53 protein-coding genes and 1 pseudogene (2 of these 54 only partly in view) are annotated in these 55972 nt (G+C 60.1%); 27 read left to right on the forward strand and 27 right to left on the reverse strand.

Annotated elements, in window-relative coordinates:
* The 4 genes in view from hemG to pepQ are tightly spaced (at most 36 nt apart) and all read right to left on the reverse strand, a layout consistent with a single transcriptional unit that may run on beyond the window.
* Window positions 1–276 carry the 5' portion of a menaquinone-dependent protoporphyrinogen IX dehydrogenase gene (gene hemG, locus ONZ54_RS22020; protein WP_005320546.1) on the reverse strand. The gene continues 249 nt to the left of window position 1, outside the view, so the window shows 276 of its 525 coding nt (coding positions 1–276); it begins with the start codon at window positions 274–276; the stop codon falls past the left edge of the window.
* Window positions 277–283: 7 nt separating this feature from the next.
* Entirely contained in the window at window positions 284–1741 is a 1458-nt protein-coding gene (locus ONZ54_RS22025) for a TrkH family potassium uptake protein (protein WP_021140667.1), read from the reverse strand.
* 36 nt (window positions 1742–1777) lie between these two features.
* Entirely contained in the window at window positions 1778–2395 is a 618-nt protein-coding gene (locus tag ONZ54_RS22030) for a YigZ family protein (protein ID WP_271787165.1), read from the reverse strand.
* Window positions 2395–3717: a Xaa-Pro dipeptidase gene (pepQ, locus tag ONZ54_RS22035; protein WP_271787166.1), complete on the reverse strand. Its 1323-nt coding sequence runs from the start codon at window positions 3715–3717 to the stop codon at window positions 2395–2397. The genes ONZ54_RS22030 and pepQ overlap by 1 nt, the downstream gene beginning before the upstream one ends.
* 190 nt (window positions 3718–3907) lie before the next feature.
* On the opposite strand from pepQ, the gene ONZ54_RS22040 reads away from it, so the two are divergent.
* The 6 genes from ONZ54_RS22040 to ONZ54_RS22065 all read left to right on the forward strand — a co-directional run bounded on the left by ONZ54_RS22040 (window position 3908) and on the right by ONZ54_RS22065 (window position 13249).
* Window positions 3908–5845 carry an acetoacetate--CoA ligase gene (locus ONZ54_RS22040; protein WP_271787167.1) on the forward strand — a complete coding sequence of 646 codons (1938 nt, stop codon included), beginning with the start codon at window positions 3908–3910 and terminating at the stop codon, window positions 5843–5845.
* Window positions 5846–6047: 202 nt separating this feature from the next.
* Window positions 6048–8195 carry a fatty acid oxidation complex subunit alpha FadB gene (gene fadB / locus ONZ54_RS22045; RefSeq protein ID WP_271787168.1) on the forward strand — a complete coding sequence of 716 codons (2148 nt, stop codon included), beginning with the start codon at window positions 6048–6050 and terminating at the stop codon, window positions 8193–8195.
* Window positions 8196–8216: 21 nt separating this feature from the next.
* On the forward strand, window positions 8217–9380 hold the full coding sequence (gene fadA, locus ONZ54_RS22050; protein WP_005320563.1) for an acetyl-CoA C-acyltransferase FadA: 1164 nt from the start codon (window positions 8217–8219) through the stop codon (window positions 9378–9380).
* A gap of 286 nt (window positions 9381–9666) precedes the next feature.
* The gene (locus tag ONZ54_RS22055) at window positions 9667–10389 is read left to right on the forward strand and encodes a response regulator (RefSeq protein ID WP_271787169.1); all 723 of its coding nucleotides are present in this window, start codon (window positions 9667–9669) and stop codon (window positions 10387–10389) included.
* Between the two features lie 51 nt (window positions 10390–10440).
* Window positions 10441–11886 (forward strand): ATP-binding protein, encoded by a 1446-nt coding sequence (locus ONZ54_RS22060; RefSeq protein WP_021140662.1) that lies wholly within the window; start codon window positions 10441–10443, stop codon window positions 11884–11886.
* A 124-nt stretch (window positions 11887–12010) separates the two neighbouring features.
* Window positions 12011–13249 (forward strand): ABC transporter substrate-binding protein, encoded by a 1239-nt coding sequence (locus ONZ54_RS22065; protein ID WP_111589752.1) that lies wholly within the window; start codon window positions 12011–12013, stop codon window positions 13247–13249.
* A 74-nt stretch (window positions 13250–13323) separates the two neighbouring features.
* Here ONZ54_RS22065 and ONZ54_RS22070 read toward each other — a convergent pair whose 3' ends face one another.
* The gene (locus ONZ54_RS22070) at window positions 13324–13515 is read right to left on the reverse strand and encodes a hypothetical protein (protein WP_005320579.1); all 192 of its coding nucleotides are present in this window, start codon (window positions 13513–13515) and stop codon (window positions 13324–13326) included.
* A gap of 171 nt (window positions 13516–13686) precedes the next feature.
* On the opposite strand from ONZ54_RS22070, the pseudogene ONZ54_RS22075 reads away from it, so the two are divergent.
* The 3 genes and pseudogenes from ONZ54_RS22075 to ONZ54_RS22090 all read left to right on the forward strand — a co-directional run.
* Window positions 13687–13782: pseudogene (locus tag ONZ54_RS22075) on the forward strand (sulfurtransferase TusA family protein); the annotation flags it as partial.
* A 124-nt stretch (window positions 13783–13906) separates the two neighbouring features.
* Window positions 13907–14152: a sulfurtransferase TusA gene (gene tusA, locus ONZ54_RS22085; RefSeq protein ID WP_058395855.1), complete on the forward strand. Its 246-nt coding sequence runs from the start codon at window positions 13907–13909 to the stop codon at window positions 14150–14152.
* A gap of 19 nt (window positions 14153–14171) precedes the next feature.
* A complete protein-coding gene (locus tag ONZ54_RS22090; RefSeq protein WP_265432165.1) occupies window positions 14172–14519 on the forward strand; it encodes a RidA family protein in 348 nt (115 codons plus the stop codon).
* A gap of 74 nt (window positions 14520–14593) precedes the next feature.
* Here ONZ54_RS22090 and ONZ54_RS22095 read toward each other — a convergent pair whose 3' ends face one another.
* Both ONZ54_RS22095 and ONZ54_RS22100 read right to left on the reverse strand, forming a co-directional pair.
* Window positions 14594–15250 (reverse strand): OmpA family lipoprotein, encoded by a 657-nt coding sequence (locus ONZ54_RS22095; protein WP_271787170.1) that lies wholly within the window; start codon window positions 15248–15250, stop codon window positions 14594–14596.
* A 255-nt stretch (window positions 15251–15505) separates the two neighbouring features.
* Window positions 15506–16078 carry a DNA-3-methyladenine glycosylase I gene (locus ONZ54_RS22100; protein WP_271787171.1) on the reverse strand — a complete coding sequence of 191 codons (573 nt, stop codon included), beginning with the start codon at window positions 16076–16078 and terminating at the stop codon, window positions 15506–15508.
* Between the two features lie 221 nt (window positions 16079–16299).
* Between ONZ54_RS22100 and glyQ the strand changes: the two genes are divergently transcribed.
* Window positions 16300–17229 (forward strand): glycine--tRNA ligase subunit alpha, encoded by a 930-nt coding sequence (gene glyQ, locus ONZ54_RS22105; RefSeq protein ID WP_125609288.1) that lies wholly within the window; start codon window positions 16300–16302, stop codon window positions 17227–17229.
* Window positions 17230–19299 carry a glycine--tRNA ligase subunit beta gene (gene glyS / locus ONZ54_RS22110; protein ID WP_271787172.1) on the forward strand — a complete coding sequence of 690 codons (2070 nt, stop codon included), beginning with the start codon at window positions 17230–17232 and terminating at the stop codon, window positions 19297–19299.
* Between the two features lie 131 nt (window positions 19300–19430).
* On the opposite strand, the gene ONZ54_RS22115 is transcribed toward glyS, so the two are convergent.
* Complete coding sequence (locus tag ONZ54_RS22115) at window positions 19431–19904, reverse strand: DUF2846 domain-containing protein (protein ID WP_017413184.1); 474 nt, start codon at window positions 19902–19904, stop codon at window positions 19431–19433.
* A gap of 347 nt (window positions 19905–20251) precedes the next feature.
* On the reverse strand, window positions 20252–20749 hold the full coding sequence (locus ONZ54_RS22120; RefSeq protein WP_334312742.1) for a P-loop nucleotide/nucleoside kinase family protein: 498 nt from the start codon (window positions 20747–20749) through the stop codon (window positions 20252–20254).
* Between the two features lie 329 nt (window positions 20750–21078).
* Between ONZ54_RS22120 and ONZ54_RS22125 the strand changes: the two genes are divergently transcribed.
* From ONZ54_RS22125 to ONZ54_RS22135, 3 genes are all read left to right on the forward strand, one after another.
* A complete protein-coding gene (locus ONZ54_RS22125) occupies window positions 21079–21876 on the forward strand; it encodes a hypothetical protein (RefSeq protein ID WP_271787174.1) in 798 nt (265 codons plus the stop codon).
* A 137-nt stretch (window positions 21877–22013) separates the two neighbouring features.
* On the forward strand, window positions 22014–22781 hold the full coding sequence (locus tag ONZ54_RS22130; protein ID WP_271787175.1) for an EAL domain-containing protein: 768 nt from the start codon (window positions 22014–22016) through the stop codon (window positions 22779–22781).
* 159 nt (window positions 22782–22940) lie between these two features.
* On the forward strand, window positions 22941–23417 hold the full coding sequence (locus ONZ54_RS22135) for a DM13 domain-containing protein (RefSeq protein WP_271788319.1): 477 nt from the start codon (window positions 22941–22943) through the stop codon (window positions 23415–23417).
* Window positions 23418–23511: 94 nt separating this feature from the next.
* Here ONZ54_RS22135 and ONZ54_RS22140 read toward each other — a convergent pair whose 3' ends face one another.
* The 8 genes from ONZ54_RS22140 to norV all read right to left on the reverse strand — a co-directional run bounded on the left by ONZ54_RS22140 (window position 23512) and on the right by norV (window position 31148).
* Window positions 23512–23811 carry a toxin gene (locus tag ONZ54_RS22140; RefSeq protein ID WP_021139539.1) on the reverse strand — a complete coding sequence of 100 codons (300 nt, stop codon included), beginning with the start codon at window positions 23809–23811 and terminating at the stop codon, window positions 23512–23514.
* 64 nt (window positions 23812–23875) lie between these two features.
* Window positions 23876–24559, reverse strand: coding sequence for an ArsR/SmtB family transcription factor (locus tag ONZ54_RS22145; RefSeq protein WP_271787176.1), 684 nt, complete (start codon window positions 24557–24559; stop codon window positions 23876–23878).
* Window positions 24560–24583: 24 nt separating this feature from the next.
* Window positions 24584–24964, reverse strand: a complete 381-nt coding sequence (locus ONZ54_RS22150; protein ID WP_271787177.1) for an amino acid-binding protein — start codon at window positions 24962–24964, stop codon at window positions 24584–24586.
* Window positions 24965–25165: 201 nt separating this feature from the next.
* The gene (locus ONZ54_RS22155) at window positions 25166–26392 is read right to left on the reverse strand and encodes an aromatic amino acid transporter (protein WP_005320619.1); all 1227 of its coding nucleotides are present in this window, start codon (window positions 26390–26392) and stop codon (window positions 25166–25168) included.
* Window positions 26393–26680: 288 nt separating this feature from the next.
* Window positions 26681–27898 (reverse strand): 4Fe-4S binding protein, encoded by a 1218-nt coding sequence (locus tag ONZ54_RS22160; RefSeq protein ID WP_271787178.1) that lies wholly within the window; start codon window positions 27896–27898, stop codon window positions 26681–26683.
* Between the two features lie 116 nt (window positions 27899–28014).
* Entirely contained in the window at window positions 28015–28356 is a 342-nt protein-coding gene (locus tag ONZ54_RS22165; RefSeq protein ID WP_271787179.1) for a TehB family protein, read from the reverse strand.
* Window positions 28357–28407: 51 nt separating this feature from the next.
* Window positions 28408–29586 (reverse strand): NADH:flavorubredoxin reductase NorW, encoded by a 1179-nt coding sequence (gene norW, locus ONZ54_RS22170; RefSeq protein ID WP_271787180.1) that lies wholly within the window; start codon window positions 29584–29586, stop codon window positions 28408–28410.
* On the reverse strand, window positions 29583–31148 hold the full coding sequence (norV, locus tag ONZ54_RS22175) for an anaerobic nitric oxide reductase flavorubredoxin (RefSeq protein ID WP_271787181.1): 1566 nt from the start codon (window positions 31146–31148) through the stop codon (window positions 29583–29585). The genes norW and norV overlap by 4 nt, the downstream gene beginning before the upstream one ends.
* A gap of 171 nt (window positions 31149–31319) precedes the next feature.
* Between norV and norR the strand changes: the two genes are divergently transcribed.
* Entirely contained in the window at window positions 31320–32849 is a 1530-nt protein-coding gene (norR, locus tag ONZ54_RS22180) for a nitric oxide reductase transcriptional regulator NorR (RefSeq protein ID WP_271787182.1), read from the forward strand.
* Window positions 32850–32936: 87 nt separating this feature from the next.
* Here norR and ONZ54_RS22185 read toward each other — a convergent pair whose 3' ends face one another.
* Complete coding sequence (locus tag ONZ54_RS22185; RefSeq protein WP_005320642.1) at window positions 32937–33941, reverse strand: substrate-binding domain-containing protein; 1005 nt, start codon at window positions 33939–33941, stop codon at window positions 32937–32939.
* Between the two features lie 435 nt (window positions 33942–34376).
* Between ONZ54_RS22185 and ONZ54_RS22190 the strand changes: the two genes are divergently transcribed.
* The 6 genes from ONZ54_RS22190 to ONZ54_RS22215 all read left to right on the forward strand — a co-directional run bounded on the left by ONZ54_RS22190 (window position 34377) and on the right by ONZ54_RS22215 (window position 40096).
* Entirely contained in the window at window positions 34377–35498 is a 1122-nt protein-coding gene (locus ONZ54_RS22190) for a branched-chain amino acid ABC transporter substrate-binding protein (protein WP_017411787.1), read from the forward strand.
* Between the two features lie 63 nt (window positions 35499–35561).
* On the forward strand, window positions 35562–36488 hold the full coding sequence (livH, locus tag ONZ54_RS22195) for a high-affinity branched-chain amino acid ABC transporter permease LivH (protein ID WP_005320646.1): 927 nt from the start codon (window positions 35562–35564) through the stop codon (window positions 36486–36488).
* Entirely contained in the window at window positions 36485–37753 is a 1269-nt protein-coding gene (locus ONZ54_RS22200; protein WP_005320647.1) for a high-affinity branched-chain amino acid ABC transporter permease LivM, read from the forward strand. The genes livH and ONZ54_RS22200 overlap by 4 nt, the downstream gene beginning before the upstream one ends.
* Window positions 37750–38526 carry a high-affinity branched-chain amino acid ABC transporter ATP-binding protein LivG gene (livG, locus tag ONZ54_RS22205; RefSeq protein WP_087756853.1) on the forward strand — a complete coding sequence of 259 codons (777 nt, stop codon included), beginning with the start codon at window positions 37750–37752 and terminating at the stop codon, window positions 38524–38526. Before ONZ54_RS22200 ends, livG begins: the two co-directional genes overlap by 4 nt.
* 16 nt (window positions 38527–38542) lie before the next feature.
* Window positions 38543–39244, forward strand: coding sequence for an ABC transporter ATP-binding protein (locus ONZ54_RS22210; protein ID WP_005320651.1), 702 nt, complete (start codon window positions 38543–38545; stop codon window positions 39242–39244).
* Between the two features lie 3 nt (window positions 39245–39247).
* A complete protein-coding gene (locus tag ONZ54_RS22215; RefSeq protein WP_271787183.1) occupies window positions 39248–40096 on the forward strand; it encodes an AraC family transcriptional regulator in 849 nt (282 codons plus the stop codon).
* Here the strand turns inward: ONZ54_RS22215 and ONZ54_RS22220 are convergent.
* A complete protein-coding gene (locus tag ONZ54_RS22220) occupies window positions 40075–40668 on the reverse strand; it encodes a LysE family translocator (RefSeq protein WP_096117912.1) in 594 nt (197 codons plus the stop codon). The genes ONZ54_RS22215 and ONZ54_RS22220 overlap by 22 nt on opposite strands.
* Before the next feature lie 169 nt (window positions 40669–40837).
* On the opposite strand from ONZ54_RS22220, the gene glpE reads away from it, so the two are divergent.
* Window positions 40838–41161, forward strand: a complete 324-nt coding sequence (glpE, locus tag ONZ54_RS22225) for a thiosulfate sulfurtransferase GlpE (RefSeq protein ID WP_096117913.1) — start codon at window positions 40838–40840, stop codon at window positions 41159–41161.
* A complete protein-coding gene (gene glpG, locus ONZ54_RS22230) occupies window positions 41158–41991 on the forward strand; it encodes a rhomboid family intramembrane serine protease GlpG (RefSeq protein WP_021139520.1) in 834 nt (277 codons plus the stop codon). The genes glpE and glpG overlap by 4 nt, the downstream gene beginning before the upstream one ends.
* A gap of 73 nt (window positions 41992–42064) precedes the next feature.
* On the opposite strand, the gene ONZ54_RS22235 is transcribed toward glpG, so the two are convergent.
* Window positions 42065–44479, reverse strand: a complete 2415-nt coding sequence (locus ONZ54_RS22235; RefSeq protein ID WP_271787184.1) for a VolA/Pla-1 family phospholipase — start codon at window positions 44477–44479, stop codon at window positions 42065–42067.
* A gap of 300 nt (window positions 44480–44779) precedes the next feature.
* On the opposite strand from ONZ54_RS22235, the gene ubiK reads away from it, so the two are divergent.
* Complete coding sequence (gene ubiK / locus ONZ54_RS22240) at window positions 44780–45037, forward strand: ubiquinone biosynthesis accessory factor UbiK (RefSeq protein ID WP_005320662.1); 258 nt, start codon at window positions 44780–44782, stop codon at window positions 45035–45037.
* Between the two features lie 169 nt (window positions 45038–45206).
* Here the strand turns inward: ubiK and fre are convergent, their stop codons facing one another.
* The 5 genes from fre to trxA all read right to left on the reverse strand — a co-directional run bounded on the left by fre (window position 45207) and on the right by trxA (window position 50464).
* On the reverse strand, window positions 45207–45905 hold the full coding sequence (gene fre, locus ONZ54_RS22245) for an NAD(P)H-flavin reductase (protein ID WP_058395831.1): 699 nt from the start codon (window positions 45903–45905) through the stop codon (window positions 45207–45209).
* A 143-nt stretch (window positions 45906–46048) separates the two neighbouring features.
* Window positions 46049–47518: a 4-hydroxy-3-polyprenylbenzoate decarboxylase gene (gene ubiD, locus ONZ54_RS22250; RefSeq protein WP_005320666.1), complete on the reverse strand. Its 1470-nt coding sequence runs from the start codon at window positions 47516–47518 to the stop codon at window positions 46049–46051.
* Window positions 47519–47551: 33 nt separating this feature from the next.
* Window positions 47552–48559: a hypothetical protein gene (locus ONZ54_RS22255; RefSeq protein ID WP_271787185.1), complete on the reverse strand. Its 1008-nt coding sequence runs from the start codon at window positions 48557–48559 to the stop codon at window positions 47552–47554.
* A 106-nt stretch (window positions 48560–48665) separates the two neighbouring features.
* Window positions 48666–49931: a transcription termination factor Rho gene (rho, locus tag ONZ54_RS22260; protein ID WP_005320670.1), complete on the reverse strand. Its 1266-nt coding sequence runs from the start codon at window positions 49929–49931 to the stop codon at window positions 48666–48668.
* Window positions 49932–50137: 206 nt separating this feature from the next.
* On the reverse strand, window positions 50138–50464 hold the full coding sequence (gene trxA, locus ONZ54_RS22265; RefSeq protein ID WP_005320671.1) for a thioredoxin TrxA: 327 nt from the start codon (window positions 50462–50464) through the stop codon (window positions 50138–50140).
* A gap of 113 nt (window positions 50465–50577) precedes the next feature.
* Between trxA and rhlB the strand changes: the two genes are divergently transcribed.
* The 3 genes from rhlB to ONZ54_RS22280 are packed head-to-tail and all read left to right on the forward strand — an operon-like array spanning window position 50578 to window position 53656.
* Window positions 50578–51867: an ATP-dependent RNA helicase RhlB gene (gene rhlB / locus ONZ54_RS22270; protein ID WP_011899248.1), complete on the forward strand. Its 1290-nt coding sequence runs from the start codon at window positions 50578–50580 to the stop codon at window positions 51865–51867.
* Window positions 51868–51880: 13 nt separating this feature from the next.
* On the forward strand, window positions 51881–53371 hold the full coding sequence (gene gppA, locus ONZ54_RS22275) for a guanosine-5'-triphosphate,3'-diphosphate diphosphatase (RefSeq protein ID WP_058406732.1): 1491 nt from the start codon (window positions 51881–51883) through the stop codon (window positions 53369–53371).
* Window positions 53372–53401: 30 nt separating this feature from the next.
* Window positions 53402–53656: a Rho-binding antiterminator gene (locus ONZ54_RS22280; protein ID WP_087756847.1), complete on the forward strand. Its 255-nt coding sequence runs from the start codon at window positions 53402–53404 to the stop codon at window positions 53654–53656.
* A gap of 71 nt (window positions 53657–53727) precedes the next feature.
* Here the strand turns inward: ONZ54_RS22280 and ONZ54_RS22285 are convergent, their stop codons facing one another.
* Together ONZ54_RS22285 and ONZ54_RS22290 are read right to left on the reverse strand one after the other, a co-directional pair.
* A complete protein-coding gene (locus tag ONZ54_RS22285; protein ID WP_021139514.1) occupies window positions 53728–54477 on the reverse strand; it encodes a class I SAM-dependent methyltransferase in 750 nt (249 codons plus the stop codon).
* A gap of 138 nt (window positions 54478–54615) precedes the next feature.
* Window positions 54616–55972 carry the 3' portion of a sensor domain-containing phosphodiesterase gene (locus ONZ54_RS22290; RefSeq protein ID WP_271787186.1) on the reverse strand. 1190 nt of this gene lie beyond the right edge of the window, so the window shows 1357 of its 2547 coding nt (coding positions 1191–2547); its start codon lies beyond the right edge, outside the window; it ends in the stop codon at window positions 54616–54618.

Here is a 55972-nt window from a genome sequence, read left to right on the forward strand (position 1 = left end):
CTTGCGCGCGGTCAGATTGACGCAGAAGAAGGCAGCGTTGGCCACCTCCAACTGCTCCTGATGAGCGTGGATAAAGCTGAGCAAGCTGGGATGAAAATTACCATAACGAATAGATGCGCCGATCAGCACCTTCTTGTACTTGCTGAGGTTGCACATGGGCAGGGTATGCAGATCATGCATCACCACCTCACATCCCGGCATCTCCTCCAGCATGACATCTATGATTTTGCGGGTTTGGCCGTCCCGAGAGGAATAAAGCACCAGAATCTTGTCCATAACAACCTCAACTACGCCAGAATGCGGGGGTAAACAGTACCAGAAGCGTGAAAATTTCCAATCGACCAAACAACATGGCCAGGATCAGTATCCATTTTGCTGCGGCGCTGGTACCGGCAAAGTTGGAGGCCACATCCCCCAGACCCGGTCCCACGTTGGTCAACGTCGCCGCCACAGCAGAGAAAGCTGTCACCTCATTCATCCCGGTGGCGATCAGTGCCAGCATGAACAGCACAAACAGAATAATGTAAGTGGCGAAGAAACCCCATACTGCCTCGACGATGCGGTCCGACACCGCCTTGCGGCCCAGCTTGAGGGTATAGACGGCGCGCGGATGCACCAGCCGCTTCAACTCCCGCACCCCCTGCATGAACAGGATCATGAAGCGCATCACCTTGATGCCCCCTCCGGTACTGCCGGCGCAGCAACCAATAAAGGAAGAGAACATCAGCATCATGGGCAGGATAGAGGGCCAATCCGCATAACTGGTGGTGCTGTAACCCGTGGTAGTGCCGAGCGATACCGATTGAAACAGGGCGTGGTTGAGGGTCTCCTGCCAATGTTCATAGTGGTTGTGATGCAGCAGCACGGCCGCGCAGAACAAAAACAGGAACAGCTGGATACCGAGGAACACTTTTACTTCAGGATCGCGCAGATAGCTCAGCAGACGCACCGGCGTATGGGTAAACACCATGAAATGCAGGCCGAAGTTGATGCTGCCGATCAGCAGGAAGCACACTGTGATGAGGTTTATCGCCGGACTATTGAAAAAGCCTATGCTGGCGTCGTGGGTGGAGAAACCACCGATGGAGAGGCTGGAAAAGGAGTGGCAGATGGCGTCGAACAGCGACATCCCCGCCAGCCAGTAGGCAAGAGCGCAGAGCATGGTCAGCAAGAGATAGATGAACCAGAGCGCCTTGGCAGTCTCGGCAATGCGTGGCGTCACCTTGGTATCCTTGACCGGCCCCGGGATCTCGGCACGGTAAAGCTGCATGCCACCGATGCCGAGCAGCGGCAAGATGGCGACCGCCAGCACTATGATCCCCATTCCCCCCAGCCACTGCAGCAACTGACGATAGAACAGGAAGGCCTTGGGCAGGTTATCCAGCCCGGTCAGCACGGTCGCTCCCGTGGTGGTCAGGCCGGAGAAAGATTCGAAAAAGGCCTCCGAGACCGACATGCCGGGGACGTCGCCGATAATGAACGGGACTGCACCCACACTGCCCAGCACAGTCCAGAACAAGACGACGATGAGGAAACCCTCTTTCGATCTGAGTTCCTTCTTGTGGTGGCGGTTGGGGAACCAGAGCAGCACGCCAAGCAGAAGCGCGATAAAAAAGGAGCTGACAAACTCGGCACCACCACCATCCCGATAACCAAACGCAACCATGGCGGGCAACAACATGGTCGAGCTGAACAGCGCAACCAGCAGGCCAACGATGCGAATAATGCTCAGAATGTGCATTCCGGCTCCCTCTTCAGGCTAAAAGAGCGATGGATTCTAGCCATCTAAGGAGCGAAGGGATACCCGTCCATGGGTGCGGTCGGTCAATTCCCGATCAACCTGGGTCCAAACAGAGGATTCCCACGCGACCTGCAAAGTGACGCGAGCACCATAATCGGCATCCAGTACCTGACCTCGATGGCTGCTGAGCAGCGCCTCTACCGCGCCCATGTCGGTGTAATCACACTGGATGAGAGAAGGGGTTTGCTGATGCCTGATCTGAGTCTCGAGTCGCTTGAGGGCTGTGCCGACACCGCCACCATAGGCCTTGACCAGACCGCCGGTACCCAGTAACACGCCACCGTAGTAGCGCACCACAACAGCGGCTATCTCACCCAGTCCGGATCCCATCAGCTGGGCCAACATAGGCTTGCCAGCAGTCCCCGAAGGCTCGCCATCATCGCTGAAGCCGTAAACCTGACTATCTTGCGGTGGCCCGGCGACAAAAGCCCAGCAGTGATGCCGGGCCCCGGGGTGCAACTGCTTTATCTCGTTTACCCACGCCTTGGCCACCTCGACCGTCGGTGTATGGGCAATAAACGTGATGAAGCGGCTCTTCTTGATCTCTTCACTCAGCTCCAGCGGCGCGGCAGGGATGGAATAGCCAGCCGCCATCAGAGACCCGCTTGTCTCGTCATATTCTCCACCCCGTTGGCATGCAGCACTATGTTGTCCTCGATACGGATGCCGCCGAACGGACGCAGCGCTTCCACCTTGTTCCAGTTGACTCGTTTGCCCTGCTCACTCTGACGCAGTGGCTCCAGCAGACTGTCGATGAAGTAGAGACCCGGCTCTATGGTGAACACCTGGCCCACCTCCATCACCCGGGTGCAACGCAGGTAGGGGAACTGTTCGGGGGCAGACAGGTGCGTACCGCGCTCATCCTGCATGAAACCGCCCGCGTCGTGGACTTGCAGGCCAAGGAAGTGACCCAGGCCGTGGGGGAAGAAGACATTGGTCACGCCGGTGTGGATCATCTCATCCACTGACATGTCTACCAGCTCCACGGACTGCAGTAGTCGCGCCAGCTTGTGGTGCATCTGCAGATGCAGCTCGCTGTAACGCAGACCCGGCTTGATCTCCTCGATAATCTCCTGCTGTTGTGAGTCCAGCGTCGCAATCAGATCGGCAAACTCGCCCCTGCGCCAGGCCCAGGTGCGGGTAATGTCGGAGGCATAACCGTGAAAGTCCACCCCTGCATCAATGAGGAAGGAGTAACGTTCCGCATCCGGCACACGCAGTGCGGAAAGATGGGTGTAGTGGAGGATGGCCGCGTTGCGGTTGATGGCAACGATATTGCCGTAAGGCGCGTCATTGGCCCCTTGGCCAACGGCTTTCATATAAGCCAAGTTGATCTCGAACTCGCTCGCCCCCGCCATGAAGGAGTCCTTGGCCGCGATGTGGCCACGCACACCGATGCGATTCGCTTCGCGCAGGCACTCCAGCTCGTAGGGGGTCTTGTAGGCGCGGTGATAGTGCAGATAGTTGAGCACGGCTTCCGGGTTGGGCTGACCCAGCCCCAGCAGCTCGGCCACTTCCAGATGACCGCCCAGATAAGCCCACTCCTGCTTGCTGGCAGGCAGGTGATCGGCGATCTGCTCCGGCCTCGTCAGGAAGCGGATGTCGAAGAAGTCGACCCAGAAGGCATTGGGCAGCTCTGCCACCTTGTGCCAGAAATCCACCGGCCGGTAGAACAGCAACACCGGCTTGCTCACACCATCCACCAGCAACCAGCAGTGGGGATTGTCCAGCACCGGCAGCCAGGCCTTGAAGTGCGGATTCACCTTGAAGGGATAATCCTGATCGTCGAGGAAGATACGGTGAGTCTGGCCGGAGTGGATGGCCAGGCCGCTGAGCCCCTGCTGTTGCAGTATGTCGCGGGTACGATGCTGCAAGGTATCGAGGTGCTGGGCAAAAAGTTGGCTGTAGCTGCTCATGGCGTCCTGCTCCGGGGAAAATGTGATTTCAGCATAACATCAAGCGAATCAAGGCTCGAACCGTCAAGCTATCGCTTCGTGAGGTAACGCATACGTTACAAAGCTTTTGTTATGAAACAAAAACCAATCATTAACAAATAAAAAACAATTCAATACACTGCCGGTAGATACATGCAGTCAGGGACTACTCATGCACAATCTTTGCCTGTGGCAACCGGATCAGGACAGGATTCAACAATCCAATCTCCAGCAGTTTATGGGCGAGGTCAACCGCTTCCACGGCCTGCAACTGCACAACTATGCCCAGCTCTATCAGTGGTCGGTGGAAAAAACTACCCGCTTCTGGCCTCTGGTGTGGCAGCACTGCGGTGTCAAAGGGGAACTCGGCGACATAGTGGCAGAGAACCGCCAGGATATGCAGCGCACCCGCTGGTTCCCCGATAGCCGACTCAACTTCGCCGAAAACCTGCTGCGCCGCCAGGATGAGAGTCTGGCCATTATCTCCCGCATCGAAGGCAGCCCAAGCCGCACCCTGAGCTGGCGTGAACTGGCGGATCAGGTGGCCAGACTGACCCAGTGGCTGCGCAGCCAGGGGATAGGTCGGGGCGACGTGGTCGCCGCCTACCTGCCCAATATCCCGGAAACCGTGGTGGCCATGCTGGCAACCACCAGCCTGGGCGCTATCTGGACCTCCACCAGCCCCGACTTTGGCGAGGCCAGCGTGGTGGAGCGCTTCGGCCAGACCCGGCCCAGGGTGTTGTTTGCGGTGGATGGCTATCGCTACAACGGTAAGGCCATCGACATCCAGACCAAAGTGGCCGGCGTGGTCAGCCAGATCGACAGCATAGAGCAGACGGTGATGATCCCCCTGCTCGGCAATCCCCTGCAACTGGGCCACGACTGGCAGCAAGTGCTGGCCAGCCAGCCGGACGCCGTCCTTCGCTTCGACCCCATGGGCTTCAACGATCCGCTCTACATCCTCTATTCGTCCGGCACTACCGGCAAGCCCAAATGCATCGTGCACGGTATCGGCGGCACCCTGCTGCAACATCTGAAAGAGCACCAGCTGCACTGCGACATCAAGCCGGGGGAGCGGGTGTTCTACTTCACTACCTGCGGCTGGATGATGTGGAACTGGCTGGTGAGCGCGCTCGCTTCCGGCGCCACTCTGGTGCTCTACGACGGCTCCCCCTTCTACCCGGACGGCAAGGTGCTGTGGGATCTGGCGCGCGATGAACAGGTTACCCTGTTCGGCACCTCGGCCAAATACCTGGATGCCCTGCACAAGCAGGGCTATGCCCCGATCAAGACCCACCAGCTGCCACAGCTACGGCTCATCTGCAGCACCGGCTCCGTGCTGTCGCCGGAGGGATTCGACTACGTCTATCAAGGCATCAAAAAAGATGTACAACTGAGCTCCATCTCCGGCGGCACCGACATCTGCTCCTGCTTCGTCATCGGTAATCCCATCAGCCCCGTCTATCGCGGCGAGAGCCAGGGACGCGGGCTTGGCCTCGCGGTGCAGGTGTTCAACGAGGCGGGCCAGCCGGTGCAGGGCGAGAAGGGGGAACTGGTCTGCACCAAGCCCTTCCCGGCCCAACCCATCGGCTTTTGGGGTGACGAGAGCGGGGACAAGTACCACGCCGCCTACTTCGAGCGATTCGACAACATCTGGTGCCACGGCGACTGGATCGAGCTGACCGACACCGGCGGCATCCTCTTCTATGGCCGCTCCGATGCCACTCTCAATCCGGGGGGCGTGCGCATCGGCACCAGCGAGATATACCGCTACGTCGAGCAGCTGGAGGAAGTAGAAGAGAGCATCGTCATCGGCCAGCAGTGGCAGCAGGACGAGCGGGTGGTGTTGTTCGTCAAGCTCAAACCCGGGCTCAAGCTGGACGAGTCCCTGCGCGAGCGCATCCGCCAGCAAGTAAGGCAGCACTGCACGGCCCGCCACGTACCCGCCCGTATCCTGCAGGTGGATGCGATCCCCCGCACCAAGTCCGGCAAGATAGTGGAGCTGGCAGTGCGGGAAGTGGTGCACAACAGACCCGTCAACAATACTCATGCTCTCGCCGATCCCGACGTGCTGAGCCAGTATCGGGATCGGCCTGAACTAGCCAGCTGACAAGGTTCAAGATTAATAAAGGCGTCATCAGACGCCTTTATTTTGACTGTTAACCTGAGGCGAGCTTTTACTCGAAACCTGTTAAACAAATGTTTTAAATAGGTGTTGAAATTGTCTTCTTTTGGATCAATAGTGAGCCTCGCCCCCTGCTGGGGATAAAGGAGCAACACCCCCCACCGAGTGGGAACAAGGAGACACTCTCATGATCTACCAAGGCGAAACCCTGTCGGTCAGCTACCTCGAAAACGGCATTGCCGAACTGAGGTTTGATGCCCCGGGTTCAGTCAACAAGCTGGATCGCGCTACCCTGCTCTCACTGAGCGAAGCGATCGCCGCATTACAGCAACAAGCCGATTTGAAGGGTCTGATCCTCACCTCCGGCAAAGACGCCTTCATCGTCGGTGCCGACATTACCGAATTTCTGGAACTGTTCGAACTGCCGCAAGAAGATCTGCTCGGCTGGCTGAAAAAGGCCAACGACATCTTCAGCGCCATCGAAGATCTGCCGGTGCCGACCCTCTCTGCCATCAAGGGCCACGCCCTGGGCGGCGGCTGCGAGACCATACTCTCCACCGATTTTCGTCTGGCCGACACCAGCGCCAAGATCGGCCTGCCGGAAACCAAACTCGGCATCATGCCGGGCTTTGGCGGCACGGTTCGTCTGCCGCGCCTGATCGGTGCCGACAACGCGCTGGAGTGGATCACCACAGGCAAGGATTACCGTGCCGATGACGCCCTCAAGGTGGGTGCAGTCGATGCCGTGGTCGCGCCCGACGCGCTGCACAGCGCCGCCGTGCAGATGATGAAAGATGCCATCGCGGGCAAGCTGAACTGGCAGAGCCGCCGCGCAGCCAAAAAGGCCCCGCTGCGTCTCTCCAAGCTGGAAGCCATGATGAGCTTCAGTACCGCCGCCGGCATGGTTGCCGCCGTGGCGGGCAAGCACTATCCGGCCCCCATGACGGCGGTGAAAACCGTCGAAGCCGCCGCCGGCATGAGCCGTGACGAGGCCTTGGTGGTCGAGGCACAAGGCTTTATCAAGCTGGCCAAGACCGACGTCGCCAAGGCGCTGGTCGGCATCTTCCTCAATGATCAGCACATCAAGGCGCTGGCCAAGAAGGCCGCCAAGCAGGCTGCCAAGGCCACTAGCCACGCCGCCGTGCTGGGCGCCGGCATCATGGGTGGCGGCATCGCCTACCAGTCTGCCAGCAAGGGCATTCCGGCTGTGATGAAGGACATCAACGAGAAAGCGCTGGCGCTGGGCATGGGTGAAGCCACCAAGCTGCTCAACGGCCAGCTCGAGAAGGGCCGCATCGATGGCATCAAGATGGGCCAGGTGCTCTCCGCCATTACCCCGACCCTGAGCTATGACAACGTCAAGCACGTGGATCTGGTGGTCGAAGCCGTGGTCGAGAATCCCAAGGTGAAGGCCGCCGTGCTGGGCGAAGTGGAAGGCATTATCGGTGACGACGCCGTGCTCGCCAGCAACACCTCCACCATCCCCATCTCCCTGCTGGCCAAGGGGCTGAAACGTCCGCAGAACTTCTGCGGCATGCACTTCTTCAACCCGGTGCACCGCATGCCGCTGGTCGAGATCATTCGCGGCGAGCAGACCTCCGATGAAACCATCAACCGCGTGGTGGCCTATGCCGCTGCCATGGGCAAGTCGCCGGTGGTGGTCAACGACTGCCCGGGCTTCTTCGTCAACCGGGTGCTCTTCCCCTACTTCTTCGGCTTCAACAAGCTGGTTGCCGATGGCGCCGACTTTGCCGCCGTCGACAAGGTGATGGAGAAGGAGTTTGGCTGGCCCATGGGCCCCGCCTATCTGCTGGACGTGGTCGGCATCGACACAGGTCACCATGCCGGTGACGTCATGGCGCAGGGCTTCCCGGCTCGCATGAGCAAGGAAGGCCGCACCGCCATCGACGTGATGTACGACGCCAGCCGCTTCGGTCAGAAGAATGGCAAGGGCTTCTACGCCTACGAGCAGGACAAGAAGGGCAAGCCGAAGAAGGTGGCCGATGTGGCCGCTTACGAGCTGCTGGCCCCCATTGCCAAGCCGAAACAGGATTTCGACAAGGAAGCCATCATAGCCCGCATGATGATCCCCATGATCAACGAGGTGGTGCTCTGCCTGGAAGAGGCCATAGTCGCCACGCCGGCCGAGGCCGACATAGCGCTGGTCTATGGTCTGGGCTTCCCTCCCTTCCGTGGTGGCGTGTTCCGCTATCTGGACACCATAGGTCTGGATCGTTACGTGGCCATGGCCGACCAGTATGCCGACTTGGGCCCGCTCTACCGTGTCAGCGACCGCTTGCGCGAGATGGCTGCCCAGGGCAAAACCTTCTACTGATTGCGGAAAGGAGATCCATTCATGAAAGACGTAGTCATTGTCGACTGTATCCGGACCCCCATGGGCCGGTCCAAGGGCGGCGCCTTCCGCAACGTGCGTGCAGAAGATCTGTCCGCGCACCTGATGAGCTCCATCCTGCTGCGCAACCCCAACCTCGACCCGAACGAGATCGAGGACATCTACTGGGGCTGCGTGCAGCAGACCCTGGAACAGGGCTTCAACATAGCCCGCAACGCCGCCCTGCTGGCGGGGATCCCCAAGCAGGTAGGTGCTGTCACCGTCAACCGGCTGTGTGGCTCCTCCATGCAGGCGCTGCATGACGCTTCCCGCGCCATCCAGGTCGGTGATGGGGACATCTTCATCATCGGCGGTGTCGAGCACATGGGCCATGTGCCCATGAGCCACGGAGTCGACTTCCACCCCGGCATGGCCAAGTCGGTGGCCAAGGCCTCCGGCATGATGGGGCTGACCGCCGAGATGCTGGGCAAGCTGCACGGTATCAGCCGCCAGCAGCAGGACGAGTTTGCCGCCCGCTCCCACCGCCGCGCCTATGCCGCGACCGTGGAAGGGCGCTTCGCCAGAGAGATCGTCGGTCTGGAAGGGCATGACGCCAGCGGTGCCCGCTTCTTCTACGACTACGACGAGGTGATCCGCCCGGAGACCACGGTCGAAACCCTGAGCCAGCTGCGCCCTGTGTTCGACCCGGTCAACGGCACAGTCACCGCCGGCACCTCCTCGGCTCTGTCCGACGGCGCCTCCGCCATGCTGGTGATGAGCGCGGATCGGGCCAAGGCGCTGGGGCTGACTCCGCGCGTCAGGGTGCGATCCATGGCCGTGGCCGGTTGCGATGCCGCCATCATGGGTTATGGCCCTGTGCCTGCTACCCAGAAGGCGCTCAAGCGTGCCGGTCTGACCATAGGCGACATAGATCTGGTCGAGCTGAACGAGGCGTTCGCCGCCCAGTCACTGCCTTGCGTCAAGGATCTGGGACTGCTGGACGTGGCGGAAGAGAAGGTCAACCTGAACGGTGGCGCCATCGCCCTGGGTCACCCGCTGGGATGCTCCGGCTCCCGCATCTCCACCACACTGATCCATCTGATGGAGGAGAAGGACGCCAATCTGGGTCTTGCCACCATGTGTATCGGTCTGGGCCAGGGCATAGCAACCGTGTTCGAACGGGTGTGATGTCAACGGCTCGCCCTCACTGCGACAGTGAGGGCGAGCCAGAATTGTCTTTTTTGGGGTCGGCCTTGCCGGCCTCTCATCGAGTCTGTCGAGATCGCCACACGGGGTGATCTCCTGTCGTCGGAATCTGCGTGTTGGCCGCCCCGTTTGGGTCGGCCTTTTTTATTTAGAGAGCGCTATATGGGAGGATATTGCCCATAACCTCACATTAGATGGGGGGCTTGCTTGCTTTTTGCTCCCCCGACAGGTTCAATCTGCACAAAAAAATGGGTGGATGCACATACATATGTCAACGAGCAAACAACTGCTGATCGTCGACGACGACCAAGAGATCCGCGAGCTGCTCAATGAATACCTGACCAGGGCCGGTTTCCAGGTATTGACGGCGGCGGAAGGCAACGAGATGCGTCAGCAGCTCGCCCTGCACAGCCCGGACCTGATTATTCTCGATATCATGATGCCAGGCGACGACGGCTTTACCCTGTGCCAACAGATCCGTCGCGACTCCCAGGTACCCATCATAATGCTGACCGCCGCCTCCGATGAGGCAGACAGGGTGATCGGCCTCGAACTCGGCGCCGACGACTACATCGCCAAGCCGTTCAGCCCGCGCGAGCTGCAGGCTCGCATCAAGGCGTTGCTGCGCCGCGCCGAATTTCGCCAGCCGGAAAAAGAGAAAGAACCGAGCCGCCGCCTGCGTTTTGCCGAATGGACCCTGGACACCCTGAGCCACCAGCTGACCCACGACGATGGCAGCCTGCTGGATCTCTCCGGCAGTGACACCCTGCTGCTCGGCATGTTCCTGCAGCAACCCGGCGTGGTGCTGGACAGAGACACCATCTCCGATGCCACCCGGGGCCGCGAGAGCCTGCCGATGGAGCGCGGCATCGACGTGCAGATCAGCCGTCTGCGCCAGAAGCTGGGTGACAACGGCAAGAGCCCGCGCATCATCAAGACCATACGCGGCAGTGGCTATATGCTGATTGCCGAAGTACACGAGATCCCGTGAAGGGTAAAAAGGTAGCAACGGCATGCTGATCGACAAAAGGCACGAGATCCCATGAGGAGTGGCTGGTTCTGGCGGGCGCTGGTCCCCCGCTCCCTGCTGTCGCGGATGCTGCTGCTGCTGCTGCTCGCTATCCTGCTCTCCCAGACCATTCTCACCGGTATCTGGATGCAGCAGATCCAGAAGCGGGAGCTGGAAGGCATGCTCAGCACCACCCGCAATCTGGCACTGTCGGCCGCCTCCACCGTCAACTTCTTCAAATCCCTGCCGCTGCAGTACCGCCACATAGCGCTGGATCAGCTGCGCAATATGGGGGGGAGCCGCTTCTTCGTGTCACTCAACGAGGAAGAGATCCACATCAGCGCCATCCCCGACAGCGAGCGCAAAACGCTGGTGCTCAAAGAGGTACAAGGGGTACTGGTCCGCAAGCTCTCGGACGCCATGGCCATCAAGGTGGATTTCTCCCGACCCGAGGACCTGCACGTCTTCAACAACGACACCCTGCTGGCGGATCTGCCCTCCTCCTGGGCCCGCTATACCCTGTCGCTGGAACCGCTCAATCCGCCCGTGCTGGTGACCCAGATCGAGATAGAACCCGGCGAGTGGCTCTACCTGGCAGCTCTGCTGCCCGCCCCCTACATGACCCTCGACGATACAGTGATGCCGAGCAACCAGGTGCGCTTCATCGCCCTGATGACGGTGTTTCTCTGCTTCTTTACCTTCCTGCTGGTGCGCTGGCAGACCCGCCCGCTGCGTCGGCTCGCCAAGGCGGCGGTCAACCTGGGCAAGGATATAGACCAGCCATCCCTCAAAGAGGAAGGGGCATCGGAAATCGTGGCGGCGACCCGCGCCTTCAACATCATGCAGCACCGCATCCGCCGTTATATCGATGATAGAGAACGACTGTTCAGCTCCATTTCCCACGATCTCAAGACCCCCATCACTCGGCTGCGGCTGCGGGTCGAGCTGCTCGACGACGAGGTGCAGATCGGCAAGTTCAACAAGGATCTGGACGAGCTGGAGCTGATGGTCAAGGGGGCGCTGCAGACGGTGAAAGACACCGACATCCACGAGAACATAGAGCAGCTGGACATAGACGCCATGCTGGAGCAGATGGCCGAGTCCATGAACCTGCATGACGAACGGCTGACCATAGAGGGCCACTGCAAGCAGCTCTACCGTGGCAAGCCGCTGGCGCTCAAGCGCTGCATCGGCAACCTGGTGGACAACGGCATCAAGTACGGCCAGAAGGTGCGCATCATCATCATGGACGACGAGGAGATGCTGATCCTCTTTATCATGGATGAGGGCCCCGGCCTACCGGACGATCAGTTCGAGCGCATCTTCGAGCCCTACTACCGGCTCAGCACGGATCTGGCCGGCACCGGCCTTGGTCTGGGCATAGCCCGCAACATAGCACACGCCCACGGCGGCGATCTGGTGCTGGAAAATCGCCCGCAGGGCGGCCTGCAGGCCACCCTCTCCCTACCAAGGCAGTAACCTTATGAAGTGGTTGTCTTTTTCTGTCATCGCCCTGATCTCTTCGCCCGTTGCCGCCTCCCAGCGTGTCGGGGTGGCGTGCGGTCGGCACCGACCACTCTCCTTCACTCAAGGCTGTCACAGTATGAAGTTGTTCCCGTTTGCCATTGTCGCCCTGCTCTCCCTGCCTGTAGGCGCCTCCCAGGTGGAGGTGCTGCACTGGTGGACTTCCGGTGGCGAGGCCAAGGCGGTGGAGGTGCTCAAGTCCGAGTGGACCGAGCAGGGCAACCAGTGGAACGATTTCGCTGTGCAGGGCGGCGGTGGCAAGAGCGCCATGACGGTACTCAAGAGCCGGGCGCTGGCGGCCAACCCGCCGGAAGCGGCACACCTCAAGGGCTACGAGTTGCGGGAGTGGGCCGGACTCGGCTTTCTGCGCGACCTCACCCCCATGGCCGAACACCTCGGCTGGTATCCGCAGCTACCGGCCATGGTGCGCGAAACCCTCAGCCAGAATGGTGCCCTGATGGCGGTGCCCACCGGTATTCACCGCGTCAACTGGCTCTGGCTCAACCGCAAGGTGTTCGACAAGCTGGAGCTGACCCCGCCCACCGACTGGAACCAGTTCGTGGTGGTGGCAGAGCAGCTCAAGGCACAGAACATCACACCGCTCGCCATCGGCAACGAACCCTGGCAGCTGGCGGTGCTGTTCGAAACGGTGGCGCTGGGCGAGGGAGGCAAGGATTTCTATCGCAAGGCCTTCGTCGAACTGGACGGCGCGACCCTGACCGGCCCCGACATGGTACGGGTGCTGACTCGCTTCCAGCAGTTGCGCGCCTACGTACCCAAGAGCTTCGTCGGTTTGAAGTGGCATCAGGCTACCACCCAGCTGGAAACCGGCGAAGCCGCCATGCAGCTGATGGGGGACTGGGTGAAGGGGGAGCTGAGCGTGAGCAACTACAGGCCGGGTGAAGACATAGAGTGCCTGCCCAGCCCGGGCAGCGACGGTCTGTTCAGCTATAACCTGGACTCCATCGCCATGTTCAAGCAGCGGGATCCCGCCCAGTTGCAGGCACAGGGTGAACTGGCCCAGTTGCTGATGACGCCGCGCTTCCAGCAGGAGTTCAACCGGGTGAAGGGCTCGATCCCCGCCCTCACCAAGCCGGACATGAGCAAGTTCGATCGCTGCGCCCTGCGCTCCTATCAGGATTTTCTGCTGGCGGAGCGAGAGGGCAATCTGCTGCCCAGCATGGCGGAAGGGATGGCAACGCCGACCAACATGCGCCAGGCGATCATGGATGTGCTGAGCAACTTCTTCAACGATCCCAATGCCAATCCGCAGCAGACGGCGTTGCATCTGGAGCGGGCCATGCGCTCGACCCGCTAGTCCCTTTCTCGACAGCCAGAAACGACAAAGGCGGATGGTGATCCGCCTTTGTCATTGTGGGAAAAGCTGACTGTTCAAGGATTGTCGTTCTCGTCCTCATCTTCGTCGTAGTAATCGCTGAGCTCGATCCAGAGCCCCAACCCTATCATCACCATGGCACCGAACCAGGTGCCGGTATTACCGATCGGGCTGCCCATCACTATCATGGCGAAAGCCAAGAACCCCATGCCTGCGTAGGCTTGCAATCTGCCGTAGGAGACCTGCATATTCACACCTCCTTGTTGAATATGATTCAATTTTTATATTACTCATAAGGCGAGATGTGGGTAGGGTTAGATCACACTTTGGTTACATATGCTGCATTCAGGCCTCATTGTTTGATTATTTTTTCGCCTTGAGTATCATTGGCAGCTGAATTGGTTGAAGGTTGATTATTGATGAGTGCTTTATTCTGCGACGCAACCCATGAATTGGATGCAATCGGGCTTCGTTGCCCGGAACCCGTGACGATAGCGCGCAAGAAAGTGCGGTTGAAGGTTGATTATTGATGACTACTTTATTCTGCAATGCGACTCATGAGTTGGACGCAATCGGGCTTCGTTGCCCCGAACCCGTGACGATAGCGCGCAAGAAAGTGCGGTTGAAGGTTGATTATTGATGACTACTTTATTCTGCAATGCGACTCATGAGTTGGACGCAATCGGGCTTCGTTGCCCGGAACCCGTAATGATGGTGCGTAAAAAAGTGCGCTTGATGGCCCAGGGCGAGACTCTGCTGGTCAGCGCCGACGATCCCTCAACCACTCGCGACATCCCCAGTTTCTGCCGTTTTATGGATCACACCCTGGTCGCCAGCGAGACAGAGCAGGCCCCCTACCGCTATCTGATCCGCAAGGGTCAATAAGCCCAGTTTCGGAGCAAACATGACAACCATTACCCGAGTCGGTACCACCCAGCGTTGGTCAGACGTGGTCATCCACAACGGCACCCTCTACGTGGTGGAAGTGCCCGCCACGGACGACGCCGACATTCACCAGCAAACCCGCGAAGTACTGACCAGCCTGCAGCGCCTGCTGGAAACCAACGGCTCCGGAGTCGACAAGATCCTGATGGCCAACATCTATCTGAAGGATATCGCCGATATCGCCGCCTTCAACGAACAGTGGGATGCCTGGATCCCGGCTGGCACGGCACCGGTACGCGCTTGCGTACAAGCCCGCCTTGCCCACGAAGGCTACAAGGTGGAAGTGCAGCTGACTGCGGCCGTTTAAGCCCCGCAACACCGGATAGCAAAAGGCCCCGCCATCACTGGCGGGGCCTTTTCGTTACCACAAACCGGAACGACTTAGGCGGTCGGGATCAGGGTGATGGTCACCCGGCGGTTCTGAGCCTTGCCAGCGGCAGTGCTGTTGGTGGCAACCGGCTGATCCGGGCCCACACCCTGGGTGGAGATACGGCTACCCGTTACCCCATGGCCGATCAGCTGGGCGGCTACGGCATCGGCACGCTGGGCGGAGAGCTTCATGTTCAGATCGCGAGAGCCTGTGCTGTCGGTGTGACCGACCACGTTCAGGCGGGTCTTGTCGAACTCGGCAACCACCATGGCAACGCCGGACAGGGTATTGGCACCGGCCGCTTTGAGCTGGGCGCTGGCGCTGTCGAAAGTGACGTTGTTCGGCATATTGAGGATCAGCTCGTCGCCATTGCGGGTCACGCTGACGCCAGTGCCCTGCAGCTTCTCGCGCAGCTTGGCTTCCTGCACATCCATGTAGTAACCGATACCGCCACCCAGGGCGGCGCCGGCGGCCACGCCAGTCAGAATACCCTTCTTGCGATCCCCCTTGCTGGAGGAGAGCGCCCCCACGGCGGCGCCCGTCGCGGCGCCGGCCAGCGCACCCCAGGCGGCCTTGCCAGTCTGCTGTTCGCCAGTATAGGGATTGGTAGTACAGCCACTCAGGGCAACGGTCAGTGCCAGGGCTGGCACCAGTATCTTGGCTCGCATGAAAAAACCTCTATGAATACAGTCCGGCACCATGCCGGGGGCCGGATTGTAACGCGCCATCACGCCATTGTCTGACGCAGGTCTGAACGGCTGGCGAGAGTGAGCATTTTTTGCGCGCCAGCGGCGCTTGGCGGGCCAAATTCGGCTACAAATGCAGCCGAATTTGTCACAAGGAAGAGGGTGGCCGACAGCCCCCGGCCATTCGGCGTGACCGATAGCCTATTGGCGGGAGTCTGGCACGGTCGATAAGCGGCCTCAGGCGGGCTGCTGACACTCGGCGTGGCAGGGGCAGCTGACCAGATGATCGTTCACCATACCCACTGCCTGCATGAAGGCGTAGCAAATTGTGCTGCCGACGAAGTTGAAGCCGAGCTTCTTGAGTGCCTTCGACATGGCATCCGACTCTGGCGATGTCGCTGGAATATCGCCGTTGCCCTGCCGCTGGTTGACCATGGGAGCGCCACCGACGAAGCCCCAGAGGAAGTCGGCGAAGTCGATCCCCTGCTCTTGCAACTCCAAATAGGCGCGGGCGTTTTTGATGATCGACTGCACCTTGAGGCGGTTGCGGATAATGCCGGTGTCCTGCATCAGCCGCTCCACATCCTGCTCGTCGAACCGGGCGATCAGCACAGGATCAAAATCCGCATAGGCGCGGTAGTAGCTGTCGGTGCGCTTCAAGATGGTGATCCACGACAGCCCCGCCTGCTGGCCATCGAGGCAGAGCTTGGCAAACAGCTCGCGGGCGTCATAAACCGGCCGGCCCCACTGCTTGTCATGGTATTCGATATATTCCGGGTCCTTGGTCACCCAGGCGCAGCGCAATTCCATTCTTCGTCTCCTGTTATTTTTCTCTGCCCGACTCTCTGTCCGACAAGGGGATTTCATCGGCCACATGACGGGGCTTCCATCCCGGGCCAACCAGGCCCGGCGCAGCCCCGCCCCATGAATCCCCTACAATTTCGCCTATTATCCGACCATGCCAGACGGTATACTCCTTCGGTTCACATTCAGCAAATCTTGCTCTGATTTCACTTCGCGCGAAAAACACTATGCAAAAATTCGATGTCAAAACCTTTCAGGGCCTGATCCTGCAGCTGCAGGACTATTGGTCCCGCCAGGGCTGTACCATTATTCAGCCGCTGGACATGGAAGTGGGTGCCGGTACTTCACACCCCATGACCTGTCTGCGCGCCCTGGGCCCGGAGCCCATCGCCTGCGCTTACGTGCAACCGTCCCGCCGTCCGACTGACGGCCGCTACGGTGAAAACCCGAACCGCCTGCAGCACTACTACCAGTTCCAGGTGATCATCAAGCCTTCCCCCGACAACATTCAGGAACTCTACCTCGGCTCGCTGAAAGAGCTGGGCATGGATCCTGAAATCCACGATATCCGCTTCGTGGAAGACAACTGGGAAAACCCGACTCTGGGTGCCTGGGGTCTGGGCTGGGAAGTGTGGCTCAACGGCATGGAAGTGACCCAGTTCACCTACTTCCAGCAAGTTGGCGGCCTGGAGTGCAAGCCGGTGACCGGCGAGATCACCTATGGTCTCGAGCGTCTGGCCATGTACATCCAGGGCGTGGACAGCGTCTATGACCTGGTCTGGTCCGATGGCCCGCTGGGCAAGACCACCTATGGCGATGTGTTCCACCAGAACGAAGTGGAGCAGTCCACCTACAACTTCGAACACGCCGATGTGGACTTCCTGTTCCACTGCTTCGAGCAGTACGAGAAAGAGGCCCAGCACCTGCTGGCACTGGAAACGCCGCTGCCGCTGCCCGCTTACGAGCGCATTCTGAAAGCGGCCCACTCCTTCAACCTGCTGGATGCCCGCAAGGCCATCTCGGTCACCGAGCGTCAGCGCTACATACTGCGCATTCGCACCCTGACCAAGGCCGTGGCCGAGGCCTACTATGCCTCCCGCGAAGCACTGGGCTTCCCCATGTGCACCCCTAAGAAAGAATTCAAGGGGAATAAATAAATGGCACAACATACATTTCTGGTAGAGATCGGCACAGCTGAGCTGCCGCCAAAAGCCCTGCGCTCCCTGGCCGAAGCCTTTGCCGACAACTTCAAAGCTGAGCTGACCAAGGCCGATCTGGCCTTCGGCAACGTCGAATGGTTCGCCTCACCGCGCCGTCTGGCCCTCAAGGTGAGCGAGCTGGCTGGCGAGCAGCCGAGCAAGAGCGTCGAGAAGCGCGGCCCGGCCGTCTCCCAGGCATTCGATGCCGATGGCAAGCCGACCAAGGCTGCCGAAGGCTGGGCTCGTGGTAACGGCATCACGGTCGAACAGGCCGAGCGTCTGGTCACCGACAAGGGTGAGTGGCTGGTTCACACCGCCAAGGTCGAAGGCCGTCCAGCCAAAGACCTGCTGGGCGAACTGGTTAGCCAAGCACTGGCCAAGCTGCCCATCCCGAAAATGATGCGCTGGGGCGACAAGACCATCCAGTTCGTGCGTCCGGTGTTCACCGTGACCCTGCTGCTGGATGGGGATCTGGTGCCCGCTCACATTCTGGGTATCGACTCTGCCCGCACCATTCGCGGTCACCGCTTTATGGGTGAGCCTGAGTTCCAAATCGACAACGCCAGCCAGTACCCGCAGATCCTGCTGGAAAAAGGCAAAGTGGTTGCCGACTTTATGGCGCGCAAGGCCAAGATCAAGGCTGACGCCGAAGCGGCCGCTGCCGCCTTCGGTGGCGTGGCCGATCTGGATGACGCCCTGCTGGAAGAAGTCACCGCCCTGGTCGAATGGCCTGTGGTGCTGACCGCCAACTTCGAAGAGAAGTTCCTGGCGGTGCCGGCCGAAGCGCTGGTTCACACCATGAAGGGTGACCAGAAGTACTTCCCGGTCTACGACAAGAACGGCAAGCTGCTGCCGAAGTTCATCTTCGTCACCAACATAGAGTCGAAAGACCCGAGCCAGATCATCAGCGGCAACGAGAAGGTGGTTCGCCCCCGTCTTTCTGACGCCGAGTTCTTCTTCAAGACCGACCTCAAGCAGACGCTGGCCTCCCGCCTGCCGCGCCTTGAAACCGTGCTGTTCCAGCAACAGCTGGGCACCGTCAAGGCCAAGGTCGAGCGCATCGAGACCGTCGCCGGCTTTATCGCCGAGCGCATCGGCGCCAATGTGGCTCAGGCCAAGCGTGCCGGTCTGCTCTCCAAGTGTGATCTCATGACCAACATGGTCGGCGAGTTCGCCAGCACCCAGGGTGTCATGGGGATGCACTACGCCCGTCACGATGGCGAGGACGAAGTGGTGGCCGTGGCCCTCAACGAGCAGTACATGCCGCGCTTCGCCGGTGATGCCCTGCCGTCCGCTCTGGAAGCCTGCGCCGTGGCGCTGGCCGACAAGCTCGACACCCTGGCCGGTATCTTCGGCATCGGCATGCTGCCCAAAGGTGACAAAGATCCGTTTGCCCTGCGCCGCGCCGCCATCGGTGCCCTGCGCATCATGACCGAGAAGCAGCTGAATCTGGATCTGGTTGAACTGGTGGAAGAAGCGGTACGCGTCTACGGCGACAAGCTGACCAACAACACCGTCGTCACCGACGTGGTCGACTTCATGCTGGGCCGCTTCCGCGCCGCCTATCAGGACGAAGGCATAGGTGCCGATGTGGTGCTGGCCGTGCTGGCCCGCCGCCCGACCCGTCCGCTGGACTTCGATCGCCGCGTCAAGGCCGTCAGCCACTTCCGCAGTCTGGATGCCGCACTGGCACTGGCTGCTGCCAACAAGCGCGTCAGCAACATTCTGGCCAAGGTTGAAGGCGAATTGCCGACTGCCGTCAAACCGGAACTGCTGCAAGACGCTGCCGAGAAGGCGCTGGCCACCCAGGTTGCTGAACTGCAAGCCGAACTGGCCCCGCTGTTCGCTGCCGGTGACTATCAGGCGGCCCTCACCCGTCTGGCCGCCCTGCGCGAGCCGGTCGATACCTTCTTCAACGAAGTCATGGTGATGGCCGACGACGAAGCCCTCAAGGCCAACCGTCTGGCGCTGCTGAACAACCTGCGCAACCTGTTCCTGCAAGTCGCGGATATCTCCCTGCTGCAGTGATTCTGGTTGAGTAAGTGATATAAAAAACGGCGCCGCGAGGCGCCGTTTTTTATTATCAATACCGGGAAGCAAGTTCCTCACAAAAAGGCACCAGTGGTGCCTCTCAATTAAATATTTTACTCTGGAGTGTATTAACTACTGCAAATACCTGATTTAGCTAGTTGCACGCTTTCCTTGGAAACTACACGCTTACCTTCACTTTCGGAAACCGCTTCAAGGTTGGCACCACCAACAAAAACGCCCATCTTGATATATTGACGGAAGAAGTAGTTTTTCCCAGGCTCAGGGATAATAGAAATCTTGTTATCGGAGAACTCGGATTCGGTGGAAATATCATGTTTGTTTCCGCCGGTAACTTGCTTATAGAGGAAAGTGCGATCGGCAGTCTCACCCAGACATGCGGAGTCGACATAAACATCTTTCTTCAGTGCCTTCCCAACAAAGCTGTCTCGGTAGATATAAAGACCCGCCATATTATTTTCCGGCACTGGGAATGCCTTGAGTTTGGCATTTTCCTGAGCATTTTCCATTGGAACACTGGCGCAGCCAGCGAGCAGAAAGGCTCCCAGCACAGATGAAACCAGTGCCAGCTTTTTTAAAATCATGAAGGATTCTCCGTACAAAATTTAGCCTGAAAGTTATTTTTAATTATCAAGAAATGCTATCCCTGACGGCCAAGGATTTGACCATACGAATCTTCATCTCACCAGTGGCATTTCAAATTTAAGTCTCTGAAATAATCACGATGTGACACACATCAAACTGGAATATAGAAAATTGTACAACATCCGAAACAACAGGCGATTAGAACTACAAGCGGTACTGGCATAGTTCACACCAGCGGTGTCATGCCATCTAATGATGCGTGAGTTATAGATCTTTATATAAGGCTATTTTAGGCAAACTAGAATAGCCCTGACGTTCGATTGGCGAAGTGCAATCGAACTTCCTTCTACCTCAACGCGGCGACAATCTTTTCCACGCTCTGGGCTACCGACAGGGTGGCGCTATCCAGTATCAGGCGCTCCCTGCTCCAGGGTTCATAATCGCGGTCGAGCACCGCCTGCCAATCCGGCAACGCAAACCCCGCAATATCGGCCGTCCGGCTCTCGACCCGTTCGCGGTGCAATTTAGGGTTGGAGCAGACGACCTCTATATCGAGACAGGGCACCCCGACCGAGAGGGCGATGTCGTGGTAAGCATCCCGGGTGAGCTGGATGGGGTTAACGGAATCCGTGATGACGATTGACCCGAGTTTCAGGTTCTCTCTGGCCAGCTCATAGGCAACGAAATACCCGGCGGGCCCCATCTCTTCACCCGTCCGTTCAGCGTCACGAATGGCCTGCTCTATGGTATCAATGCGCAGATAGACAGCCCCCAACCGCTTGGCCAAGGCTCGCGCAATGGTGCTCTTTCCGCAGCCCGGCAAACCACTGAAGATAATCAGCATCATGTTCCCTTGTGATGAAAAGGCTTGCCGGCATTCTCTCCGCGATGAAGGCCCTGAGTCCAGCGCGGGTGTGCCGGTACGCTCGCCCGATCACCACGACACAAAGCTGACCAAAACTGGGACACCCACCTACAACTCACTCCCCCTCCATGTCCTGCCGAGCCTGATCGCACCAGTCGCGCCGAGCCGTGACCGGGCGTAACATAGCTGGCCCACTCGTCACTTTTTCAGGCACGGTTCACCCCCGAAAAATCTGAATCGGCGACGGCCGTGGGCTAGGATGATGAAAACAACCTCCTGTTAATAGCCGCTGACCATCAGGGAAATTCATGCTGCAGAGACCCAGCTTCTGCCTCTTCTTTTCTACCATGCTGCTCCTGCTGCACGTCTCATTGGTAATGGGCGCACCGACCAAAGGCACCATCACCCTGGTGAGCTCGCTGGATACCAAGGAGTCCATGTACGGCCGCTGGCTGAAGCTGATTTATCAGGATGCCTTTGCGCGCCTTGGCTACGACTTCATCTATGCCGGTTACCCGGGCGGGCGAGCCCCCCATATGGCCGAAAGCGGCGAGGTCGATGGCGAGATACATCGTGCCACCGAATATCAACTGCAAACCCGCCACCTGCTGAAAGTCCCCGAATCCCACTTCACCCTTTCCTATGAGGCGTATGCCGCCATTCCGGGTATTCAGCTCAAGGGGTGGAGCAGCCTGCTCGGCACCTCTTATCGGGTGGAATACCGCCGCGGGGCCAAGTTGCCAGAGTTGGCACTGTCCAGAGTGGTGGCGCCCGCCCAGCTGTTTGATATCAGCACTGTGGATCAGGGAATGGGCAAACTGCTCAAGGGGCGCAGCGATCTCTATATTGAGCAAACCATGGTAGCCAGACAGGCGATAGCCGCGCAGATCACCAGGTCTGAAGCCGGCACCAGGATCTATTCCGCAGGCATCATGGATACCCTTGACTCATATGTGTATCTGCACGAGAGACATAAAACCCTGGTGGCCCAGCTGGCGCTCGTTATCCGCCAGATGAAACAGGAAGGCGCCATAGTCCGTTATCAACAACAAGCACTGCAAGAGAGCACACCCTGGCAACCAGCCTGGCCTCTTTCCGGCAGATAGCGTTTAGTGTTCAATGGCAGCAAATTCACCTGTTGGCAGACCGTTTTCCGGGCGCCATCCAGGCTTGTTATCATTTGAGGCTGGATATAGGCTTGATATCGCGCTCCGGCTCACCAGTCCCCCTGTATGAGGAAAGCATGGACATACCTTCTGCTCCCCCCCAGCTATCGTGCCAGCAGTGCCAGGAAAGCGGGGATCTCGGCTTCGATTTCACCATGGCCTTTCAACCCATAATCCGCTGTCGTACCCGTACCATATTTGGCTATGAAGCGCTGGTCAGGGGGATCAATAACGAACCCGCCCACTCAGTGATTTCACGGGTCAACGATGACAATCGCTACCGCTTTGATCAGCTTTGCCGGATCAAAGCCATTGCACTGGCGGCCAAACTCAAGATGCAGGGAATGCTGAGCATCAATTTCCTGCCCAATGCGGTTTATCGTCCGGAGCGCTGCATCCGCACCACCTTGCAAGCCGCGCGGGAGCACCAGTTTCCCATCGAGCAGATTATGTTCGAGTTCACCGAAGTGGAGCGCGTGGCGGATAACCAGCATATTCGCCACATAGTGGATCACTATCAGGCACTCGGTTTCAAGACGGCGATGGATGACTTTGGCGCCGGGTATTCCAGTCTCAATCTGCTGGCAGATTTTCTGCCAGACATCATCAAACTGGATATGCATCTGTTGAGGGGGATCGATAAAGACAAGGTCCGCCAGGCCATTGTGCGCCACTGTCTCGCCCTCTTTGAGGAGTTGAACATCACCCCCCTGGCGGAAGGAATAGAAACCCGGGATGAAATGGCATGTCTGCAGGCGATGGGGATAGACCTGATGCAGGGTTATCTGTTTGCCAAACCCGGTTTCGAAATACTGCCCCCCGTGGACTTTGATGCCCTTCAGTAAAGCGGGAGAGGTGAGCCAGGCAAGCGGCCCCGCCATCGATCATCATAATCCACCCCATCGCTCACCTTACCCGGGAGCATGATAGCGAGCAGCGTGACCCGTCTGTGGGGATACCGCTGCTAGCGGCATTGTCATCCATTTATCAAGGAGAGAGACATGATGCAACGCAAGACCCTGGCCCTGCTGCTGGCGACTCATCTGCTGATCGGGGGATTGGGATTTGCCGCCGGCATCTATACCCTGCCCATACTGATCGCCCCACCCGCACCGAGCAGTGAAGCGGTAGCGGCCAGCCAGCAGCAGGCCAGTTTCAGCGGCACCTTTCGTCGGGATCTCAAAGACAGCGATCGGCTGCACTGGGGGGAAGGCAAGGTGAGCATTGAGCCCGACGCCGTCAGCCTGATGGGGCAACTGGCACCTGGGCCCGATTACCAGCTCTATCTATCACCGGAATTTGTCGAAACCGAGGCGGATTTTTCCCGCCTGAAAGCGCAGATGGTGCACGTTGGGCCGGTCAAAACCTTCGACAACTTTATCGTGCCACTGCCCGCCAGCATCGATCCAGCCCGCTACAGCAGCGTGATCGTCTGGTGTGAAACCTTCGGCCAATTCATCACCGCAGCCCGCTACCGCTGAGTTCGACATCAGAAGCCCCCCGAACGGCTAGTTTTCATCATCAAAAAAGGCGCCAAAGGGCGCCGTTTTTCTTGTTGCAGCACATCCCCTCACACTAACTCGGTGGGAAGTGGCCACCAATGCTGATCACCTTGACCTGCTGCAGGGTGCCATTGATGGTAAAGGCGACCCTGTGCTCCTGACTGAGCCGGATCGTGTAGACCCCCTTGTTGTTGCCGCTCAGCTGCTCGTAGTGCATATCGCCAACCTTGCCGGCGGCACTCTTGGGATCCGAGCCGCGCTCGATCTCCCGCCGCCATTCGTGATACTTGCTCATGGCTGACGGGGTCACAGCAACATGCTTGTCCTTGTTGTAGAGGATCCGGGGTTGAGAATCATCGATAGTCCATGCCATAGCCATCTCCACAGTCAGGCTCCAAAGAGAACCAAACTATAGCCCAAACCAGCTGAATGGCAGATTACAGTGGCACAACGCCGAACTGCTGTTGCAGCAACCGCTGGCCCCGGGCGGTCAGGATCAGCTCACGACTTCCCAGTCCTCGCACCAGCCACCCCTTGTCCAAAAGATGGGCAAGCAGCCGGGTTCCCAGCTCGCCTCCCAGATGCATGCGCCTCTCGCTCCAGTCGAGACAGTGGCAAGCAAAGTGGCGCTTGCCACTCGGCTGACAATCAACCCCAAGCTGCGCGAAATGGTGCTCCCCCTCAGGAGTCAGGGCATAACTGCTGGCGTCCAGCCAACCTCGGGCAATCAGGCTGTCATGGAGTCTCACCCCCAGCTCGCCCGCCAGATGGTCATAACAGGTGCGGGCAAAGCGCAGTCGTTCCGGGGTCTTGCTCCTGAGCGCACCGGCGCCCATGTCTACCAGCCCCATCAACTGCTCCACCACCCTCGCCACCTCATGATTCGCGATACGGTAGTAGCGATACTTGCCCTGCCGGACACAGGCCGTCAGTCCCTGCTGCTGGAGCATGGCAAGGTGACTGCTGGCAGTGGATGCCGACACCTCGGCGACCGTGCTCAGCTCGGTGGCCGTCCAGGCACGGCCATCCATCAGGGCGCACAGCATGCGGGCGCGACTACTGTCGGCAATGGCGGCCGCCACCTGTGCCAGACCTTGTTCAAGGGTGTCCTGTTCGCTCATATCGCTACGCTCTGCTCGTCGTTGCTATTGCCACTCGGCCGTGACAGTGCGGGCCTTGTCGATATCATCCGTCACCAGTATCAGCTGGTTGGCATGGTCACTGTACAGGATGATGATGTTGACCGATGCATCCCCCAAGGCGCTGCAAATGGCGCCAAGCTGACCCGGCACTTCCTGTTTCAGACGACGCACCAGCACCTCGCGCACGGCGACCACCTCCAGACCTGCCTGCTCTGCGGCTCGGGCCGCCCTGGCACCATTCTCAACCAGAAAATGGGCATGACCTGCGCCACCCGCAGTAAACATGCCACCCCCTTCCAGGCTGATGCCTGCCCGCCCCATCAAGAGACCAAACTGCCCCAGCGAGCCCGGGTTATCGGACAACATCACGTGAATATCGTACATCCTTGCCTCTCCTTTGCGATAAGAATCAGCAGATTAAGGGGGATGCCGCAGCAACGCTTCGATGGCGAGCGAAGTGTGCCCTTGCTGGGCGCATGGGCAGGATGCAAGGGAAGACTGGGGCACTGGCCTTATACCAAAACGGCGCCCGAAGGCGCCGCTTTGTTGATCCCCACAAGTAAAAGCGGGGCTGGCCAGGCTTGATCAGCCGGTATAGACAGGCAGCAGACCCGCCATATTGAGCAGATGGAAGAGGGCGGTCAGCACACCGAACAGCAAGACCCCCACTATCATCGGCAGGCCGCCCGGCGCGCGGAAGCCGTCGCCTTTACCGCCTTGCTCGCTCTTGCCGGCACGCACCTTCCAGGCCAGCAGCGCCGGTATGATGCAGGTCCAGAGGGTCGCCACGGCGCCGGCGTAGCCGATGGCCATCAGGAAACCGAACGGGAACAGCAGGGAGAGCAGCAGCGGTGGCAGGAAAGTCACGCCCCATGACTTGGCGCGGCCCTTGGGACTGTTGTCGAACTTGAACAGATCCGCCAGATAGTCGAACACACCCAGACCCACACCAATAAAGGAGGAGAGGATGGCGGCCATGGAGAAGAGGTTGAGGGCGCTGGAGACGGCCTCCGACTCGATCACCGAAGCCAAGGCCTTGAGCAGCACGTCGACGTTGCCGCCCTGCGCCACCACGGGCCCGAACTCGCTGCGTGGCAGGTTGCCGAACACGCTCACCAGCCAGATGAGGTAGAAGAGCAGCGCTATGGCGGTACCACCGAGAATGGCGTAACGGGCGCGGCGCTCCTCACCGTAATAGGCGCGCATGGAGGAGACAGAGTGGTGATAACCGAACGAGGTCAGTGCCACCGGCAGCATGGCAAGCGCATAGGGTGCATAGCTGGCGTGCTCGCTCAGGGTATCGAACAACAGGGTCGGCTTGATGTTGAGGGAGAGACCTGAGATGCCGAACACGAAGCTCAGCCCCATGGCGATGACCAGCACGACCGAGATGCGATCCACAGCCCGGGTCGAGTGCCATACCAGCCAGGAGAAGCCCAGGGTGAACAGAACTGAGGCCCAGTGGCTGCCAATCCCCGTCATCCCATCTATGATGAGACCGGCCGAGGTGATGTAGGCGTAAAGCAGTATGCCACCGACGAAGTAGACGGTGATGTTGTTGAGGGCGTTGACTTTCTCTCCCAGTAACTCCCGGGTCACGGTATCGAACGACACGCGCAGCGGATAGCCCTGATAGGATTCCAGCAGCATCCAGCCGGAGACCGTCATCACCACCATAGTCAGGGTAATGGCCAGGATGGACCAGATGGTCCAGGCACCCGCCCCGGCACTCGGCAAGCCCAGCATGCCGGCCCCCACACAGACGCCGGCAATGATGCATGCCCCGCCCACCAAAGATGGTTTCTGTCCCATTTACTTCTCCAAAGACGATTGTGGATCTGGTCGCGACCGCGGACCGTTGCATTTGCTACGCCGGTTGTCATGGTAGATCGCGCTCATCTATGCTGCCGGCGCCCAGTGCTTGCTGCTTCGAAAGCGAAGCAAGGTGTGACCAGGGCTAGCTGCCGGCACGACATGGCAGCAGGGCCATCATGTCGGGGAAGGGACTTTACCCTGCTACCCCTCAGGTATCAAATGCGGATGCATCCTCAGACAGCCCGGCGCCCCTCAGAGGAGCACCTGCCACTGGCTCATCGGTGCTCAATGAGCCAGTTGGGGCAACAGCTGCAGCAGCTGGGCCCGCACCGCCAGCGGTGTCTGACTGACCCAGATATCCAGCAGGCCGTAGGAGAGCAGCGGCAATATCAACAACAGCAGGCAGAGCAGACCCAGCAGCCAGCGAGGAGTGATCCTCCGCGCCTTGCTGCCAAGGTGCAACGCATCGGCCCGTTTGGGGCAGGCGGCGACACAGCTCATGCAGCTGCTGCACTCCAGACTGCGCACCGCGATCAGCTGATGTACCTGAATGCGGGACGGGCAGGCCCGGCTGCACTTGTCGCAGTCATGGCCAGCACTGCGCAGGCAGCTGGCGGGATCACGGCGAATACGCAGCGGGGTCAACAAGCCCAGCAGGGCGAGCCAGGCGCCGTAGGGGCAGAGATAGCGGCAGAAGCCCTGCCGAAAGAGGGTTGTGAGCAGCAGCACCCAGCCCAGACACAGGCCGGAGATGAGGTTCAAATTGAAGAAGAAGGCACCCATCTTCATGTCCGCCGCCTGATGATAGGGACTGGCGAGATAGCCGGGCAGGGCGGCAGCGGGCACCGCCAGCAGAATGATGAAGAGCAAAAAGCCGAGCACCAGGAATTTCTGGGAACGCAGCACGGCATCGAGCCAGCTCGGCGGCGTCCACTCCCCCGCCATCAATCGACTGCGCAGACGATACAGCCACTCACCCACCAGCCCGATCGGGCAGAACCAGGCGCAGAAGGCCCGCCCCAGCAGCAGGGCCGACAGGCAGAGCACCAGCACCGTGATGGTGGCCGCCGGATGATGGGGATCCACAATACCCTGACTGAGCCAGGCCCGCAGCCCGAGCCCGCCGGCGATGGGCAGGAAGCCGTCGACCACGTCCGGACGCACCAGCCAGGGAGGTATCCCCTGCCCCAGCTGCCAGATATGCAGGCCATACTGCACAGTCACCAACCCCCAGCAGAGCAGCAGCAGATGACGTGTCCACTCCCGCAGCGGCTGGCTGTTGATCTCGCTTGGCATCGGTAGCGGCTTGTAGCGATGAAACAGGCTGAGGGTGCCAACCACCAGCCCCAGTGCGAGCCAGAGGGTGAGATCCGCCGCCACCAACCAGCCGACGAGCAGCAAGCCGAGGGAGAGGCGCCATGACCAGCCGGGCCCGGCCTGCCATTGCAACAGGGCCAGATAGACCAGGCCACAGGCCAGGGTCACGGCTTCGAACACACTCATTTTTCCCCCACAGCACTCATTCGACTCAGGGGCACAGAATAACCAACATCTGAGTTGATTATTTTGATCTGCATGGGCAGAGGGGGCCATTCACCCGGATTGGCCCCCACCCGTTCTCACCCTTTGCGGCTGTTGAACAGGGGCTGATCGGATTCTGCCTGCTCGGCCCAGAAGTGGATGTTGAAGCGGGCATCCTCCGACAGCTCGACCCTGTGCCAGTACTGGGGCGGGCTGGTGGCAAACTCCCCGGCCCGGATCACCAGGCTGACTTCGGGCTCCTCGGCCTGCTCGTCGGCAAAGCCGTGATAGGTGACTGTGCCCGCCATCACGCAGAGCTGGCCGAACACTCCGGCCGCGGTGTTGTGGTGGCTGAGCAGGGCCTGGGGCACATTCTTGCGGGTGAAGAAGGGGGTGGAACGACGCACCACCCAGTGAGACGGAATAAGTTGCATGGACATAGCAATTCTCCTCAAGTGGCCGGGTCAACCCGACCTGGTGTTATCAATGAATCAACGGGGCAACTGGCGCAGCAGCGGGAAGGCGGCACTCATCTGATCACCTCCCACCACGAAACCGCACAGCTCGCCATCCTCGCCGTGTGCCTCGGCCACCATGCCCTGGCTGTTCCAGCGGCACTGCCAGGTGAGATCCTCGCCCTTGGTGCGGCCCGCCAGCTGCAAGGGATAACGCGGCGTCTTCACCTTCACCAGCATGGGCGGCAGGGTCAGTGGGGTCGGCATGCCAAGCAGGGTACGCGCCAGCGCATTGGCCCCCAGCACTATGGGTTGCAGGAAGGGGAGCAGCTGTCCCCGCCACTGGGCGCAATCACCCAGTGCGAAGATATGGGGAGCGCTGGTCTGCAAGCTGTCGTCGACCAGGATGCCGCGCTCGACCGCCAGCCCGGCGGCTTGTGCCAGTACCAGATTCGGCCGCAGGCCGATGGCGGCGATCACCAGATCCTGCTCGCTGACGCGCCCGTTACTCAGGGTGACGCGCCAGCCACCCTGGGGCCGATCGGGCTCGAGCAGGCCCAGTTCAGCGATACCCTGACCCAGTTGCAACTTCACTCCCTGACTGCGCAGTGCCTGCTGCAATGGCTGACTCAGCACTGCCGGCAACAGGGCGCTGAGCGGGCTGTCGGCCAGATCCACCAGAGTGACCTCGCGACCATCGCTCGCCATGTCCATCGCCAGCTCGCAGCCAATCAGTCCCGCCCCCAGCACCATGATGCGGCGGGCCTGCTGGATTGGCCCCTCGGCAGCGGCGTACTCTTGCTGGCTGTTGAGGGTCACCAGCTGCTCACTGCCAGGCAGGTCGGGGCGGGCCGCACTGGCGCCGGTGGCCAGCACCAGCTGACCATAGGCAAACGCCCCCTGCCCGGTCATCACAATATGACGAGCGGGATCGATGCCAAGCACGGGGCAGTGGGGCACCAACGCGATGCGCTGCTGCTCGGCAAAGTCGCTGCCGCTCAGCCGGGTCATGGCCGCTGCGGTGCAACCTCGGCTCACCACGTGGCTGAGATCCGGCTTGTTGTACTCGTCGCCGCTGTCGGCTGTGATGAGACGAATGGGCTGCTCGGCATCCAGCTTGCGCAGGCTCTTGACCAGTTGCTGGGCAGCGAAGCCACTGCCGATCACCAATATCTCCCGGCTGACACCGGCCTCACTCAGAGTCGCAGCCTTCATACACAGGCCTCCACGGCGCAGGGCTCGAATACCTCCTTGCCGATGCCGCAGCCGGGGCAGAGGAAGCTGTCTGGGACCCGGGCCCAGGGGGTACCCGGCGCCACCAGCTGATCCGGCTCACCGAGGGCCGGGTCATAGATCCACTGGCAGACGGTGCAGAGCATGGGCTGGTCATCGTCCTGCTCGCAGGTGATCGGGGCCACGCCGCGAGATGCCGGGATCTCCATCGCACCAGAAAAAGCGGGGACACCCACCTCAACCACACCAGCAGAAGCTGGGACACTCATCTCAACCACAACTCCTGCCTCAACTACCGGAGCCGCTGCGGCGCTAGTTGTGATGATCGGGCGGAGCGCCTCGAGCGGGTGCAGCGCCCACTGGCGGGCGAGCTGGCGACCGTGCTCGCGGCACAGGGCCAGCGCCGAGCCATCCGGGCGCCACTTGGCCTTGAGGGAGATGCTGATATCGAAACCCGCATCCATCAGCCGGGTTTGGATCCGGTCAACGGCGCCGCCAGTCCAGCCATAGCTGCCGAAGGCCGAGGCGCGCTTGTTTCTGAAGCGCAGGCCGGTGATCTCCTCCAGCATGCCCGCCACCTTGGGCATCATGACGTTGTTCATGGTGGAGGAGCCCACCAGCACCCCTTTGGAGCGGAACACCTGGGTCAGGATCTCGTTCTTGTCGTGGCGCGCCACGTTGTAGATCTTCACCGCCACCCCGGGGTCCACCTCATGGATGCCCTGAGCGATGGCATCGGCCATCATGCGGGTGTTGTTGGACATGGAGTCGTAGAAGAGGGTGATGCGATCCTCCTGGTAGTGGTCGGCCCACTCCAGGTATTTCAGGATGATCTGGGTGGGATCGTCGCGCCAGACGATGCCGTGGGAGGTTGCCACCATGCTCACCGGCAGGTTGAAGCCCAGCACCTCCTTGATCTTGGCGGTCACCAGCGGGCTGAAGGGGGTGAGTATGTTGGCGTAGTAACGCTGGCACTGCTCCATCAGCTCAACCTGATCCACCTCGTCGTTGAACAGGTGCTCGTCGCAGTAGTGCTGGCCGAAGGCGTCGTTGGAGAAGAGCACGGCGTCCTCCGTCATGTAGGTCATCATGCTGTCGGGCCAATGCAGCATGGGGGTCTCGATAAACACCAGCTGCTTGCCGTTGCCGATATCCAGGCTGTCGCCGGTCTTGACCGGGTGGAAATTCCACTCTGGATGATGATGGTGGCCCGTGATGGAGTCGATGGCGTTGTGGGTGCAGTAGATGGGGGTGCCAGGGATGCGGGCCATCAGCTCGGTCAGGGCGCCGGCGTGATCCTCCTCGGCGTGGTTGATCACGATAACGTCGATGGAGGCGAGATCGATCTCGGCCGCCAGATTCTGCACAAACTCGCGGCTGAACTTGTGATCGACCGTATCGATCAGCACATTCTTGCCTTCGCGGATGAGATAGCTGTTGTAGCTGGTGCCCTTGTGGGTCTTGTACTCGGTGCCGTGAAAGTCGCGCACCTCCCAGTCCCGTTGGCCGACCCAGTGAATGTTGTTTTTGACGTGAATGGTCATCAAGTTGTTCCTCAGAATGCAATAGCGAATGTGCGACTGAACGGACTATTGCAGTTGACATGCCAACTCATAACTCATTGTTTTTATAGAAAACAGATTTCAGGCATTGTCATTTAGACAACTACCAATCATAGTCAAAAACACAAAGACACTGTCATTTGGACAATTCTCGTGATTTCAACCGACAGCCTGGCGCGCATCGCCCTCGACCTGCAACTCGGCATCTCCCATCAGGACAGGTTCCACCGCCTGATCCAGAGCGTGCGCAGCCTGCTGCACTCGGACGCCTCGGCCCTGTTGCGCTACGAGGGGGGCCAGTTCATACCGCTGGCCATCGACGGCCTGATGCAGGACGTGCTGGGCCGCCGCTTCGCGCTGGCGGACCATCCGCGCATGGAGGCCATCGCCCGTGCCGGTGACGTGGTGCGCTTCCCCGCCGACAGCAACCTGCCCGACCCCTATGACGGCCTGATCCCGGATCACGACGACTTCAGGGTGCACGCCTGCGTCGGCCTGCCACTGTTTTCGGATCAGACGCTCATCGGCGCCCTGACCATAGATGGCATGAACCCGACCCAGTTCGACGGCATCAGCGACGAGGAGCTGCGGCTGGTGGGCGCCCTGGCCGCCGCCGCCCTCAGCAACGCCCTGTTGCTGGAACGGCTCGCCCGCCAGAGCAGCGAACCCCTCGCCCCCTCCACCCAGAATGGGCCGGGCCAGCCCGAGATGATTGGCCGCTCCCCGGCCATGGACCGGTTGCGCCACGAGATAAACGTGGTGGCGAGCTCCGAGCTGAACGTACTGATCCTGGGGGAGACAGGAGTCGGCAAGGAGCTGATCGCCAAGGCGGTGCATCAGGGCTCACCCCGTGCCAGCGCGCCGCTGGTCTATCTCAACTGCGCCGCCCTGCCGGAATCGGTGGCGGAGAGCGAGCTGTTCGGTCACGTGAAGGGGGCCTTCACCGGCGCCATTCACAACCGGGCGGGCAAGTTCGAACTGGCCGACAAGGGCACCCTGTTCCTGGACGAGATCGGCGAACTCTCCCTGTCGCTGCAGGCCAAGCTGCTGCGGGTGCTGCAATACGGCGATCTGCAGCGCATCGGTGACGACACCCCCCTCAAGGTGAACGTACGCATCCTGGCCGCCACCAACCGGGATCTGAAACAGGCGGTGGTCGAGGGGCAATTTCGAAGCGATCTCTACCACCGCCTGAGCGTCTTCCCGATCCACGCCCCCGCCCTGCGGGAGCGGCCGGACGACATCCCCCTGCTGGCCGGTTATTTTTGCGAACGCTGCCGGGTCAGCCTGGGGCTGGAGCGATTGCGCATCCAGCCCAATGCGCTGCAACTGCTCGGCAGCTATGACTGGCCGGGCAACGTGCGGGAGCTGGAGCACGCCATCCACAGAGCCGCCGTGCTGGCGCGGGCCGAGCAGGGCAGTCAGGCCCCGGCGCTGGATTGCCACCACTTCAACCTTGCCACCGGCAGCGCCCCCTCATCCAGCCGCATTCCTGTGGAACAGGCGCCGCAGCAGATGACGGCTGGCATGGGGCTGCGCACGGCCACCGATGCCTTTCAGCTCCGGCTGATCGAGCAGACCCTGGCAGCCCAGCACGGCAACTGGGCCGCCACCGCCCGAGCACTGGAGATGGACGGCGGCAACCTGCACCGGCTTGCCAGACGGCTCGGCCTCAAGCCCTGAGACGCCCCCCGCCCATAAACAAAAACCCCCTCGGTAAAGAGGGGGTTTTTCGTGGTGCCGACTATGCCGTGCAATACGGCATGGCGGTCAGCGCAGGGATTTGACCGAGCGACGGACGATAAGCTCGGGCTCTACCGTCATGGACTCGACTTCCAGCGCCTTGTTGCGGATGCGGCTCACCAGATGCTTCACCGCCAGCAGGCCGAGCTCGGCCTTGGGGTGGCGTATGGTGGTGAGCGGCGGGCTGGAGAAGCGCGCCATTTCCACATCGTCATAGCCGATCATGGAGATATCATCCGGCACCTTGACCCCGGCTTCCCAGGCAGCGCAGATAGCACCTATGGCCATGGGATCATCGAAGGCAAACACAGCCGTTGGGCGAGGCGTAAGGGCCAGGATGCGCTGCATGGCATCGAAACCGCTCTGGCTCTCGTAATCCCCTTCGAAGATCTGCTCCTCTTTCAGAGTCAGACCCTGCTCGCCCAGGGCATCGCGTACCCCGGCCAGTCGCTGCTGGGTGGTTGGCTTGGAGATCTGGCCCGTGATACAGACGATGTCCGTGTGACCCTGCTCCAGCAGATGGCGCACGGCCAGACGCGCACCTATGCGGGCGTTGTCATTGATCACGTTGGCGAAATCGCACTCGGTTCCCCAATCCAGCACCACTTGTGGCACATTCTTGTGGATGCGCAGCATGTCGCGCAGCGGGGTGTCGATGTCGGTCCCCAGCACCAGCAGGCCATCGACCCGCTTCTCCATCAGCATTCTCAGGTAATGCTGCTGGCGGGGCGGCTGGTTTTCGGTGTTGCACAGGATCAGGCTGTAGCCCTGCTCGAAGCAGTAAGCTTCGACCCCTTGCACCACTTCCGCAAAGAAGGGGTTGGCACTGGTGGTCACCAGCATGCCTATGGTCTTGGTTGAGTTTATCTTGAGGCTGCGCGCTACCGAGTTGGGCGCGTAGTTGAGTTCTGCCACCGCCTCAAGCACTTTTTGGGTTGCATCTTCGCTAACCCGACGGGTGTGATTGAGTACATGTGAGACGGTGGAGATGGATACGCCTGCGCGCGAGGCGACATCCTTGATAGTGGCCATCTCTGTCTCCTGAATATCAAAGGCGGAACATTAGCAGATTTCCCGAATAAAGGCTTGGTTTTAACGGGCACTGCCAATGATTTGTCAATGCTGGCTAATCTAGGCGGTCACCTCCATTTGCGCAAACGGATTTTGGTCAAATTGGGAGCAGCATCAGAGTAAAATATCGTCAGTTTTTTCCTCTACTATTTGCCACCAGCACACCTTGTTGTGAAGATGTTAACTTGATAAATCAGCAGCAACACCCACTCGAACTAAAAATATCAGTTATTTGTTTCAAAAAAGCCCTATTCCCCCCTCTCTGGTTAGTATCTTTAACAGCTTGTTATTGCCCAGCGAGGAATGATAGAACCATACCTATTGCCGGACTGGCGGGATCCTGGTTCGGAATGACACACGGAAAATGAAACAATCCACTGATTAAGGGACGAATCGATGAATAAGTTGAGCAAAATTGCAGTCAGGACAGCGGTTTCTATGGCTCTGTTCGGATCGGTATCGCTGGCCCATGCGGCGGACACCATCAAGATCGGCATCGCCGGCCCTGTGACCGGACCGGTCGCCCAGTACGGTGACATGCAGTTCACCGGTGGCAAGATGGCGGTCGAACAGATCAACAAGGCTGGCGGTATCGCAGGCAAGCAGATCGAAGCCGTCATCTATGACGATGCCTGCGATCCCAAGCAGGCTGTGGCGATCGCCAACAAGGTGATCAACGACGGGGTCAAGTTCGTGGTCGGCCACCTCTGCTCCGACAATACGCTGCCAGCCTCCGACATCTATGAAGATGAAGGCGTGCTGATGATCACCCCTGCTTCCACCAACCCCAAGATCACCGAACGTGGCTACCAGCTGACCCTGCGCACCATTGGTCTGGACAGCGATCAGGGCCCGACTGCCGCCAAGTACATCATCGAGCAGGTCAAGCCCCAGCGCGTGGCCGTCATCCACGACAAGAAGCAGTACGGTGAAGGCATCGCCTCCAGCGTGAAAGCCTCGCTGGATAAAGCCGGCGTGAAAGTGGTGGCGTTCGAAGGCATCACAGCCGGTGACAAAGACTTCTCCGCCCTGATCGCCAAACTGCAGAAAGAGAACGTCGACTTCATCTACTACGGCGGCTATCACCCCGAGCTGGGTCTGATCCTGCGCCAGGCGGCCGAGAAAGGGCTCAAGGCCAAGTTCATGGGTCCGGAAGGGGTAGGTAACAAGGACATCTCCGCCATCGGTGGCCCGGCTTCAGAAGGCCTGCTGGTCACCCTGCCGAACAAATACGATCTGGTGCCGGCCAACGCCCCGCTGGTCGCAGCGTTCAAGGCCAAGGGCCAGGACTCTTCCGGTCCCTTCGTCTGGACCACCTACGCCGCGGTGCAAACCCTGGCGGCCGGTATCGCCAAGGCGGGTGAAGATGACCCGGCTGCCGTCGCTGCCGCCATCAAGGCCACGCCGATCGAGACCGTCATGGGTACCCTGAGCTGGGCACCGAGTGGCGACCTGAAAGGCTTTGAATTCGGTGTGTTCCAGTGGCACGCCGACGGTACCTCCACTCAAGTCAAATAATCTGCCGGTCGGGGTGACGTGAGTCACCCCTCCCTTCTTGCGGGCAAGCACAGGGAACGTAGTATGTCCGAACACCTCCTTTACCTGGTTCAGCAACTGCTGAACGGGTTAACCATAGGTAGCACCTATGCGTTGATCGCCATCGGCTACACCATGGTCTATGGCATCATCGGCATGATCAACTTCGCCCACGGCGAGGTTTACATGATCGGCTCCTATGTCGCCTTTATGGTGATGGCCGGGCTCATGATGATGGGCATCGACAGCACCTTCCTGCTGCTGGGAGGCGCCTTCCTGGTCAGCATCATCATTACGGGAACCTATGGCTGGACCATAGAGCGGGTCGCCTATCGCCCGCTGCGGGGCGGCAATCGCCTCATCCCCCTCATCTCCGCCATCGGCATGTCGATCTTCTTGCAAAACATGATGCGAATGGCTCAGGGCTCGCGCGATATCGCCATGCCCACCCTGATCTCCGGGGGCTGGACCCTGGGTGGAGAAGACGGCTTTCAGGCCAGCCTCTCCTACATGCAGCTCATCATCTTCGTGGTGACCTTCATCACCATGCTGGCACTCACCCAGTTCATCGGCCGATCCCGCATGGGACGGGCCTGCCGGGCCTGTTCGGAAGATATCAAGATGGCCAACCTGCTGGGGATTGATACCCATGTGGTCATCTCCATCACCTTCGTGCTGGGGGCCACCCTGGCCGCCGTCGCCGGCGTACTGCTCGGCATGTACTACGGCGTCATCAATCCCTATCTCGGCTTTATGGCCGGGCTGAAAGCCTTCACCGCGGCTGTATTAGGCGGCATCGGCAGCATACCCGGCGCCGTGCTCGGCGGCCTGCTGCTGGGGGTGGTTGAAGCCCTCACCGCTGGCTATCTCAGCACCGAATACAAGGATGTGATGGCCTTCGTCCTGCTGATCGGTGTCTTGCTGTTCATGCCCACCGGCATTCTGGGTCGTCCGGAGGTCGAAAAAGTATGAAACATCAATTTATTCATGCCTGCATCGCCAGCCTGGTGCTGATGGTGCTCTCCTTCTGGTTGCTTGGCTTTCGGCTCGAGACGGAAGGCAGCCAGTTGCTGGTCGTGAGCCGCCTCGACATATCGCTGGCCTGGCTGGTGGGTGGCGCGGCACTGGTGTTCTGGTTCCAGCTGTTGCGTGGCCAAATCGGCAGATTGTTTCAGGCCTCCATCAGCGGCTTCTCCACCGGTTTCACCAAGCTGGTGCTGCCAAGCCCGGAAGAGGCACCACGGCTCTACAATGTCACCGCCATTCTGGTGCTGCTGTTTGCGGTGAGCTGGCCCTTCATGGCCTCTCGCGGTGCCATCGATCTGGCGACCCTGGCGCTGATTTACATCATGCTGGGGCTGGGGCTCAACGTGGTGGTCGGTCTGGCTGGCCTGCTGGATCTGGGCTATGTGGGCTTTTACGCCGTCGGCGCCTACAGCTATGCCTTGCTTAACACCTATTTCGGCCTGAGCTTCTGGGAGTGCCTGCCCATAGCGGGGCTGATGGCCGCCACCTTCGGCTTTTTGCTCGGCTTCCCGGTATTGCGGCTACGGGGGGACTATCTGGCCATCGTCACCCTGGGGTTTGGCGAGATCATCCGCATCCTGCTCAACAACATGACCAGCCTCACCGGCGGCCCGAACGGCATCTCCGGCATTCCCAAGCCGACCCTGGCTGGACTGGAATTCAACCGTACCGTCAAAGATGGGGGCTTTGGTACCTTCCACGACTTCTTTGGCATCGCCTACAACGCCAACCACAAGGTGATCTTCCTCTATCTGATGGCACTGGTGCTGGTTGTCGCCACCCTGTTCGTCATCAATCGCCTGCTGCGCATGCCGTTGGGCCGAGCCTGGGAAGCGCTGCGGGAAGACGAAATCGCCTGCAAGTCCCTGGGGCTGAACCCCACCATCATCAAGCTGACCGCCTTCACCATAGGTGCCACCTTTGCGGGGTTCGCCGGCAGTTTCTTCGCCTCCCGTCAGGGGTTTATCAGCCCTGAATCCTTCGTCTTCATCGAGTCGGCCATAGTGCTCGCCATCGTCGTGCTGGGCGGCATGGGCTCCCAGATAGGGGTGGTGCTGGCAGCCATCGTCATGACTGTGTTGCCGGAGCTGGCCCGTGAATTCAACGAGTACCGCATGCTGATGTTCGGCCTCTTGATGGTGTTCATGATGATCTGGCGGCCACAAGGACTGCTGCCGATGACCAGACCTCACCTGGAGCTACAAAAATGAGCGCGAATCAGAAGAAGTTGTTGGAAGTCTCTGATCTGTCGATGCGCTTTGGTGGACTGCTCGCAGTCAACGGCGTCAAGCTGGATGTCGACAGGGGGGAGGTCATCTCCATCATAGGACCGAACGGCGCGGGCAAGACCACAGTCTTCAACTGCCTGACCGGCTTCTACCGCCCGAGCGGCGGCACCATCCGCTACAAGGGTGAGGAGATCCAGGGGCTGCCTGGCCATCTCATAGCGCGCAAGGGAATTGTGCGCACCTTCCAGCATGTGCGTCTGTTCAAGGAGATGACGGCGGTGGAGAACCTGCTGGTCGCCCAGCACAGGCACCTCAACACCGGCTTTATCGCCGGTCTGTTCAAGACAGCGGCCTTTCGCCGTGCCGAGCAGGAGGGGCTGGAACAGGCCGCCTTCTGGCTGGAGAAGGTAGGGCTCAAGGATCTCGCCAATCGGGCCGCCGGCAACCTGGCTTATGGTCAGCAGCGCCGCCTCGAGATAGCCCGCTGCATGGCGACCCGGCCCGACCTGCTGATGCTGGACGAACCGGCCGCCGGCCTCAACCCGAACGAAACCGATGAGCTGAACGATCTCATCATCAGCCTGCGGGACGAATTCGGCGTCTCCGTGCTGCTGATTGAGCACGACATGAAGCTGGTGATGGGCATCTCCAACCGCATCTTCGTGGTCAATCAGGGAACACCGCTGGCCCACGGCAAGCCGGATGAGATCCGCAACAATCCGGCTGTGATCAAGGCCTATCTGGGCGAGTCGTAAGACCCAAGGAGTCACGATGTTAGAACTTCGCAACGTATCGACCCACTACGGCAAGATCCAGGCGCTGCACGACGTCAGCGTCGAGGTAAAAGAGGGGGAAATCGTCACCCTGATCGGCGCCAACGGTGCCGGCAAGACCACCTTGTTGATGACGCTGTGCGGCGAGCCCAAACCCAGCAGCGGCAGCATCTGGTTCGAGGGGGAGCAGATCAGCTCCCTCAGCACAGCCCGCATCATGCGCAAGGACATAGCCGTGGTGCCGGAGGGGCGCCGCATCTTCGCCCGCCTGACGGTGGAGGAGAACCTGCTGATGGGCGCCTTCTTCGTCGACAAGGAAGAGCAGCACGGCCTGCTGGATCAGGTGTTCACCCTGTTCCCCCGCCTGCACGAGCGACTGCAGCAAAGGGCCGGCACCATGTCCGGCGGCGAGCAGCAGATGCTGGCCATAGGCCGCGCCCTCATGAGCAAGCCGCGCCTGCTGCTGCTGGACGAACCCTCGCTGGGGCTGGCCCCCATCGTCATCCAGCAGATCTTCGACACCATAGAGCAGCTGCGCCAGAAAGGGATGACCATTTTTCTGGTGGAGCAGAACGCCAACCAGGCGCTCAAACTGGCCGACCGGGGCTATGTGCTGGAAAACGGCCACGTGGTGCTGCAAGACTCGGGGGCTGCTCTGCTGGCCAACCCGGCCGTTCGGCAGGCCTACCTGGGTGGTTAACCCATGAGCAGGGCCAGGGTGGAGGCGGATCACCACAGCTTCTGGCGTGACCCTGCCCTGCCGTTCATAGAGGCGCGAGCGGTGCAGGATGGCCGCCGCGTCTGCTATGAAAAACACAGCCACGCCCATTTTTCCATTGGCGCCATCACGGGTGGTCACAGTCACTATCTCAACCAGCACACAAAACAGGAGGTCAACGCAGGCACCCTGGTACTGATGAACCCGGAAGAGGTACATGCCTGCAACCCCATCGCCGATCACCCCTGGTCTTATCTGATGTTCTACCTCGATACCGACTGGCTGCGCGGCCAGCAGGAGGAGGCCGGGCTGGGGGCCCATTTTCGCCCCTTCGACATGACGGCCAGTCGGGATCCCGTGCTGTATGCAGGTTTGCTACGCCTCTATCGTACTTTGCAAGATGACCAGCAAGATCGCCTCGCCAAGGAGGTCGTCTGTCACCAGTTCAGCCACCAGCTGCTGGCAAGGCTCACGCCCGCCAGATGGAGCGAGCCACCGCCCCTGCATCTGAGACGCGCCGCCGAGCTGATAAAGGACGAGTATGCGACGCCCCTCACCTTGCAGCACCTGAGCACAGTCGCCGGGCTGACCCCATCCCACTTGGTGCGAGTATTCAGCCGTCATTACGGCATGACCCCGCACGCTTACCTGCTCAACCAGCGGATACGCCAGGCCCGAGCCCTGCTCGCTCAGGGACGGCCTCTGGTCGAGGTGGCATTGACGACGGGCTTCTCCGATCAGGCCCACTTCCAGCGCCAGTTCAAGCGGCTGGTCGCCGCGACCCCGGGTCAATACCAGTCGCAGTGCCTTCCTCAAGGTTCCAGAACAAGGTAACCGGCACTGAGCAACAGCAACATGGCCATCGCCCGGTTGAACCAGCGCAAGCGGTGAGGCGAGAGCAAAACTGCCTGCAGACAGCTGCCGACATAGGCCCAACAAGCGATAGAAACCAGACAGATCACCAGATAGAGGCTGGTAAACCACACTATCTGGCCCACATCGCCCACGGCTCCATAGGCCCCCATCCCCATGCTGGCCGCCAGCCAGGCCTTGGGATTGAGCCACTGCATCAGGGCGCCGTATAAAAAAGCGGGTGGCGTGCCGCCTTCACTCTCTATCTCTCCGCTGTCCATCATCAGCAGCCAGGCCATGTAGCACAGGAAGAGGATGCCTCCCCAGCGGATGCCACCGAGCGCCACTGGCCAGTGCGACAGGGCAGCGCCGAGACCCAGCCCCATCAGCAGCAACAACAGGATGAAACCCAGGGTGGCCCCCACCACATGGCGCAGGCTGGCGCGAAAACCATATTGCGCCCCCGCACTGAGGGCGACCAGATTGACCGGGCCGGGAGAGATGGACATGGCCAGGGCAAACCCGGCCATGGATAGCAACAGACTCATTTCCATGGATAATGCTCGTTGAAGATATCGAGATCTCACCCTACCCATGAGCCTGGTTCTGATATTGAAGAAAATTGCGATCTTCCCGGCGGGACGACCGGACACATTGCGGGCTTAGCACCAGCGCAGGCTTGCGGTAAACTGGCCTCCAGTTACCTATTCGCAGGACATGCAAATGGACCAGTTTGCCCATATCAGTGCCCATGATGCCCACCAGAAGCTCGCTGCCGGTGAAGCCCGCCTCGTGGATATTCGCGATCCCCAATCCTTCGAGGCAGCCCATGCAGTCGGTGCCTTCCACCTCACCAACGGCACCCTGGTGCGCTTCATGGACGAGGTGGACTTCGACACCCCTGTCATCGTGATCTGCTATCACGGCAACAGCAGCCAGGGGGCTGCCCAGTACCTGCTGCAGCAGGGGTATGACGAAGTCTATAGCCTGGATGGCGGCTTCGAGGCGTGGCGCCGGGAGTTTCCCATCGAGGCAGGCGACGCATGATCCAGCTGCTGGTGCTCGACAACGCCCGCATGGCGCAAGCCCTGGTGGACTATCTCGCCACCCTCGGCATCTCGTGCGAGCTGACCCAGTCAGAGCTCGGCGTCTCGGTCTGGCTGGCGGATGAACAGCGCCTCGCCCAGGCCCAGCTGGAGGTGAAGCGATTCCTGGCCGATCCGTCCCATCCCCGCTACATGGAGGCCTCCTGGCAGTCAGGTCAGGCGGATGCCCGCATCGATTACAGCAAGGGGATGACGGATCCCGTCACCGATTTCCTCCATCAGGCGGGGCCCCTGACCCTGGTGGTGATCATCGCCTGTCTGGCCATTTATGCCCTGGATGCCATAGGCCTGCCCATCTTCGACGAGCTGGCGTTCTACCCGACCCTGGCCCAGTTCACCGACTGGCAGGCGTGGCGTTACTTCACCCCGGCCTTTATCCACTTCTCGATACTGCACCTGGTGTTCAACCTGCTCTGGTGGTGGTATCTGGGGGGCCAGATCGAGCAACGCCTCGGCAGTGGCAAGCTGCTGGTCCTGTTGCTGGTGGGGGCTGCCCTGCCCAATATCGCCGAGTTCTTCGTCAGCGGACCGCTGTTTGGCGGCCTCTCCGGTGTTGTCTATGCCCTGCTGGGCTACTGCTGGCTGCGCAGCAAACTGCAGCCGGCCTGCGGTCTCACCCTTCCACCGGCCCTGATGGGTTTCATGCTGTTCTGGCTGGTGCTCGGCTTCTTCGACATGCTCGGCACCAGCACCGCCAACATGGCCCATCTGGTGGGCCTGCTGGTAGGTCTGCTGCAAGGCTGGCTGGACAGACACCACCAGCCTGCCTGACGGCCGGGCCTCGCCCCGGTCGCAGAAACGAGAACGCCGCCCCGAGGGGCGGCGTTTTTTATGGTCTGCAGCGTTATTGCTTGAGCAGAGAACTGTCGGTGACCTGCACCGCAGTACCGCCACTCATAAAGAAGCTGCCGAACTGGGTCTGCATCTCGGTAGTGACGTCGCCGGTCGGATCGAAGTTCTCGTCCGGCGCCAGCAAGGAGCTGTGACCGCCAGCCACGAAACGAGCCGCATGGTGGTTGGCTGCGCCGGTGGCGGTCAACGGTTGCAGGGCCAGCAGCTTGAACAGCGGTTCTGTACCCCCCAGCGGAGCGGACGCTATGCTGTTCGGGATCACCTGATCCGACAGACTCAGGGCACCGTCACCCACTATCTCGGTGGCAAACAGCGGGAAGTCCGCCTTGATGCCACTGGCGAGGTTGATCGGATCCGCCGAATCCAGTACCGACTGGGCCGCAAAGCTGTAGCTCTGCAGCGTGCTGGCTGCGGCCGCCTGAGTGGTTGCACCCAGGCTAGGCAGGAACTCGTTGACGAAGCAGGTTGGCACTGCCGTCTGGCAGTTGGGCGCATAGGCGGTGAAGGCCGCCTTCAGCTCGGCACTGCCACCGGTCAGCACGCCCATCTTGATGGTCGGGCCGAAGGTCGGCGAGTTCAGCAACAGCGGTGCTATGCCACCACCCGGCATGGCCAGACCACCGGTATCGAACTTGAACAGGGCATCCGCCGTCGGGTTGCCGATCGGCTGATTGGCGACCGCCAGCAGGTTGGCTCCCGAGATGGCACCCAGAGAGTGACCCAGGAAATGTACCTTGAGGTTGCCGGCACTGCCGATGGCGTTCTGGCCATTGGCCAGACCCACTGCCATGCGCAGACCCAGCAGATCCGCCACGCTCTGTTTCAGGTTGTCCCGCGCCACTGTCAGGTAGCTCAGGTTCAGATACGGCGTCGGATTGTCGGAGGTGGTCACCGTATCCATGCTGCCACTCAAGGCGAAGCCACGTTCACCGTGCAGCGGATGATCGATCACCACCAGCGCCACCTTCTTGCTCGCCGCCATACCTGCGCCAATCTGACCCAGTGCCAGTGCATAGGCGTTCTCTTTCACCGAGGTGACGCCGTGCTGATAGATGATCACGTCCGTGATGGTGTTCAGTGCATCCTTGGCGAAGATGCGCATCGGCACGGATTGCACCTCTTCAAGTGCCGGCAACGGATTGAAGCGACCAATGTTCTGCTCGGCATCCAGCGGCTTGCCGCCGGAGGTGAGGGTCACCCCGACCAGCTTGCTCGCCTCGGCCAGCAACTCGCTCTGACGAGTCGGATCGGCCATCAACTCTGCCAGCAGGGCCGGATCCACACCCGCGCCCACCAGACCAGCGATCACTTCGCTGTCAGATGCCTTCAGCGCATTGGCGATAGCGTACAGGCTGGGGATGGCGCCGTGCCAGGACTGGGTCTTGGCCTTGCTCCAGGAACCTGCGGTCGCCGGTGAGGAGAGGAAATAGGGCAGTTTGACCGTACCGGTGTAGACCTTCGTCATGCCGGCGATGCCGGTCAGCGTCGGGCTGGCGGCGACGGCCGCGGCAATGGCATCCTTCTGCTCCTGCGGCAGGAACTGCTCATTGTCCAGCTGGGTCAGGAAGTCATCGTTGCCGGTCACGGCCAGGGTATAGGTACCGGGCAGGCTGGTATTGCCCAACGCATCCTGCTTCCATACCTTGGCGGCATCCAGCCCCTGCAATACGACAGATGCGGCGGCGCCTTTCACGGCCACCAGCACATCAGCGCCTGACTGGGTACCGAACCAGTCGGAGAAGATCACGTGATCCGTGGCGATACCCGTTGCCGCCTTGAACAACTCTTCCTGCAGCGCGATCAGACCATTGATGGTCTGCTCCTGCGCATTGCTGCCCGCGTTGTTCTTGTAGTTGCTGTAGTCGCTACCTGCCCGTACCGGGCTGCCGGTGCTGTCTTTCAGCGAATCGGTGGCCACTATCATGTAGTAGGAAGAGGGATTGAGCGGCTTGAGCGGCACCAGATTCAACTTGCCAGCCGATGCGGCCACCACGAAGTCCACCCCGTAGGTCAGCACCTTCTTCACGCCATTCGGGCGCAGTGCAGCGCTGTCGAAGGCAAGCTCCAGCAGGTAGAGCGGCGCCACAGAGGCACTGAACTCGGCCGCAGTCGGTGCCTGAACCTGAATGCCGGACGAGGTGACAGGCACAATCTGGATAGCCTGGGTCGTGGACCAGCCATCCAGCGTTGACATGGCAGAGACCGGATTGGAGAGATCTGCCGTCTCGGTAGAGAACTTCAGGGTGCCATCGCTGGCCCGTGCCGCCAGGGCACTGGGGCGTACCGCATTGGAACCGGTCAACAGATAGTCGAGATAGCTTGAGGTATCGCCTTTGTTATCGTCACTGCCACCACAGCCAGCCAACAGGGCACTGACAACTGCGGCATAAATTAGCTTCTTTTTCATATCCTTATCTCTTTTTAGTTGTTATCCATGATGTGCTGACGGGGGAGGGTGAAAACCCGACCGAACCATCTTAACAGCAACGCAACAATTGTTAAGCGTCTGGTCGGTCATCTGATCTGCTTTTTTTGTGTACAACATCAAGGAATTGGAATAGAAACGGGACTCGATAGGTTAACAGCTTCATTCCGGATACCAGACCCGACCAGCACGCCCTGTGTTCCTGATGGCAAAAAGCCACCCCGATCTCGGCAAAGGGGATGAATTGTCGGTAGAATGGCGCCATTGCTTAAGGAGAATCACATGATCGACCCGAAGAAACTGGAAGAGATCGCCAAACAGGTGCACAACTCCCTGCCGCCCGGCATTCGCAGCATGGGTGAAGAGGTTGAAAAGAAGATCCGTCAGGTGTTGCAGTCTCAGCTCAACAAGCTGGATCTGGTCAGTCGCGAAGAGTTTGACGTGCAGACCAAGGTGTTGCTGCGCACCCGTGAGAAGCTGACGGCCCTCGAGGCCAAGCTGGCACAGCTGGAACAGCAGTTTGGCGCCAAGGGCGAATAACCCGGCCGTCGCAGCTGGCCCGCACAGCACATAAAGCAAACCCCAGCCTGGCTGGGGTTTGTTGTTTCTGGCTCGCCGAGGAGAAGCTGGCAGGGTCGATTAGCGAAGCGTAATCGGCCGACATGTACGACTGACGCCTGTTTGAGGCCTACCGATTCCCATTCTGAACTCAGATGAACTCGTAGGCGTCGCCGAAGATGCGCTCAGGCTCGGCACCGAGGATCTTGAACTCCTCCCGCGCCGCACCCGCCATCTCGAAACGGCCAGCTACATAGATGTCGTAGTCATGCAGACTGACGAAATCATCCATGATGGCCTTGTGTACCAGACCCGTCTTGCCGGTCCAGCCGCTTTCCGGCTCCTGCACCACAGGGATGAAGGTCAGCGGCGCATAATCGCTCGCCCACTGCTGCATCTGCTCCAGCTCGTAGAGCCAGTGGGCCTGACGCACACCCCAGTAGAAGAACACAGGACGCTTGCTGCCGGTATCGATCAGATACTCCAGGATGGAGCGGGCATAGGAAAAGCCGGTGCCACCCGCCATCAGGATCAGTGGGCGCGGCGACTCTTCCCGCAGGAAGGCCTTGCCTGCCGCCAGTTCAACCTCTATTTCCCCCTGCTCGCGCATACGGGCCAGCACCTGGCCTGCGTAGGCATTCTCCGGGGTTGCACCGATCTGCAGCTCCAGCACACCGGGGCGAGTCGGTGAGTTGGCGATGGAGAAGGGACGCTTGTCCGAATCGCTCATCACCACCAGCAGATACTGACCGGGTTTGAAGCTGATCTCTTGCAGCGGCGTCAGGGCCACGTGCCAGATGGTGTCGACATATTCGCGCAGTTCCTCTACGCGGCACTTGATACGTTGCATTCTTATCCTTGTGACGGGCTCGCTCGGCCCGCTTTCGCTCATTGATTCACTGTGGACTGACGACCAGTGCATCTGGTCAGGTTCCCCGAGCATACCCAATTCCGCCCGGAGATCCTCAACCTTTTGCACCATGGCAGCCGTGTTTAGCCGAGAATATTCAGCTCGGCCCAGATGGAATCCACCTTCTGCTTCACCGCTTCGTCCTGGACTATGGGCTGACCCCATTCACGGTTGGTCTCCCCCGGCCACTTGTTGGTAGCATCCAGTCCCATTTTGGAACCCAGACCCGACACAGGCGAGGCAAAGTCGAGATAGTCGATCGGCGTGTGTTCGATCAGTGTGGTGTCACGGGCAGGGTCCATCCGGGTGGTGATGGCCCAGATCACGTCCTTCCAGTCACGGGCGTTGATGTCGTCGTCACAGACGATAACGAACTTGGTGTACATGAACTGGCGCAGGAAGGACCAGACACCCAGCATCACCCGCTTGGCATGGCCGGGATAACGCTTCTTGATGGTGACCACCGCCATCCGGTAGGAGCAGCCTTCCGGCGGCAGGTAGAAATCCACTATCTCGGGGAACTGCTTTTGCAGCAGCGGCACGAACACCTCGTTCAATGCCACCCCCAGCACGGCAGGCTCGTCGGGTGGACGGCCAGTGTAGGTGCTGTGATAGATGGCATCGCGGCGCATTGTCATGTGGGTGATGGTAAAGACCGGGAACTCGTCCACCTCGTTGTAGTAACCGGTGTGATCCCCATAGGGTCCTTCCGGCGCCAACTCGCCCGGCTCCAGATAACCTTCCAGCACGATTTCAGCGCTGGCGGGTACTTCCAGATCGCAACTGAGGGCCTTTACCACCTCGGTGCGGCTGCCACGCAGCAGACCGGCAAACGCATACTCCGAGAGGGAGTCGGGCACAGGGGTCACAGCACCGAGTATGGTTGCAGGATCGGCGCCAAGCGCCACCACCACGGGGAAACGCTCCCCCGGGTGAGCTTCCTGCCACTCGCGAAAATCGATGGCGCCACCGCGATGATCGAGCCAGCGCATGATCAGCTTGTTCTTGCCGATCTTCTGCTGGCGGTAGATACCGAGGTTCTGGCGCTTCTTGTAGGGGCCGCGAGTAATGGTGAGACCCCAGGTGACCAAGGGCGCCACATCACCGGGCCAGCAGTGCTGGATCGGGATCTGGTCCAGATCGACCGCCTCCCCTTCCAGCACCAGTTGCTGACAAGGGGCGGAGGAGAGCCGCTTGGTCGGCATGTTGAGCACCTGCTTGAAGATGGGCAGCTTCTCCATCAGCTCCTTGAGCCCACGGGGCGGCTCGGGCTCCTTCAGGTAGGAGAGCCAGGTGCCCACCTGGCGCAGGGCGCCGACGTTGGGCTGGCCCATTCCCATGGCGACCCGATCCGGGGTGCCGAACAGGTTGGTCAGCACCGGCATGGAGTAGCCTTTGGGATTCTCGAACAGCAGGGCCGGGCCACCCGCACGCAGGGTGCGATCGCTGATTTCGGTCATCTCCAGATAGGGATCTATCTCGCGAGTGATGCGCTTTAGTTGTCCGTTTTGTTCCAGCTGCGCGATGAAATCACGCAAATCCTTGTATTTCATGCAGGTACCCTACCGGGTTCAGGAGGTGCCGCATTATAACCCTGGCTGGGCAGCGGGTGTACCCGTATCAGGCAGCATCACTGAACTCGAATGGCGCTTTTCCTGTCGGGTGAGCCGATCGGCGAACTGGGCAAGCAACCTGGGTTCATCCATCTGCAGCAAGAGGCTGGCGACCTGACCGCTGTAATGGCGATTGCCAAGCTCGGCCAGCAGGAATTGCTGCGCCGCCTCGGGCAAGGGGGAGAGCTGGCTGAGCTGGTGCAAGGCTGGCTGCTTCAGGCGACTGTTGCGGCTGGCGGCGATCAGCAGGCTGCTCGCATCCTGACCCTGGTGAAAACGAGCCACGCTTTTCAGGGCCGCCACGCTGTCGTGATCCACAGGTTGACGCCACAGCTTTAGATAGAGAGCGCTATCGCCGGTGCGTTCGACCAGTTGTCGCAGCAGCTGGTTATCGGGCAGGAAAATGTTCATGGCGGCCAGTCGATGGGCTTCACGCTGCAAAACCGCGGCAGGCTGCTGATCGAGCACCACCAGCAGCGCCTCTTGCTGCAAGGCCAGTTCAGGGTTGCGGCTGTTGTATATCTGCTTGAACTGGAAGCTGTCCTGCGCCAGCAACTGGCGATAATTGCCCTGCCAGGCCTGCTGTTGCCAGCGGTTCAGCACCAGCCGCGCCGCAGCGGCAAAATCGTAGGCGGGCAGCTGGACCAGAAAGCCATCCACCTCTTTTTCTACCAGCCATCGGGGTGCCTTGACCGCCTGGGCGCGCACCCAGGCAAGCTGCTCCGGGGTACTGGCCCCGGAAGTCTTGTCGAGGGTGGCCAGCAGCTGGCACAGCAGATATTCCCGCTGGCCCACGGCCAGGGAGTCCAGCAGCGCATCGATGGCGGCAAACTGCCCCTGCTGCAATCGGCCAGCCAGAAAATCGAGATGGCCCTGCAATCCTTCATCGGCCACCAGCGCAGCCCTGGGTGGGGAAGGAGGCGAGGCATGTGCCGGCAAGGCCATCAACCAGCCCAGCCATATCCAGAATACCAGCTTCATGACGTCCCTATCCTTGTGACATCGAGGTTTCATACTACTCAGGCGACCGGAAAATAGATAAACAAAAACCGCGACATGAGCCGCGGTTTTTCATTTTCCGACCAGATTACTTCTGCTGACGCCGCATGGAGTCGAAGAATTCGTCGTTGGTCTTGGTGGCCGCCAACTTGTCGATCAGGAACTCTATGCTGTCGATCTCACCCATGGGATGAATGATCTTGCGCAGGATCCACATCTTCTGCAGCTCGTCACCGGTGGTCAGCAACTCTTCCTTCCGGGTGCCGGAACGGGTGATGTCGATGGCCGGGTAGATGCGCTTCTCGGCAATCTTGCGCGAGAGGTGCAGTTCCATGTTGCCGGTACCCTTGAACTCTTCGTAGATAACCTCGTCCATCTTGGAGCCGGTATCCACCAGCGCGGTCGCTATGATGGTCAGGCTACCGCCTTCCTCAACATTGCGAGCGGCGCCAAAGAAGCGCTTGGGTCTGTGCAGGGCGTTGGCATCCACACCACCTGTCAGTACCTTGCCAGATGACGGGATGACAGTGTTGTAGGCGCGAGCCAGACGGGTGATGGAGTCCAGCAGGATGACCACATCCTTCTTGTGCTCGACCAGACGCTTGGCCTTCTCGATAACCATATCGGCAACCTGAACGTGACGGGAAGCAGGCTCGTCAAAGGTGGAAGCGATCACTTCACCCTTCACCATGCGCTGCATCTCGGTCACTTCTTCCGGACGCTCATCGATCAGCAGGACGATCAGTTCACAGTCCGGGTGGTTGTAGGCAATGCTCTGGGCGATGTTCTGCAGCAGCATTGTCTTACCGGCCTTGGGCGGCGCCACGATCAGGCCACGCTGGCCTTTACCGATGGGGGAAGCCAGGTCCAGCACACGGGCTGTGATATCTTCGGTAGAACCGTTACCCCGTTCCATGCGCAGACGTTCGTTGGCATGCAGGGGGGTAAGGTTTTCAAACAGGATCTTGTTGCGGACGTTTTCCGGACGGTCGTAGTTGACCTCGTTGACCTTGAGCAGCGCGAAATAACGTTCGCCCTCTTTCGGTGGCCGGATTTTGCCGGAAACAGTATCGCCGGTTCGCAGGTTGAAACGGCGGATCTGGCTCGGGGAGACATAAATATCGTCCGGGCCAGCCAGATAGGAGCCATCTGCACTACGCAGGAAGCCAAAACCGTCGGTCAGGATTTCCAGCACACCGTCGCCAAAGATATCCTCGCCACCCTTGGCGTGCGCCTTGAGGATTGCGAAAATAATATCTTTCTTGTGCGCCCGAGCCAGATTTTCTAACCCCATGGATTCGCCAAGCTTTACCAGCTCGGACACAGGAGTGTTCTTTAATTCAGTCAGATTCATAGTGGTGAAAGTCTGTAAGCAAGGATTGAAATGAGGAGACAGTCTGCTGGATTGATGCTGATCGGATTTGACTTGCCAGGCTGCTGCTAAGCAAAGAGTCAGGCAAAAAGGTTAGCAAACGAACGATAAGCTAGCACCAATCGGGATGAGCGTCTAGGTGATAAAACACAAGGAGCGCATTATTGCAATGCGCTCCTTTTTGATTATTACAGGTTAACGTCCAGAAACTCTTTCAGCTGAGTCTTGGACAGGGCGCCGACCTTGGTCGCAGCCACTTCGCCATTCTTGAACAGCAAGAGGGTCGGAATACCGCGAATGCCATACTTGGGCGGCGTGTCGGCGTTATGATCGATGTTCAATTTCGCCACTGTCACACGACCGGCATACTCTTGGGCGACTTCGTTCAGGATCGGGGCAATCATCTTGCACGGACCACACCATTCGGCCCAGAAGTCGACCAGAACGGCGCCATCGGCTTTGATTACATCTGCCTCGAAGCTGGCATCGCTCAGCTGAACAATCTTGTCACTCATCTCCAACTCCAGTCAGTAATTAAGGCTTTATTGACGTATCAACAAAGGCAATAGTTGCCCTATTTGAAATGATCCTGTTTATTATTGCAAGCCTAACCTGATAACCTACCGCCATGAGCAAAACACACTTAACGACCGAAAAATTCGCCCAAATGGGCCTCGAACCCGAAGTTCTGGCTGGTCTGGAATCAAAGGGATTTCACTATTGCACGCCCATCCAGGCGCTGTCTCTGCCACTGCTGGTAGAAGGTCATGACCTCGCTGGTCAGGCTCAGACAGGGACCGGCAAGACCATTGCCTTCCTGGCCGCAACATTCAACTATTTGCTGACCCACCCGCTGAGCAATCCCCGTCTGGTTAACCAACCCAGAGCCATCATAATGGCGCCAACCCGGGAACTGGCAGTGCAGATCTACAACGATGCCGATACCATTTCCGCATCCACCGGCCTGAAACTCGGCCTCGCCTACGGTGGCGAAGGTTACGACAAGCAGCTGGCCGTGCTGGAGCAGGGCGTCGACATCCTGATCGGCACCACGGGTCGCATCATCGACTACTTCAAGTCCAAGGTGATCGATCTGAGCAACATTCAGGTCGTGGTGCTGGATGAAGCGGATCGCATGTTCGATCTGGGCTTCATCAAGGACATCCGCTTCCTGTTCCGCCGCATGCCTGCCCCGACCGAGCGTCTGAGCATGCTGTTCTCCGCCACCCTCTCCCTGCGGGTGCAGGAGCTGGCCTACGAACACATGAACCACCCGGAACATGTGCAGATAGAGCCGGAGCAGATGACCGGCATCCGCATTCAGGAGGAGCTGTTCTACCCCTCCAACGAAGACAAGATGCTGCTGTTGCTCTCCCTGATGGAAGAAGAGTGGCCGGAAAAAGCCATCGTCTTCGCCAACACCAAGCATGTCTGTGAAGACGTGCATGCGTGGCTGGAGAATGACGGTCACCGCGTCGGTCTGCTGACCGGTGACGTGCCGCAGAAGAAGCGGATGAAGATCCTGGAAGACTTCACCAAGGGAACCCTGGACATACTGGTCGCTACCGACGTGGCTGCCCGTGGTCTGCACATTCCTGATGTGACCCACGTCTTCAACTACGACCTGCCCGACGATGCCGAAGACTATGTACACCGTATCGGTCGTACCGGTCGTGCCGGCAAGAGCGGTCACTCCATCAGCCTGGCCTGTGAAGACTATGCCTTCAACCTGCCGGCCATCGAGGAGTACATCCACCACCCGATCCCGGTCAGCAAATATGACCGTGAAGCGCTGCTGGATGACGTGACTGCCCCGAAACGGGTCGTTCGCAACCGTCAGCCGGTGAACCGCAACATGCGGGATCGCCAGGGCGGTGGCAACAGCAACAACCGTCGTCGTCCGCCACGCAAGAGCTGAAGGACAGGCCCAGTTGCACAACTCGCCTCTCTATGCCGCCATTGACCTCGGCTCCAACAGCTTTCACATGCTGGTGGTGCGCGAGGTCGCCGGTGCCCTGCGCACCGTCACCAAGGTCAAGCGCAAGGTTCGCCTCGCCGCCGGGCTCGATCCGGAATTTCGTCTCAGCCGTGCCGCCATGGAGCGGGGCTGGGACTGCCTGCGTCTGTTCTCCGAGCAGCTGCAGGACATTCCGGCCGACAATATACGGGTGGTGGGCACGGCCACACTGCGCCTTGCCACCAACGTCGACGAGTTCCTGAGCGAAGCGGAACGGGTGCTCAACCACAGCATAGAGATCATCTCTGGCGAGGAAGAGGCCAAAACCATCTACGAGGGTGTCTCCTGGACCTCGGCCGGGGAAGGCAACCGGCTGGTGATCGACATCGGCGGCGCCAGCACCGAGTTGGTGATTGGCGAACACAGCGAAGCGAAACTGCTCAACAGCCTGCACATGGGCTGCGTCACCTGGCTCAACAACCACTTCGGTGATGGCGAGCTGAGTGAAGCTCGCTTTGCGCAGGCGATTGCCGCCGCCAAGGCGGTGCTGGAGAAGGTGGCGGAAGATTACTGCGTCCTTGGCTGGCGCACCTGCGTCGGCGCCTCCGGCACTGTACAGGCGCTGCAGGAGATCATGCTGGCGCAAGGGAAGAGCGAGCGGGTCACCCTGCCCAAGTTGCAGGAGCTGATGGGTCAGGCCATCGCCTGCGGCAGGCTGGACCGGCTGCAGCTGGAAGGACTGGCGGCCGAGCGGCTGACCGTGTTCCCCTCCGGTCTCGCCATCCTGATCGCCATCTTCGAAACCCTGAACATAGAGAGCATGACCCTGGCGGGCGGTGCCTTGCGCGAAGGGCTTATCTACGGTCTGCTTGGCAACAATCACGACTGCGATGCCCGGGATCGTACCGCCGACAGCCTCATCAGCCGCTATCAGCTGGATAAAGAGCACGCCGAGCGGGTGCGTGACACCGCCATAGAGGCGTTCAACCAGCTGCAACCGGCCTGGCGCCTCTCCAAACGCTACGGTCGCCCTATCCTGCGTTATGCGGCCCTGCTGCACGAGATTGGCCTCTGTATCGAGTACAAGAAGGCCCCGCAACACGCGGCCTACATCATAGACAACATCGACATGCCGGGTTTTACTCCTGCACAGAAGAAGTTGTTGTCGGCCCTGCTGTTCAACCAGCGGGATGAATTCAAGCTGGAAACCCTGGAAAAACAGGGTGCCGTCACGGGTCGTCAGGCGATCCGGTTGGCCCGCATCCTGCGCATCTCGCTGATCCTCTGCATGCGCCGTACCCAGGGCACAGTACCCAACTTCACCCTGCAGGCCGAGGAAGAGGCGTTGACCCTGACCCTGCCCAAGGGGTGGATGGACGAACACTACCTGCGCGCCAGCGAATTGCGTCTCGAAGTGGAACGCCAGCAGAAGATGGGCTGGCCTACTCGCTTGCTGGAAGCCTGACACAGAAACTTGCTCGTTTGGGAGCCGATCATGCCGGATTACCAACCCATCAGCTGCGATCTCTACGACTGGCTTGAAATTGCCGCCAGCTGGCAATTGCCGGTGACCCTCACCAGTCGCGATGGCCACCAGTGGGATGACAAGATCCGCACCATCGAAGCCAGCGAGGGTGTCGAGTATCTGCTGCTGCACAGTGGCGAGCGACTCAGCCTGGGGGATCTGGCGACCCTGCGCCTGAGCTGGCAAGGGGAAGAGAAGCTGATCCGCTTCGCCCCAACCAACTGAATCCGGTACGAAAAAAGAGGGCCAACCTTGGGTTGGCCCTCTTTTTTTTCATCAGCGGCTCACACTGGCGGTTAACCCGCAGCCAGCGCTGCCATCACGTAGACATCGAAGCGATTGCTCTTGGTCTCGATGGCCATGCTGGGCTTGTGCTCGTTGAGCCAGCCTGCGTAGTCGGGGCGCTTCACCACCACCCGCTTGTCCGCCATCTGCAGCGCGGCCGGCAACAGGGCATCGGCGTCGAGATCCGGCCCCACCAGCGACTGGAACACCCGCATCTCTTTCTTCACCAGCGCCGACTTTTGCTTGTGAGGGAACATGGGATCGAGGTAGATGACATCGGGCCGCTCCGGCAACGCCAGCAGGTTGTCCACCGCCGGTCCTTGCAGCAGGCGCATCCGCTCGCTGACCCAGGGACCTATCTCGGGATCCTGTGCCGCCCGCATCAATCCATCCTGCAACAGGGCCGCCACCACGGGGCTGCGCTCAATCAGGGTCACCTTGCAGCCGAGGGAGGCCAGCACGAAGGCGTCGCGGCCGAGCCCGGCGGTAGCATCCACCACGGTAGGCATTGCACCGGCCTTGAGCCCGACCGCCTTGGCAATGGATTGACCGCGTCCGCCGCCAAACTTGCGGCGATGGGCCACCGCCCCTTCCACGAAGTCCACATAGACGGCACCCAGCTTGGGTTCGTCCAACTTGCGCAGCTCCAGCCGCTCAGGCGTAAACACCAGCGCAAACTGGGGGTAGTCGGTCTGGTTCAGCTGGCTGGCCAGCGCGTGGGCCTGCGCGGCCTTGGTGGGGTCTTCGAGGAGGATTTGCATGGTCTTGGCTGCGTTCTAAATTCAATGAGCGGAGTGTATCACAGCCCCTTTATGCGGCCGTAGGGTGTGTCGTATCGGGGCATAATGACATGGCGAGAACGCGCTACAGGCTGACGTTAGCGTTAGAGCTGGTATCGGCTAGCTGATCTGCAGGAACATGCTCTTGTCGTTGAGTTGCAGATATTCGACCAGATCGTCATAGGCCAGCGGGCGGCTGAGCAGGAAACCCTGAGTGAAGGCACATCCCTTCTGGCAGAGGAAGTTGAGCTGCTCGCGCGTCTCCACCCCCTCGATCACCACCTGCATGCCGAGGTTGTGCACTATGTTGATGATGCCGTCGAGCAGCAGCCTGTCCTGTTCGTTGAACGGGATGTGGCGCACGAAGGCGCGGTCAATCTTGACCAGATCCACCGGGAAGTTACGCAGGTAGTTGAGGGCCGAATAGCCGGTGCCGAAGTCGTCGATGGCCAGCTTGCAGCCCGCCTCGCGCAGGGCATCGATCCGCACCCTGTGCTGATCGCTGGTCTCCATCAGCAGGGATTCGGTGATCTCGATGACTATGTCACAGGGGTCGAGCCCGAAGTGGTGGATCACCTTGAGCCACTCGCTCGCCTCCGGGTCTATGGTCTGGAACTCCAGGGTGGAACGGTTGATGGACATCTGCAGATCCGGGAAGCCGGATTGCTGCAACCGCGCCAGATCCCGGCAGGACTGCCAGAGCACCAGCGCCCCCAGCCCCTGGATGAGCCCCGCCTCCTCCGCCAGCGGAATGAAGTCCGCCGGCGAGACCTGACCCCAGTGCGGGTGATACCAGCGCACCAGCGCCTCCAGCTTGGCCACCCGGCCGCTGCGGTTGTCCCAGATGGGCTGATAGGCCATGGTCAGCTGCTCCAGCTTGATGGCCTCCGCCAGATCCTGCTGCATCTGGTGGCGCTGGCGCACCTCTTCCCGCATGGAGGCGCAGTAGCTGCCCAGCATCCGCCCCTGCCGCTTGGCGGCAAACAGCGCCTGCTCCGCGTTGCGCAGCAGCTCATCGCTCTCGATACCATCCCCCGGGCAGAGGGTGATGCCTATGGTCGCCGTCACATAGAGGTGCTGGTTGGCCAGCATGAAGGGGCGGGCAAAGCCGCCGATCACCTGTTTGGCGAATACCTCAGCCTGACGGCGGTTGACGATGCCGGGCACCAGAAACGCGAACTCGTCGCCGCCGATGCGGGCCACCAGATCTTCGGTGCGCACCCGGCTCACCAGCCGATCCGATACCTCTCGCAGCAGGGCATCACCAGCATGGTGATCCATGCTGTTGTTGACCGCCTTGAAGTTGTTGAGATCCAGCACCATGAGCGCAAAGCGCTCGCCCCGCTCGCAGAAACGGGTGAGGCAGCGACCAAACAGCCAGCGGTTGGGCAGGCCGGTAAGGTTGTCGTAGTTGGCCTGGGCAGCGATCTTCTGTTCCGCCAGCTTGGTCTGGGAGAGATCGCTGAAGATGCCTATG

This window comes from Aeromonas salmonicida (assembly GCF_028355655.1).
GTDB classification, from domain to species: Bacteria; Pseudomonadota; Gammaproteobacteria; order Enterobacterales; family Aeromonadaceae; genus Aeromonas; species Aeromonas salmonicida.

What these genes read in the sequence shown, in the direction of transcription:
- ONZ54_RS22190 (WP_017411787.1), top strand. Translation starts at nt 34,377, where the DNA reads ATGAATAAGTTGAGCAAAATTGCAGTCAGGACAGCGGTTTCTATGGCT.
- ONZ54_RS22115 (WP_017413184.1), bottom strand. Translation starts at nt 19,904, where the DNA reads ATGATTTTAAAAAAGCTGGCACTGGTTTCATCTGTGCTGGGAGCCTTT.
- ONZ54_RS22120 (WP_334312742.1), bottom strand. Translation starts at nt 20,749, where the DNA reads ATGCTGATTATCTTCAGTGGTTTGCCGGGCTGCGGAAAGAGCACCATT.
- ONZ54_RS22090 (WP_265432165.1), top strand. Translation starts at nt 14,172, where the DNA reads ATGACAACCATTACCCGAGTCGGTACCACCCAGCGTTGGTCAGACGTG.
- ONZ54_RS22235 (WP_271787184.1), bottom strand. Translation starts at nt 44,479, where the DNA reads ATGAAAAAGAAGCTAATTTATGCCGCAGTTGTCAGTGCCCTGTTGGCT.
- ONZ54_RS22280 (WP_087756847.1), top strand. Translation starts at nt 53,402, where the DNA reads ATGCCGGATTACCAACCCATCAGCTGCGATCTCTACGACTGGCTTGAA.
- ONZ54_RS22140 (WP_021139539.1), bottom strand. Translation starts at nt 23,811, where the DNA reads ATGGCATGGACTATCGATGATTCTCAACCCCGGATCCTCTACAACAAG.
- ONZ54_RS22130 (WP_271787175.1), top strand. Translation starts at nt 22,014, where the DNA reads ATGGACATACCTTCTGCTCCCCCCCAGCTATCGTGCCAGCAGTGCCAG.
- pepQ (WP_271787166.1), bottom strand. Translation starts at nt 3,717, where the DNA reads ATGAGCAGCTACAGCCAACTTTTTGCCCAGCACCTCGATACCTTGCAG.
- fadA (WP_005320563.1), top strand. Translation starts at nt 8,217, where the DNA reads ATGAAAGACGTAGTCATTGTCGACTGTATCCGGACCCCCATGGGCCGG.
- glpG (WP_021139520.1), top strand. Translation starts at nt 41,158, where the DNA reads ATGATCCAGCTGCTGGTGCTCGACAACGCCCGCATGGCGCAAGCCCTG.
- ONZ54_RS22150 (WP_271787177.1), bottom strand. Translation starts at nt 24,964, where the DNA reads ATGTACGATATTCACGTGATGTTGTCCGATAACCCGGGCTCGCTGGGG.
- rhlB (WP_011899248.1), top strand. Translation starts at nt 50,578, where the DNA reads ATGAGCAAAACACACTTAACGACCGAAAAATTCGCCCAAATGGGCCTC.
- ONZ54_RS22095 (WP_271787170.1), bottom strand. Translation starts at nt 15,250, where the DNA reads ATGCGAGCCAAGATACTGGTGCCAGCCCTGGCACTGACCGTTGCCCTG.
- fre (WP_058395831.1), bottom strand. Translation starts at nt 45,905, where the DNA reads ATGCAACGTATCAAGTGCCGCGTAGAGGAACTGCGCGAATATGTCGAC.
- ONZ54_RS22070 (WP_005320579.1), bottom strand. Translation starts at nt 13,515, where the DNA reads ATGCAGGTCTCCTACGGCAGATTGCAAGCCTACGCAGGCATGGGGTTC.
- livH (WP_005320646.1), top strand. Translation starts at nt 35,562, where the DNA reads ATGTCCGAACACCTCCTTTACCTGGTTCAGCAACTGCTGAACGGGTTA.
- ONZ54_RS22135 (WP_271788319.1), top strand. Translation starts at nt 22,941, where the DNA reads ATGCAACGCAAGACCCTGGCCCTGCTGCTGGCGACTCATCTGCTGATC.
- ONZ54_RS22065 (WP_111589752.1), top strand. Translation starts at nt 12,011, where the DNA reads ATGAAGTTGTTCCCGTTTGCCATTGTCGCCCTGCTCTCCCTGCCTGTA.
- trxA (WP_005320671.1), bottom strand. Translation starts at nt 50,464, where the DNA reads ATGAGTGACAAGATTGTTCAGCTGAGCGATGCCAGCTTCGAGGCAGAT.
- ONZ54_RS22200 (WP_005320647.1), top strand. Translation starts at nt 36,485, where the DNA reads ATGAAACATCAATTTATTCATGCCTGCATCGCCAGCCTGGTGCTGATG.
- ONZ54_RS22055 (WP_271787169.1), top strand. Translation starts at nt 9,667, where the DNA reads ATGTCAACGAGCAAACAACTGCTGATCGTCGACGACGACCAAGAGATC.
- ONZ54_RS22285 (WP_021139514.1), bottom strand. Translation starts at nt 54,477, where the DNA reads ATGCAAATCCTCCTCGAAGACCCCACCAAGGCCGCGCAGGCCCACGCG.
- ONZ54_RS22220 (WP_096117912.1), bottom strand. Translation starts at nt 40,668, where the DNA reads ATGGAAATGAGTCTGTTGCTATCCATGGCCGGGTTTGCCCTGGCCATG.
- glyQ (WP_125609288.1), top strand. Translation starts at nt 16,300, where the DNA reads ATGCAAAAATTCGATGTCAAAACCTTTCAGGGCCTGATCCTGCAGCTG.
- tusA (WP_058395855.1), top strand. Translation starts at nt 13,907, where the DNA reads ATGACTACTTTATTCTGCAATGCGACTCATGAGTTGGACGCAATCGGG.
- ONZ54_RS22210 (WP_005320651.1), top strand. Translation starts at nt 38,543, where the DNA reads ATGTTAGAACTTCGCAACGTATCGACCCACTACGGCAAGATCCAGGCG.
- ONZ54_RS22125 (WP_271787174.1), top strand. Translation starts at nt 21,079, where the DNA reads ATGCTGCAGAGACCCAGCTTCTGCCTCTTCTTTTCTACCATGCTGCTC.
- glyS (WP_271787172.1), top strand. Translation starts at nt 17,230, where the DNA reads ATGGCACAACATACATTTCTGGTAGAGATCGGCACAGCTGAGCTGCCG.
- ONZ54_RS22255 (WP_271787185.1), bottom strand. Translation starts at nt 48,559, where the DNA reads ATGAAGCTGGTATTCTGGATATGGCTGGGCTGGTTGATGGCCTTGCCG.
- ONZ54_RS22040 (WP_271787167.1), top strand. Translation starts at nt 3,908, where the DNA reads ATGCACAATCTTTGCCTGTGGCAACCGGATCAGGACAGGATTCAACAA.
- rho (WP_005320670.1), bottom strand. Translation starts at nt 49,931, where the DNA reads ATGAATCTGACTGAATTAAAGAACACTCCTGTGTCCGAGCTGGTAAAG.
- ONZ54_RS22185 (WP_005320642.1), bottom strand. Translation starts at nt 33,941, where the DNA reads ATGGCCACTATCAAGGATGTCGCCTCGCGCGCAGGCGTATCCATCTCC.
- ubiD (WP_005320666.1), bottom strand. Translation starts at nt 47,518, where the DNA reads ATGAAATACAAGGATTTGCGTGATTTCATCGCGCAGCTGGAACAAAAC.
- ONZ54_RS22145 (WP_271787176.1), bottom strand. Translation starts at nt 24,559, where the DNA reads ATGAGCGAACAGGACACCCTTGAACAAGGTCTGGCACAGGTGGCGGCC.
- livG (WP_087756853.1), top strand. Translation starts at nt 37,750, where the DNA reads ATGAGCGCGAATCAGAAGAAGTTGTTGGAAGTCTCTGATCTGTCGATG.
- norV (WP_271787181.1), bottom strand. Translation starts at nt 31,148, where the DNA reads ATGACCATTCACGTCAAAAACAACATTCACTGGGTCGGCCAACGGGAC.
- ubiK (WP_005320662.1), top strand. Translation starts at nt 44,780, where the DNA reads ATGATCGACCCGAAGAAACTGGAAGAGATCGCCAAACAGGTGCACAAC.
- glpE (WP_096117913.1), top strand. Translation starts at nt 40,838, where the DNA reads ATGGACCAGTTTGCCCATATCAGTGCCCATGATGCCCACCAGAAGCTC.
- ONZ54_RS22025 (WP_021140667.1), bottom strand. Translation starts at nt 1,741, where the DNA reads ATGCACATTCTGAGCATTATTCGCATCGTTGGCCTGCTGGTTGCGCTG.
- ONZ54_RS22160 (WP_271787178.1), bottom strand. Translation starts at nt 27,898, where the DNA reads ATGAGTGTGTTCGAAGCCGTGACCCTGGCCTGTGGCCTGGTCTATCTG.
- norW (WP_271787180.1), bottom strand. Translation starts at nt 29,586, where the DNA reads ATGAAGGCTGCGACTCTGAGTGAGGCCGGTGTCAGCCGGGAGATATTG.
- ONZ54_RS22165 (WP_271787179.1), bottom strand. Translation starts at nt 28,356, where the DNA reads ATGTCCATGCAACTTATTCCGTCTCACTGGGTGGTGCGTCGTTCCACC.
- ONZ54_RS22030 (WP_271787165.1), bottom strand. Translation starts at nt 2,395, where the DNA reads ATGGCGGCTGGCTATTCCATCCCTGCCGCGCCGCTGGAGCTGAGTGAA.
- ONZ54_RS22060 (WP_021140662.1), top strand. Translation starts at nt 10,441, where the DNA reads ATGAGGAGTGGCTGGTTCTGGCGGGCGCTGGTCCCCCGCTCCCTGCTG.
- ONZ54_RS22100 (WP_271787171.1), bottom strand. Translation starts at nt 16,078, where the DNA reads ATGGAATTGCGCTGCGCCTGGGTGACCAAGGACCCGGAATATATCGAA.
- fadB (WP_271787168.1), top strand. Translation starts at nt 6,048, where the DNA reads ATGATCTACCAAGGCGAAACCCTGTCGGTCAGCTACCTCGAAAACGGC.
- ONZ54_RS22155 (WP_005320619.1), bottom strand. Translation starts at nt 26,392, where the DNA reads ATGGGACAGAAACCATCTTTGGTGGGCGGGGCATGCATCATTGCCGGC.
- ONZ54_RS22215 (WP_271787183.1), top strand. Translation starts at nt 39,248, where the DNA reads ATGAGCAGGGCCAGGGTGGAGGCGGATCACCACAGCTTCTGGCGTGAC.